Origin of the sequence: Kitasatospora sp. NPDC091207, assembly GCF_044768625.1 — a bacterium.
Lineage (GTDB): Bacteria > Actinomycetota > Actinomycetes > Streptomycetales > Streptomycetaceae > Kitasatospora.
In genome coordinates this window covers 1-57,671 of sequence record NZ_JBIVVS010000032.1, presented here as the reverse complement: position 1 = coordinate 57,671, position 57,671 = coordinate 1, and the positions used below count along the sequence as shown (strand labels likewise).

General features: G+C 74.9%; 42 protein-coding genes and 1 pseudogene (1 of these 43 running past the window's edge). 15 read left to right on the top strand and 28 right to left on the bottom strand.

From position 1 onward, the window contains the following. Positions 1-750 carry the 5' portion of a DUF5937 family protein gene (locus ACIQTO_RS34005; RefSeq protein WP_402396379.1) on the bottom strand. 285 nt of this gene lie to the left of the window's left edge, so the window shows 750 of its 1,035 coding nt (coding positions 1-750); the start codon lies at positions 748-750; its stop codon lies off the left edge, out of view. A gap of 559 nt (positions 751-1,309) precedes the next feature. Here ACIQTO_RS34005 and ACIQTO_RS34000 point away from each other — a divergent pair. Continuing rightward, positions 1,310-2,920 carry an FG-GAP-like repeat-containing protein gene (locus tag ACIQTO_RS34000; RefSeq protein WP_402396376.1) on the top strand — a complete coding sequence of 537 codons (1,611 nt, stop codon included), beginning with the start codon at positions 1,310-1,312 and terminating at the stop codon, positions 2,918-2,920. Positions 2,921-3,083: 163 nt separating this feature from the next. Here ACIQTO_RS34000 and ACIQTO_RS33995 read toward each other — a convergent pair whose 3' ends face one another. After that, positions 3,084-3,665 (bottom strand): MFS transporter, encoded by a 582-nt coding sequence (locus tag ACIQTO_RS33995; protein ID WP_402396373.1) that lies wholly within the window; start codon positions 3,663-3,665, stop codon positions 3,084-3,086. A gap of 15 nt (positions 3,666-3,680) precedes the next feature. Between ACIQTO_RS33995 and ACIQTO_RS33990 the strand changes: the two genes are divergently transcribed. After that, positions 3,681-3,815 carry a hypothetical protein gene (locus ACIQTO_RS33990; protein WP_402396371.1) on the top strand — a complete coding sequence of 45 codons (135 nt, stop codon included), beginning with the start codon at positions 3,681-3,683 and terminating at the stop codon, positions 3,813-3,815. Positions 3,816-3,960: 145 nt separating this feature from the next. On the opposite strand, the gene ACIQTO_RS33985 is transcribed toward ACIQTO_RS33990, so the two are convergent. Both ACIQTO_RS33985 and ACIQTO_RS33980 read right to left on the bottom strand, forming a co-directional pair. Beyond that, the gene (locus ACIQTO_RS33985; protein WP_402396368.1) at positions 3,961-4,593 is read right to left on the bottom strand and encodes an FMN-dependent NADH-azoreductase; all 633 of its coding nucleotides are present in this window, start codon (positions 4,591-4,593) and stop codon (positions 3,961-3,963) included. Positions 4,594-4,911: 318 nt separating this feature from the next. Continuing rightward, a complete protein-coding gene (locus ACIQTO_RS33980) occupies positions 4,912-5,568 on the bottom strand; it encodes a GPP34 family phosphoprotein (RefSeq protein ID WP_402396365.1) in 657 nt (218 codons plus the stop codon). 328 nt (positions 5,569-5,896) lie between these two features. Here ACIQTO_RS33980 and ACIQTO_RS33975 point away from each other — a divergent pair, with 328 nt between their 5' ends. Further along, positions 5,897-6,406 carry a hypothetical protein gene (locus ACIQTO_RS33975; protein WP_402396363.1) on the top strand — a complete coding sequence of 170 codons (510 nt, stop codon included), beginning with the start codon at positions 5,897-5,899 and terminating at the stop codon, positions 6,404-6,406. A 375-nt stretch (positions 6,407-6,781) separates the two neighbouring features. On the opposite strand, the gene ACIQTO_RS33970 is transcribed toward ACIQTO_RS33975, so the two are convergent. The 4 genes from ACIQTO_RS33970 to ACIQTO_RS33955 form a co-directional block, all read right to left on the bottom strand. Further along, positions 6,782-7,822, bottom strand: coding sequence for an NAD(P)-dependent alcohol dehydrogenase (locus ACIQTO_RS33970; protein ID WP_402396361.1), 1,041 nt, complete (start codon positions 7,820-7,822; stop codon positions 6,782-6,784). Positions 7,823-7,929: 107 nt separating this feature from the next. Continuing rightward, on the bottom strand, positions 7,930-8,697 hold the full coding sequence (locus tag ACIQTO_RS33965) for an SDR family NAD(P)-dependent oxidoreductase (protein ID WP_402396358.1): 768 nt from the start codon (positions 8,695-8,697) through the stop codon (positions 7,930-7,932). A 47-nt stretch (positions 8,698-8,744) separates the two neighbouring features. Then, the gene (locus ACIQTO_RS33960; RefSeq protein ID WP_402396355.1) at positions 8,745-9,398 is read right to left on the bottom strand and encodes a TetR family transcriptional regulator; all 654 of its coding nucleotides are present in this window, start codon (positions 9,396-9,398) and stop codon (positions 8,745-8,747) included. Between the two features lie 99 nt (positions 9,399-9,497). Beyond that, positions 9,498-10,799 (bottom strand): DUF3533 domain-containing protein, encoded by a 1,302-nt coding sequence (locus ACIQTO_RS33955; RefSeq protein ID WP_402396352.1) that lies wholly within the window; start codon positions 10,797-10,799, stop codon positions 9,498-9,500. Between the two features lie 334 nt (positions 10,800-11,133). Between ACIQTO_RS33955 and ACIQTO_RS33950 the strand changes: the two genes are divergently transcribed. Next, positions 11,134-12,141: an NADP-dependent oxidoreductase gene (locus ACIQTO_RS33950; protein WP_402396350.1), complete on the top strand. Its 1,008-nt coding sequence runs from the start codon at positions 11,134-11,136 to the stop codon at positions 12,139-12,141. A gap of 70 nt (positions 12,142-12,211) precedes the next feature. Here ACIQTO_RS33950 and ACIQTO_RS33945 read toward each other — a convergent pair whose 3' ends face one another. After that, a complete protein-coding gene (locus ACIQTO_RS33945) occupies positions 12,212-13,681 on the bottom strand; it encodes a glutamate synthase subunit beta (protein ID WP_402396425.1) in 1,470 nt (489 codons plus the stop codon). A gap of 334 nt (positions 13,682-14,015) precedes the next feature. On the opposite strand from ACIQTO_RS33945, the gene ACIQTO_RS33940 reads away from it, so the two are divergent. The 3 genes from ACIQTO_RS33940 (at position 14,016) to ACIQTO_RS33930 (ending at position 30,343) form a co-directional block, all read left to right on the top strand. Beyond that, complete coding sequence (locus ACIQTO_RS33940) at positions 14,016-15,299, top strand: MFS transporter (RefSeq protein ID WP_402396347.1); 1,284 nt, start codon at positions 14,016-14,018, stop codon at positions 15,297-15,299. A gap of 177 nt (positions 15,300-15,476) precedes the next feature. Beyond that, entirely contained in the window at positions 15,477-28,838 is a 13,362-nt protein-coding gene (locus tag ACIQTO_RS33935; RefSeq protein WP_402396345.1) for a MupA/Atu3671 family FMN-dependent luciferase-like monooxygenase, read from the top strand. After that, complete coding sequence (locus tag ACIQTO_RS33930; protein ID WP_402396342.1) at positions 28,835-30,343, top strand: condensation domain-containing protein; 1,509 nt, start codon at positions 28,835-28,837, stop codon at positions 30,341-30,343. The genes ACIQTO_RS33935 and ACIQTO_RS33930 overlap by 4 nt, the downstream gene beginning before the upstream one ends. Before the next feature lie 73 nt (positions 30,344-30,416). Here the strand turns inward: ACIQTO_RS33930 and ACIQTO_RS33925 are convergent, their stop codons facing one another. Both ACIQTO_RS33925 and ACIQTO_RS33920 read right to left on the bottom strand, forming a co-directional pair. Further along, a complete protein-coding gene (locus ACIQTO_RS33925) occupies positions 30,417-31,172 on the bottom strand; it encodes an alpha/beta fold hydrolase (RefSeq protein WP_402396339.1) in 756 nt (251 codons plus the stop codon). Between the two features lie 92 nt (positions 31,173-31,264). After that, positions 31,265-31,564 (bottom strand): YciI family protein, encoded by a 300-nt coding sequence (locus tag ACIQTO_RS33920; protein WP_402396336.1) that lies wholly within the window; start codon positions 31,562-31,564, stop codon positions 31,265-31,267. 156 nt (positions 31,565-31,720) lie between these two features. Between ACIQTO_RS33920 and ACIQTO_RS33915 the strand changes: the two genes are divergently transcribed. Both ACIQTO_RS33915 and ACIQTO_RS33910 read left to right on the top strand, forming a co-directional pair. Continuing rightward, positions 31,721-32,032, top strand: a complete 312-nt coding sequence (locus ACIQTO_RS33915; protein WP_402396333.1) for a cupin domain-containing protein — start codon at positions 31,721-31,723, stop codon at positions 32,030-32,032. A gap of 141 nt (positions 32,033-32,173) precedes the next feature. Beyond that, positions 32,174-33,706, top strand: coding sequence for an FAD-binding protein (locus tag ACIQTO_RS33910; RefSeq protein ID WP_402396331.1), 1,533 nt, complete (start codon positions 32,174-32,176; stop codon positions 33,704-33,706). A gap of 268 nt (positions 33,707-33,974) precedes the next feature. On the opposite strand, the gene ACIQTO_RS33905 is transcribed toward ACIQTO_RS33910, so the two are convergent. After that, the gene (locus ACIQTO_RS33905; RefSeq protein WP_402396328.1) at positions 33,975-34,982 is read right to left on the bottom strand and encodes an AraC family transcriptional regulator; all 1,008 of its coding nucleotides are present in this window, start codon (positions 34,980-34,982) and stop codon (positions 33,975-33,977) included. Between the two features lie 130 nt (positions 34,983-35,112). On the opposite strand from ACIQTO_RS33905, the gene ACIQTO_RS33900 reads away from it, so the two are divergent. Further along, positions 35,113-35,613, top strand: coding sequence for a DUF1772 domain-containing protein (locus tag ACIQTO_RS33900; protein WP_402396325.1), 501 nt, complete (start codon positions 35,113-35,115; stop codon positions 35,611-35,613). 94 nt (positions 35,614-35,707) lie between these two features. On the opposite strand, the gene ACIQTO_RS33895 is transcribed toward ACIQTO_RS33900, so the two are convergent. The 6 genes from ACIQTO_RS33895 to ACIQTO_RS33870 form a co-directional block, all read right to left on the bottom strand. Next, entirely contained in the window at positions 35,708-36,064 is a 357-nt protein-coding gene (locus ACIQTO_RS33895; RefSeq protein WP_402396323.1) for a hypothetical protein, read from the bottom strand. Positions 36,065-36,852: 788 nt separating this feature from the next. Next, positions 36,853-37,464 (bottom strand): DUF1772 domain-containing protein, encoded by a 612-nt coding sequence (locus ACIQTO_RS33890; RefSeq protein WP_402396320.1) that lies wholly within the window; start codon positions 37,462-37,464, stop codon positions 36,853-36,855. An 85-nt stretch (positions 37,465-37,549) separates the two neighbouring features. Beyond that, entirely contained in the window at positions 37,550-38,425 is an 876-nt protein-coding gene (locus tag ACIQTO_RS33885; protein ID WP_402396317.1) for an NmrA family transcriptional regulator, read from the bottom strand. A 237-nt stretch (positions 38,426-38,662) separates the two neighbouring features. After that, entirely contained in the window at positions 38,663-39,190 is a 528-nt protein-coding gene (locus tag ACIQTO_RS33880; RefSeq protein WP_402396315.1) for a type I-E CRISPR-associated protein Cas5/CasD, read from the bottom strand. 276 nt (positions 39,191-39,466) lie between these two features. Continuing rightward, positions 39,467-40,774, bottom strand: coding sequence for a tetratricopeptide repeat protein (locus tag ACIQTO_RS33875; protein WP_402396313.1), 1,308 nt, complete (start codon positions 40,772-40,774; stop codon positions 39,467-39,469). Beyond that, positions 40,771-42,222 (bottom strand): DUF4331 domain-containing protein, encoded by a 1,452-nt coding sequence (locus ACIQTO_RS33870; RefSeq protein WP_402396310.1) that lies wholly within the window; start codon positions 42,220-42,222, stop codon positions 40,771-40,773. Before ACIQTO_RS33870 ends, ACIQTO_RS33875 begins: the two co-directional genes overlap by 4 nt. Before the next feature lie 353 nt (positions 42,223-42,575). On the opposite strand from ACIQTO_RS33870, the gene ACIQTO_RS33865 reads away from it, so the two are divergent. Further along, positions 42,576-43,220 (top strand): hypothetical protein, encoded by a 645-nt coding sequence (locus ACIQTO_RS33865; protein WP_402396307.1) that lies wholly within the window; start codon positions 42,576-42,578, stop codon positions 43,218-43,220. Between the two features lie 308 nt (positions 43,221-43,528). Here the strand turns inward: ACIQTO_RS33865 and ACIQTO_RS33860 are convergent, their stop codons facing one another. Both ACIQTO_RS33860 and ACIQTO_RS33855 read right to left on the bottom strand, forming a co-directional pair. Beyond that, a complete protein-coding gene (locus tag ACIQTO_RS33860) occupies positions 43,529-43,711 on the bottom strand; it encodes a hypothetical protein (protein WP_402396422.1) in 183 nt (60 codons plus the stop codon). A gap of 257 nt (positions 43,712-43,968) precedes the next feature. After that, the gene (locus ACIQTO_RS33855) at positions 43,969-45,552 is read right to left on the bottom strand and encodes an MFS transporter (RefSeq protein ID WP_402396304.1); all 1,584 of its coding nucleotides are present in this window, start codon (positions 45,550-45,552) and stop codon (positions 43,969-43,971) included. A 394-nt stretch (positions 45,553-45,946) separates the two neighbouring features. Here ACIQTO_RS33855 and ACIQTO_RS33850 point away from each other — a divergent pair, with 394 nt between their 5' ends. Continuing rightward, positions 45,947-46,534, top strand: a complete 588-nt coding sequence (locus ACIQTO_RS33850; protein WP_402396302.1) for an AAA family ATPase — start codon at positions 45,947-45,949, stop codon at positions 46,532-46,534. Positions 46,535-46,891: 357 nt separating this feature from the next. Here the strand turns inward: ACIQTO_RS33850 and ACIQTO_RS33845 are convergent, their stop codons facing one another. The 5 genes and pseudogenes from ACIQTO_RS33845 to ACIQTO_RS33825 form a co-directional block, all read right to left on the bottom strand. Continuing rightward, the gene (locus ACIQTO_RS33845; protein WP_402396419.1) at positions 46,892-47,707 is read right to left on the bottom strand and encodes a GNAT family N-acetyltransferase; all 816 of its coding nucleotides are present in this window, start codon (positions 47,705-47,707) and stop codon (positions 46,892-46,894) included. After that, on the bottom strand, positions 47,697-48,572 hold the full coding sequence (locus ACIQTO_RS33840; RefSeq protein ID WP_402396300.1) for a putative protein N(5)-glutamine methyltransferase: 876 nt from the start codon (positions 48,570-48,572) through the stop codon (positions 47,697-47,699). Before ACIQTO_RS33840 ends, ACIQTO_RS33845 begins: the two co-directional genes overlap by 11 nt. Positions 48,573-49,029: 457 nt before the next feature. Then, positions 49,030-49,296: pseudogene (locus tag ACIQTO_RS33835) on the bottom strand (BRCT domain-containing protein); the annotation flags it as partial. A gap of 520 nt (positions 49,297-49,816) precedes the next feature. Then, positions 49,817-50,692 (bottom strand): tetratricopeptide repeat protein, encoded by an 876-nt coding sequence (locus ACIQTO_RS33830; RefSeq protein ID WP_402396297.1) that lies wholly within the window; start codon positions 50,690-50,692, stop codon positions 49,817-49,819. Further along, positions 50,693-51,133 (bottom strand): hypothetical protein, encoded by a 441-nt coding sequence (locus tag ACIQTO_RS33825; RefSeq protein WP_402396294.1) that lies wholly within the window; start codon positions 51,131-51,133, stop codon positions 50,693-50,695. It abuts the gene before it with no gap. A gap of 251 nt (positions 51,134-51,384) precedes the next feature. On the opposite strand from ACIQTO_RS33825, the gene ACIQTO_RS33820 reads away from it, so the two are divergent. Together ACIQTO_RS33820 and ACIQTO_RS33815 are read left to right on the top strand one after the other, a co-directional pair. Continuing rightward, positions 51,385-52,689 (top strand): phytanoyl-CoA dioxygenase family protein, encoded by a 1,305-nt coding sequence (locus ACIQTO_RS33820; protein WP_402396291.1) that lies wholly within the window; start codon positions 51,385-51,387, stop codon positions 52,687-52,689. Positions 52,690-52,731: 42 nt separating this feature from the next. Further along, positions 52,732-53,163: a hypothetical protein gene (locus ACIQTO_RS33815; RefSeq protein WP_402396288.1), complete on the top strand. Its 432-nt coding sequence runs from the start codon at positions 52,732-52,734 to the stop codon at positions 53,161-53,163. A 61-nt stretch (positions 53,164-53,224) separates the two neighbouring features. Here the strand turns inward: ACIQTO_RS33815 and ACIQTO_RS33810 are convergent, their stop codons facing one another. Then, positions 53,225-54,469: an MFS transporter gene (locus ACIQTO_RS33810; protein WP_402396286.1), complete on the bottom strand. Its 1,245-nt coding sequence runs from the start codon at positions 54,467-54,469 to the stop codon at positions 53,225-53,227. Positions 54,470-54,679: 210 nt separating this feature from the next. Between ACIQTO_RS33810 and ACIQTO_RS33805 the strand changes: the two genes are divergently transcribed. Continuing rightward, a complete protein-coding gene (locus tag ACIQTO_RS33805) occupies positions 54,680-55,525 on the top strand; it encodes a hypothetical protein (protein ID WP_402396283.1) in 846 nt (281 codons plus the stop codon). A 180-nt stretch (positions 55,526-55,705) separates the two neighbouring features. On the opposite strand, the gene ACIQTO_RS33800 is transcribed toward ACIQTO_RS33805, so the two are convergent. Continuing rightward, positions 55,706-56,344, bottom strand: coding sequence for a ScbR family autoregulator-binding transcription factor (locus ACIQTO_RS33800; RefSeq protein WP_402396280.1), 639 nt, complete (start codon positions 56,342-56,344; stop codon positions 55,706-55,708). A gap of 481 nt (positions 56,345-56,825) precedes the next feature. Continuing rightward, positions 56,826-57,500, bottom strand: coding sequence for a ScbR family autoregulator-binding transcription factor (locus ACIQTO_RS33795; RefSeq protein ID WP_402396278.1), 675 nt, complete (start codon positions 57,498-57,500; stop codon positions 56,826-56,828). Positions 57,501-57,671 lie beyond the last annotated feature (171 nt).

Genomic DNA, 57,671 nt, shown 5'->3' with positions numbered 1-57,671 from the left:
GGTGGCGCGGGGCTCCCACAGGTTGCCGATCCCCCGTGCCGGGTAGGCGAGCTGGGGCGGATCGGGCGCCACCGAGCGGGTCAGCACCCGCGGCCAGGCGAACGCGGAGGGCACCAGCAGGAGCCCGGAGCCCGTCTGGTCCCGGGTCAGCGCGCAGTGGCGGCAGACCAACCGCAGGGTGCCGTCGTCCCACCGGACGGAGTCGTGCAGTTCGTTGAGGACATGGGCCGAGCCGTGCTCCGCCACCTGGCGGGCCCGGTGGACCAGATCGGCTTCGAGGAGCCGCCGGATCCTGTCCCAGTAGGGCGCCAGGGCCAGCTCCCAGTAGGTCTCGATCTCGGCGACGACCTTCTCCAGCGCCTCCTCGGGAGCCTCGGACAGGACCCGGAACCGGGCGGACGGGCCGTGGTCGCGCTCGGCGGCCAGCATGCCGAGCTCGGTGCGCACGCGTGCGGGCGCGGTCCGCCGGATCGCGTCCAGCTCGGTGGCGAGGGCGGGGAACGAGGTGGCGGGGGTCGGGTTGAGGAAGTCCGCGAGATAGCCGCCGGCGGGCACCAGCTCGGCCAGCCAGCCGCGGTCGAGCCCCGCGTGTGCCAGCCGGGGCCGGACCTGCTCGGCCCAACGGCGGTGCAGTGGCGGCTCCTTCTCCCGTCGCAGCAGCCGGAAGCTGGTGACGACCTCCCACATCGGGGAGACCGCGAAGCGGGTCTGCGCCAGGTCGGCCGTGGAGAAAGTCAGTCCCGACTGCATGCCGTGCCGCCCTTCGGACACCGTTGGATTCGGTCCGAGCCTAAGTCCTGGCGGGACCGCGCCGCCGGTGTGCTCCGCCCGGTCGCCCCCTCGCCGACGGGGAGCCCGACCGGCAAGGACGGCGAGGCCGGGCGGGGGCGGAGGCCGGGCGGGGGCAAAACCGGAAATCCTTCCGTCCCGTCGCGTCCCGGGCCGCGAGGGGCCGGCCGCGCCGCGGCCGCACCCAACCGCACTGCTCCCCAGCGGCCTTGGAGACTCCGGCCGGCTCGGCGGGCCCGCACCGGGCTCGCGCCGCCCCGGCGGGGCCGTGGCGGAAAACGATCCCGTGTGACGCAGGTCACCTTGGGAGCAGTCCGGCTGGCCGGTAGTTTCCGTACCGATCTTCGTTGTTGATTCACATCTGGGGCGGGGCGGATGTGTGTCGGCGTCACTTCCCCTTTCCATCACGTGGGATGGGGCTCTGTGGTGACGCGTCGCGCCGGTTCGACGGTGACGCGGTGATATCCGGAACGTCCCGCGCCGTCCCGACCTTCTGACAGATCGATCCCAAGGACTGGACATGATTCGCAAGGTGCAACGCCCGGGCCGGAAGGCGGGGCTCGTCGCCTCCGCCGTGACCGCGGGTGCGCTGACCGTCGCCTCCGGCGCTCCGGCCGGCGCGGTGGTGGGTGACCCGACGGCCGACGGCGCCTACGGGTTCACCGTCCGCCTGGACATCGGGGCCAATACCCGCGCCTGCACCGGCGCGCTGGTGGACCGGCTGTGGGTGGTCACCGCGGCGAGCTGCTTCTCGGACGACCCCGCGCAGCCCACCGCGCTCGCCGCGGGCGCGCCGAAGTGGACGACCACCGCCACCGTCGGGCGCAGCGACCTGACGACGACGGCGGGCCAGGTCTCGCAGGTCGTCGAGCTGGTGCCCCGCCAGGACCGGGACCTCGTGATGGCGCGGCTGGCCACCCCCGTGTACGGGGTGACGCCGCTCGCCGTGGCGACCACCGCGCCGGTGGCCGCGGAGAGCCTGCGCGTCCCCGGCTTCGGCCGCAGCGCGGACGAGTGGTCGCCGACCAAGCTGCGCTCCGGGCTCTTCACGGTGGACGCCGTGAAGACCACCTCCGTCGCCAGCACGGGCGTAAACGGCGCGGCCGTCTGCAAGGGGGACACCGGCGCTCCCGCCGTGCGGGAGAAGAACGGCAAGGCCGAGCTGGTCGCGGTCAGCAGCCTGTCCTGGCAGGGCGGCTGCTACGGCACGCCGGCCACCGAGACGCGGACCGGCGCCGTCAGCAGCCGCACCGATGACCTCGCGGGCTGGATCCGGCAGCTGTGCGACCGGCGCTCGACGGCCGTGAACGAGGTCGGCAGCGGCCGGCTGCGCTGGGCGGACTTCGACGGCGACGGCCGGCCGGACTACCTGACCGTCGAGGACGACGGCTCGGTGACGGCCTGGCTGAACCGCGGCGGCGACCCGGTCAGCAACACCGGCTGGCAGGGCCTCGGCAAGGTCGCCACCGGCATCACCACCGACCGCAGCCGCGTCCGGTTCGCCGACTTCGACGGCGACGGCAAGGCCGACTACCTGGTGATCAACCCCGACGGCTCGGTGTCGGCGTGGCTGAACCGCGGCGGCGACCCGGCCGGCGGCGCCGGCTGGCAGAGCGTCGGCAAGATCGCCACCGGTGTCACCAACCGCCAGGACCAGGTCCGCTTCGCCGACTTCGACGGCGACGGCCGCAGCGACTACCTCGTCGTCGCCGACGACGGCTCCGTGTCGGTGTGGCTGAACCGCGGCGGCGACCCGGCCGGCGGCGCCGGCTGGCAGGGCCAGGGCAAGATCGCCACCGGCATCACCACCGACCGCAGCCGCGTCCGGTTCGCCGACTTCGACGGCGACGGCAAGGCCGACTACATCCTGTTCGACGCCGACGGCTCGGTCTCGGTCTGGGCCAACCGCGGCGGCGACCCGGCCGGCGGCGCCGGCTGGCAGGGCCTCGGCAAGATCGCCAACGGTATGACCTCCGACCGGGGCAACGTCTTCCTGACCGACTTCGACGCCGACGGCAAGGCCGACTACCTGTGGAACCCGGGTGACGGCAGCACCCAGGCGGCCGCCAACAAGGGCGGGGACGGCCACGGCGGCTGGGCCATGCTCGGCAAGGTCGCCAGCGGCGCCTGAGCGACTCGCACCCGTGGGGCCGGTGACCGGGTGGTCGCCGGCCCCACCTGCTGCCCGGCGCGCGGGGCCGGGGCCGTTGTCGGCGCCTGACTCCCCGCGCCCGGCTCCCCATGCCCGGCTCCCCGCCCTCGGCCGGGGCAGGTCCGGGCGCGTCGGGCGACCGTCAGCGATCGGCGTAGGCGCGGCCAGTGGGGCCGGTGGAACCGCTGAGACCGCTGGGATCCTCGGGCCCGGCGTCCGGGCCCCGGCCCGCCCTCCGGGCCCGCGGCAGGGTCAGGGCGACGAGCAGGCCGAGCAGCATGCCGGCGGCGGTGAGCAGGACGACCAGGAACTCCCCGTCCGCGGTGGCACGGGCGAGGTCCGTGCCGCCCAGGCCCCCGGTACCGGCGTCCGCGATCACCGTGAAGACCGCGAGACCGATCGCGTTGCCCAGATTGAGGGTGGTGGAGGCGGCGCCGTTGGCGACTCCCTGCTCATGGGCCGCGGTGCCGGCGGCCGCCGCGATCCACATCGCCGTCCAGACCACCCCCTGTCCGACGCCGGAGATCACCAGGCCCGGCAGCAGCGCCGGATAGCCGGCCGCCGCGTCGAAGCCGAAGGCCAGCGCCCCCGTGCCGACGGCGCCCGCCACGAACCCGGCGATCAGGGCGGGCCGCAGTCCGGCCCGGGAGGTGAGGCGCTCGCCGCCGTACGGCCCGCCGACGCGGCGGCGTTCACCGGCGCGCTCGCCCGGTTCGCCCGGCACGCCGAGGCGCGCACCGTGGACACCGCGGTGGTGGCCGACCTCCTGGCGGCGGCCGGCCCCGAGCACGCGGACCGCCGTCCGCTCCTGCTGAAGCCGGCGCTGGACGTCCCCGAGCGCGCGGGGCTCACCCGGCCCACGACGCCGGGCTGACCCCGGGCCCCACAGCAGCCGGGGGGCGGCACGCCGACCGACGCGAACGGGGCCGCGCCCGGGAACCACCCGGACGCGGCCCCGAGCCCACCTACGGACTACAGAACTGCGAAACTGCCGACGCTCATCATGGCGTGACGGACCGTCAGACCGCCAGCGTCTTGAGCGTCTCGAACGCCGTGTCGCGGGACTTCTCCGCCAGCGGCTTGAGCGCGGCCATCTGCGGCACGATCGCGGCCAGGGTCAGCTCGGCGTGCACGAAGGTCAGGTCGTCCGCCAGGCCGATCGCGCCCAGGACGGCGCGCAGGTACGGCTCCTGGTAGTCCCAGCCCTCACGCGGGGTGCCGGGCGCGTAGGAGCCGCCCCGCGCGGTGACCACCACGACGGACTTGCCGCTGAGCAGGCCCGGGTCGCCGCCCGGCGCCACCATGTGGGCCGGGGTGACGAGACGGTCCACCCACGCCTTGAGCGTGGACGGGATCGTGTAGTTGTACATCGGGGCACCGATGATCAGCGTGGTCGCCTCGCGCACCTCGGCGGTGACCGCCTCACTGAGCGCCCGCTCCTCCGGGGTCTCGCCGTGCTCGCCGCTCGGGTCGATCAGGGCCTCGCGGACGGCGTGCGTGATGTGCGGGACGGGCTCGGCGCCCAGGTCGCGGTAGACGTAACCGCCCTCGGGGTGGTTCTCACGCCACTGGCTGGCGAAGTAGGCGGACAGCTCACGGGAGACCGAGCCGTCGTGACGAATGCTCGCGTCGATGTGCAGCAGGGAAGACATGTATGCGACCTCGGGTTGTATCAGGGGCGAATCGAGCTTCGCCACCGGCCGGCCGCGTCAGCGGTGTGACGCGGTCGCCGGTGCCGTCGAACCACGGGTGGTCATGGCCACAGCCTCGGCCAGGCCCCCCCGGACGCGTTCCCGCCGCCCGTTCGGCGCCGGTACGCGATGACGACGGTAGACATTGACGCCGACGTCAAAGCAAGCGCACGCGCAACTCCGGCCCACTCGCTGCGTCGACGAACCGGCGCCGCGCCCGGGGGCGGCCACGACGGAGGTCCGGAACCGACCACCGCCGGGTCGTGCCCGCCCGGGCGCTCAGCCGCCGCCCATGCCGCCCTGCGCGGCCACCATCGTCGTACCGAGCCCGCCGACCGCCCGGGCGAGGCCGGGCGCCCGCTCCGCCAGCCGATCGGTGAGGGCCGCGATCCGGTCGGCGCGCTCCCGCCGCTCCTGGCGCGACAGCACCAGCCGCAGCTGCCCGTGCGCGGCCAACGCCCCCAGGACCGCGTCCGGGAACGCCACGTGGTCCACCGGGCCGTCGCCGCGGATCACCTGCGCCACCCGCAGCTGCTGGTCCAGCGCCTCCCGGGGATCGGGCATCAGCACCGGCCGCCGCGGCACCACGGGCCCGTAGGGATCGCGGTCCTGGACCGTCAGCACACCGAGGACCGCCAGCCGCTGCTCGACACCGTCCAGCGTCTCCTCGCGGCCCCGCTTGATCCACGACTTCCAGCCACGCCGCTTCGCGGCCACCTCGGCCAGCAGCGCGTCCAGCACCGGATCCCCGGCCGGACCGGCCGCCGGTGCCACCCGTACCCGGCCCGCGCCGTCCTCGACGAGGTCGCCCCGGTGGGCGAGCTCGGCCAGCGCGGCGGCGCGCAGCAGGAAGCCGGCCCGGGTGCGGTCCTGGAGGGCCTGGGCCCGGGTGTCGAAGGCCAGCAGGTAGGCGGCCAGATGCAGCGGTCGGCTCATACCGCCGACGATACGGCGCACCGCCCCGGCCGCCATCCGCCCGCAGGACGGCATCGGCCCCGCCGGCCTCCCACCTGCGGCGTACCGGGAACGGCTCCGCGCACCACCGGGCGGGGCCGGCGCCGGTCCGGCCCCGCCCGGTCCGGCTCCTCCAGGTCCGGCGGCTCCAAGGTCCGACGGCTCCCGGGTACCGCGCGGCGCCGACCGGCCATCACCCGGGCGGGTGATGCTCGGGACGGCGCGGCGGCGTACGGCGGGTGCGCGGCCGGCGGCGTGCTCGGATGTCCGGGAGCCGGCCCCGGGGAGGGCCGGGCGGGGACGGAGGATGATGCGGCAGCGGCCCACGGGCACCGGAACGCGGCGGCGCCGACGCCTCGGCACGGTGTCCGCCCTGGTCTCGGCGGCGGTCCTGGCGACGGCCTCCGTCGCGCCCGCCGCGCCGCCGGGTGACGCCGGGGCGGGCGCCGCGGACCGGCAGTGGCCGGAGCCCGGGATCGGCGGGGGCCGCCTGCGGACCCTCGCCGGAGTGCTGCGCCAGGACCGGCCCGGGACCGGCTGGTACCTCGTCGGCGGCGCTCACCTGGTCCTCAACCTCCAGGTCTCGTACGCCGATCACGAGCAGATCGTGCTGCGCTTCCCGCCCGCCCGCCGGGTGGTGTCCGTGCTCTGCGGGCCCGACGAGACGTACGCGCCGCTCGGCTACAGCTGCGGCGCCTCCGTCTCGCTGGACCGGGTCACCGTCCGGCTCGGCCGCAACGGCCGGCCCGTCGACCCGACCGCCACCAGCGCCGGCCCGTACGCCAACTTCTGGCTGCTCGGGCTGGTCGAACCCCGCTGACGGTCCGGCGCTCCGGCCCGGCCGGGCGCTGTACGGGGAATCCGGTGCGCCCACCGGCCGGCGGAGCGGGAACGGCGCTCCCGGGGGAACCGTCGGCACCTCCGGCGGAGGATCTCGCCGGCGGGCCGCGGGCGGGCCGGCAGGGAGCCGGAACGGACTCCGGCTCCCCTCGGGAAGGACCCCGCCACGACGGTCAGCACATCGCGTTCGGGGCCGCGGCGGACGGCCGTCCGGGCCTCGATCGGGGGCCGGCCCGCCGGGCACGGTCGCACTGACGGCCACTCCTACCGGGCCCGCCCGCTGACGCCCCGCCCCCGGGCCGCCTCAGGTCCCGGCCGGGCGCCGGAACAGCGGCCCGGGGGGTGAGGCGGTGGCTCAGCCGTTCGGCAGGATCACCGCACGGCCGTTGATCCGGCCGGCGTGCAGCCGCTCGTAGGCGAGCGGGGCCTCGTCGATGCCGTAGGTCTCGACGTGCACCTCCACGGCGCCGGCCCGGGCGAGGTCCAGCACCTCGATCAGCTCGGCGCGGGTGCCCCAGTACGGGGATGCCACCGACACCTCGTACGGGAGGGCGCCGAAGCCGACCGGCAGCGCGCCGCCGCCGAGGCCGACGATCGTCACATCGCCCTCCACCGCGGCCATCGCGCCGGCCGAGGCCACCGTCGGCGGGGCGCCGACGAAGTCCAGCACCACCTGGGCGCCGACGCCGCCGGTGAGGGCGCGGACCGCCGCCGGTGCCGAGGCGTCCGAGCGCACCGTCTCGTGCGCGCCCACGGCGCGGGCCAGCGCCAGCTTCTCCTCGCTCACGTCCAGGGCGACGACCCGGGCCGCCGTCATCGCGCGCAGCAGCTGGATCGCGACATGGCCGAGGCCCCCGGTGCCGATCACCACGGCGGTGCTGCCCGGCACGAGCTTGCCGAGCGAGCGCTTGATCGCGTGATAGGGCGTCAGACCGGCGTCGGTCAGCGGCACGGCCCGCACCGGGTCGAGGCCGCCGAGCGGCACCAGGTGGCGCGGATTGTCGACGATCATGTACTCCGCCATCGCCCCGGGGGCGCCCAGACCCGGCGGGCGGATACCGAGTTCGGCGGCGCGCAGGCAGTAGTTCTCCTTGCCCTCCGCGCACTTGGCGCAGCTGCCGCAGCCCCAGGGGCCGTACACGGCGACCGGATCGCCCTCGGCGAAGCCGGTCACTCCCGCGCCGAGCCCGGCGACGGTGCCGACGCCCTCGTGGCCGAGGGTGAGCGGCAGCGGGAAGGACAACTGCTCGGCGGGCAGGCTCATCACGGCGATGTCCGAGTGGCACACGCCCGCGGCGGTGACCTTCAGCAGGACCTGCCCGGGGCCGGGCTCCGGATCGGGGACGGTCACCACCTCGGGGGCGCCACCGGCCGTGCGGTACTGGACTGCCTTCATCGTCGTCACTCCTTCGCTGCGCGCGTTCGGTCCGCGCGTTCGTGCGTGCGTCCGGTACGCGCCGACCGGACGCCTGGCGGTGTGGCCCCCGGGGTGTCGGTCGCCGGTCAGCGCGCCGCGTAGGCGCCGTCGACCAGGTGGTAGCTGCCGTGGACGAAGGAGGCCCGGTCGGACAGCAGGAAGGCGGTCAGCTCGGCGACCTCGTCGGCGCGGCCGAGCCGCCCGGCCGGGTGCAGCGCGACCAGCGCGTCGCGGGCGGCGGCGTCGGCGTCGCGCAGCAGCGGGGTGTCGATGAAGCCCGGGCCGACGGCGTTGATCCGCACACCCTGCGCGGCGTACTCCAGGGCGGCCGTCTTGGTGAGGCCGACCACGCCGTGCTTGGCGGCGGCGTAGGCCGGCGAGCCGGCGAAGCCGTTGGTGCCGAGGATCGACGCCATGTTGACCACCGCGCCGCCGCCGGCCGCGAGGATGGCCGGGATCTCGTAGCGCAGCGAGTAGAAGACGCCGTCCAGGTTGACGGCCAGCACCCGCCGCCAGTCCTGCGGCTCGTACGCGCCGGTGGGGGCGGCGGCCCCGGCGATACCGGCGTTGTTGACGGCCAGGTGGAGGCCGCCGAGCCCGTCCACGGTGGCCTGGACGGCGGCGCGCACCGACTCCGGGTCGGTGACGTCCACCTCGACGGCCAGCGCGCGGGCTCCGCCGGCCGCCAGCTCGGCGACGGCCTCGCGGGCGCCCGCCAGGTCGAAGTCGGCGACCGCGACCGCCGCGCCACCGGCCGCCAGCCGCCGGGCCACCGCGAGGCCTATGCCGGAGGCGCCGCCGGTGATCAGGGCGGTCCTGCCGGTGAACTCCTGGGTGTAGTCGATGCCGGTCATGGCGGTCGTTCCTCTCGTACCGGTGCGCGCCGGGTGGGCGCGCTCGTTCACACCGTCGCGCCGTCGGGTGGCGGCTCGGCGGTGAGCAGATCGAAGGCCTGCTCCAGCAGTTCGGGCAGGTCGGGGGCCGCGCCGGTCGCGGGGTGCCGGACCCAGGCGCGGGAGGCGGCCTGGAGCGCGGCGACGCCCAGACCGACGGCGACGGCGGGGCGCAGGTCGCGCTCCGCGTCCAGCCCCAGCCGGGCGGCGGCGATCCGGATGGACGCCTCCTCCTCGTCGACGCAGATCCGCCGGTAGGCGGCGGTCAGCGCCGGCTCGGCGGCGATCAGGCCGAACAGCTCCCGTACGCCGGGGCGCCGGTGCCAGGCCGGGTCCAGGTCGTCCCGCAGCCAGACCCGCAGGGCCGCGCGGTACGCGGTCAGCGGGGTCTCGGCGGCGGGGCGGGCGGCGAGGGCCGCGTTGATCCGGCCGAAGTCGGCCCGCAGGCAGTCCAGCACGGCGTCCTCCCGGGAGGGGAAGTACCGGCTGAAGGTGCGCCGGGAGACGTCGGCCAGGTCGGTGACGTCCTCCACGGAGACGGCGGCCAGGCCCCGCTCCAGGACCAGCCGCAGGGCGGCGGCGGCCAGGGACTCCCGGGTGCGGCGCGCCTTGCGCCCGCGGCGCCCCTCGGGGGCCGATCCCGCCGCCTCTTCGATGCTCACGCCGTCCACCGTACACCCGAAAATGTCCCACTGGGACATGAGTCCCGGCGGGACACTCTGTGGGCGGGCCCGCCGGCGCGCGGGCGCCTGCCCACCGGGTCAGCTCACCTCGGGGTGGAACCGGTGCAGGCCCTTGCGGTCGTAGTACGTGGTCATCCCGAAGCCGAAGGCCAGCGCCGCGACCACGCCGATCGCGATCATCACCCAGGCCCGGGTGAGCCCGGCGTCGGCCTGCGCGCCGAAGTAGAGGATCGCCCGCACACCGTCGCTGAGCTGGCGCATCGGCTCGAACACGGCCAGGCCCCGGTAGAAGGTCGGCAGCGCCTGGAGCGGGATGGTCGCCCCGGAGGACGGCAGCGACAGGGCGATGAAGACGAACATGCCGATCAGCTGCCCGATCCCGCCGAACGCGGCGATCAGGGCCTGCGCCCCGAGCCCCACCGCCGCGGTGGCGCAGACCGAGAACACCCAGAGCAGCGGCAGGTGCGAGGCGTCCATCCCGAGCACCACCACCGTCGCCAGCATCACCAGACTGGAGGTCAGCACCGCGAGGGCGACCGACATCACGCAGGTGACGGCCAGCGTCTGGGTACGGGTGATCGGCACCAGCGGGCGCTGGGTCCGCAGCGGCCCCAGCTCGCTGGCCGCGTAGCCGAGCGCCACGTCGACCCCGTTGCTGATCACGTTCGCGCCGAGGAAGCCGGCGAGCACGAGCAGCAGCGTGTAGTAGAACGCCGTCAGACCCAGCCCGCTGTGCGGGCCGATGGGGTGGCCGACCCGGACCTCGACCGTCACCGGGTCGGCCAGCTGGAGCAGCGCCGCGTTGCTCGCGGCACCGCCCGCGGCCGGCGGCCGGGCCTGGGCCTGGGCGACGAGGGAGGTGCCGAGCCGCGCCGAGGCCTGCTGGGCGGCCGCCTGGGCGATCGAGGAGGCCAGCGAGGACGCCAGACTGCCCACCCCGGGGTTGGTCAGCACCGTCATCGTCGGCCGCGGCGGCGTCGGCTGCGCCGGGGTGCCCAGCGCCGCCACGGCGGCGGTGAAGCCCGCCGGGACCTCCAGCGCGCCCGCGAGCTTCCCCGAGCCGAGCTGGTCGTCGGCGGCGGCCTGGTCGAGCAGCCGCCAGGAGATCTGCCCCCGCGGGTCCGGCGCGGCCGCGATGCCGGCCGTGATCTGCGCCCCGAGGTTCTGCGGCACCCCCGCCACGACGGCCCCCTGGTCGGCGTTGACCAGGCCGATCGGCAGCCGGTGCAGGTCGTCCCGCGGGTTGATGATGCCGCCCAGGTAGAGCAGCGACAGCAGGAACGCCACCGTCCCGACGATGACGGTCGGGACCATCCAGACCTTGGGGTTGCGCAGCACCTGCCAGGCCCGCACCCCACCCTCGGGCCGATTCGAAGTCATGGCTCTCCCGTGCGCGTCGTCCGGTCGTCCCGCCCCCGCCAGAAGGTAGCCGCCGCCCTCGCTCCGCCCGGCGCGCCTCGCCCGAACAGCCCGCGGCCCGACCCGGTCGGCAGCGTCCGGCCGGCCCGGGCACGCGGCCCGCGCCCGGGCCGACGCGCCGCGGCACCGGATCGCCGGGATCGGCGGGATCGGCGGGATCGGCGAGGCCGAGGAGAACGCCCGAAGCCCGGCACCCCCTGAGCGGCTGCGCCCCTGGCGTCGTGACTAAGCGCTTGCTTAGACTCTCCTCGTCGCGGGAGGTCAGCCGCACCGCAGTCCAGCCACGGGAGCCGCCATGTTGTCCGCAGAGAACCGTCAGATCCGCCTCGCCCGCCGGCCGGTGGGCGAGCTCGGCCCCGAGGACTGGGAGCACGTCACGGAGCCGGCCGCCGCCCCCGGGGAGGGCCGGTTCGCCGGACGGACCCGCTTCATCTCGCTGGACCCGGCGATGCGCGGCTGGCTCGACGACCGCCCGTCCTACCTGCCGCCGGTCGGGCTCGGCGAGGTGATGCGGGCCGGGTCGATCGTCGAGGTCACCGAGTCCAACCACCCCGGCTTCGCCATCGGCGACCTGGTCGTCGGCATGTTCGGCGTCCAGGAGCACGTGATCTCCGACGGCAAGGGCGCGCTGCGGATCGACCCCGCCACCGCCTCCCCGTCGACCTTCCTCGGCGCGCTCGGCATGTCGGGCATGACGGCCTACTTCGGCCTGCTGGACGTCGGGGCGCTCAAGGAGGGCGAGACGGTGGTGGTCTCCGGCGCCGCGGGCGCGGTGGGCACCATGGTCGGCCAGATCGCCAAGGCGAAGGGGTGCCGGGTCGTCGGCATCGCCGGCGGGGCCGAGAAGTGCGCCCTGCTCACCGGGGAACTCGGCTTCGACGCCGCGATCGACTACCGCGCCGAGAACGTCCGGAAGGCGCTGCGCACCCAACTGCCGGACGGCATCGACGTGTACTTCGACAACGTCGGCGGGGAGATCCTGGACGCCGCCCTGGCCTGCCTGGCGATGCGCGCCCGCGTGGTCGTCTGCGGCGCCATCAGCCAGTACAACGCCACCGCCGTCCAGGGCCCGTCGAACTACCTGTCGCTGCTGGTGCGCCGTGCCCGGATGGAGGGCTTCGTGGTGTTCGACTACGCGCCGCGCTTCGCCGAGGCCGCCCGGGAGATCGGCGGCTGGATCACCGACGGGCGGATCAAGGTGCTGGAGCACGTGGTCCGGGGCACGGTGGACGACTTCCCGCAGACCCTGCAGATGCTCTTCCGGGGCGGAAACACCGGCAAGCTGGTGCTCGAACTCGTCTGACAGCCATCGGAGCATCCGCAGGGGCGGGCCGGCCGCGGCGCCCGGAGCGTGAGCCGGCCGGCCGCGGGGCTCAGACCGTGAGCGGCCCGTCGGACGGCGCGACCGGGGCCGGCAGCTCGGTGCGACCGCGCAGATGGCGGTCGACGGCGGCGGCCACCGCGCGGCCCTCGGCGATCGCCCAGACGATCAGCGACTGGCCGCGCCCGGCATCGCCCGCGACGAACACGCCGTCCGCCCCACCGGCGAAGTCCTCGTCACGGGCGAGGTTGCCGCCCGGTTCGACGGACAGGCCCAGTTGGCCGACCAGCGCGCCGTTCTGGCCGGGGCCGGAGAAGCCCAGGGCCAGCAGGGCCAGGTCGACCGGGAGGGTGCGCTCGGTGCCGGGCCGGGGGCGGCGGTCGCCCCGCCGCGCCTCGGCGAACCGGACGGCCGCCAGCCGTCCGTCCGTGCCCGCCTCGAACCCCACGGTGGTCGCCGCGAACACCCTGGGCTCGGCGGCCGCGCCGCCGGCCTCCTCGTGCGAGGTGGTCTCGCGGTAGACCTTGGGGTGGACGGGCCAGGGCTGGTCGGCCGCGCGGCGCCCGGGTGGCCGGGGGTTGATGTCGAACTGGGTGACGGCCGCCGCCCGTTGGCGCAGGGCGGTCCCCAGGCAGTCGGCGGCGGTGTCACCGCCGCCGACGATCACCACGCGGCAGCCCTCGGCCGACAGCGGCGAGTCCGGGTAGTCGCCCTCGTCGACCCGGTTGGCGAGGGTCAGATAGCTGATGGCCTGGTGCACACCGGACAGCCGGCGGCCGGGCACCGGGAGGTCCCGGCAGCGCGTGGCGCCGACCGCGACCACCAGCGCGTCGCTCCGCTCGCGCAGTTCGTCGGCCGGCAGGTCGCGGCCCACCGCGACCCCGGTGCGGAAGACGGTGCCCTCGGCCCGCATCTGGTCGATCCGCCGGTCCAGCCGGTGCTTCTCCAGCCGGAACGGCGGGATGCCGTACCGCAGCAGCCCGCCGATCCGGTCGGCGCGCTCGTAGACGGTCGTGGTGTGGCCGGCCCGGGTCAGCTGCTGGGCGGCGGCCAGCCCGGCCGGGCCGGAGCCGACGACCGCCACCCGCAGGCCGGTCAGCCGCTCGGGCGGCTGCGGCGCGTCGTAGCCGCTCTCCCAGGCCCGGTCGGCGATCGCCAGCTCGACGTTCTTGATCGTCACGGCCTCGGCGTCGATCGCCAGCACGCAGGCGCTCTCGCACGGGGCGGGGCAGAGCCGGCCGGTGAACTCGGGGAAGTTGTTGGTGGCGAGCAGCCGCGCGGCGGCGGCGCGCCAGTCGTCGCGGGCGACCAGCGTGTTCCAGTCCGGGACGAGGTTGCCCAGCGGGCAGGCGTGGTGGCAGAACGGCAGGCCGCAGTCCATGCAGCGGGCCGCCTGGCCGGCGATGACCGGCAGCAGCGCGCCCTCCCGGTACACCTCGCGGTGGTCCCCCAGCCGCTCCTGCGGGTCCCGCCGCTCGCGGGGGAGCCGGGGCGTGGTGAAGAAGGCCATGCGGTCGGCCAGGGGATCAGCCATCGCGGTCTCCGGCGGAGCGTACCGACGCGGGACGGTGGCGCCGCCGCCCTGCCGCGCCGCGGGCGCGCCGCCGGCCGCGCACCACCGTGTGGCCACCGTACGCCCGCGAACCGTCCGGCGACAGCGGCCCGGTCGCGCCCCGGTGGCCCGATCGGCCTGATCGGCCCGGCTTGGTCGCCGAGGTGGCCGGAAGTGAACGTTCCGGTCCGGCTTGACGGCGTACTGTCGTATGGTCGTAGCGCCGTGGGCGGTCGAACCCTTGATCCCGCCGCCGGCGCCGCCCTAGGATCCACATGAAATGTCACATGGCAATGGAGCCGTCGTGGGGGATCACACCGTTCCGAGCCGGGGTACCGCCACCAGCGCCCTGCCCAGGCCGTTCTACCGGCTCGCCGTCGGGGACGCCGTCTCCAGCTACGGCAGCCAGCTCAACATGGTCGCGCTCAGCCTCTTCGCCTACGAGGCCGCGGGCAACGCCCTCGGTACGGCCGGGTACCTGACGCTGCGTCTGCTCGGCGGCTTCGGCGCCGGCATGCTCGCCGGCCGCGTCGTCACCCGACTCGACCGCCGACTGCTGATGGTCGGCTGCGCGTTCACCCAGGCCACCGGGCTGATGGCGCTCGCGATCGTCCCCGACCACCTGCGGATCCCGGTGCTCTACCCGCTCGCTCTGCTCTTCGGCGCGGCCGGCACGCTGAGCGCCGTCGCGCTGCGCAGCAGCGTGCCCGAGATGGTCGGCCCGGAGCACCGGGCACGCGCCAACGGGGTCCTGGTGACCGGGCGTTCGACCGCGATGGTGCTCGGGTTCGCCTCGGCCGGGGTGCTGGTGGCCTGGGCCGGGTTCCAGGCCGCGCTGCTCACCGACGCGGCCAGTTTCGTCGTGTTCGGCACCGTCGTGCTGCGGCTGCCGCTGCGCACCCGCGCCGAGCGCGACACCGGAGCCGGGCCGGCCGGCGCGGCACCGGGCGGGCGCCTCGCCGGGCTGGTGCTGCTGCGCACCCTGCCGGTGATCGGCGCGATGGTCGCCATCCGGCTGGTCGACGCCTTCGGCTCGGCCGCGCACAACATCGGCCTGCCGGTGTTCGCCACCCGGACCTCGCCCGACAACCCGGCCGCAGTGCTCGGCCTGTTCTGGGCCACCTGGGCGGTCGGCAGCCTGGGCGCCCACCAACTGGTCTCCCGACTGCTGGTCAAACGCGGCCGGGAGCCCGGTGAACGCGCCTTCGCGGTGGGCACCGCGCTGATGTCGGCCTGCTTCATCCTCGCCTTCACCGGGCTGCCGACCCCGCTCTTCCTCGTCGTCGCGCTCGGCGCCGGCCTGGCGGACGGCTTCACCGAGATCTCCTACACCACCCGGATCCAGTCCGTCGACGACGACCGGCGCGGTCAGGCGTTCGGCCTGGTGGCCAGCGCGGAGAGCCTCGGCATGGGCGTCGGCATGCTGCTCAGCGCCGGGCTGATGGAGCGGTTCAGCCCGCTCACGGTGGTCGGGTTCTCGCACGCCGTGCCGATCGTGCTGGCCGCCGGATTCCTGCTGACGGTGGGGATCGGCGCCCGCCGGCGGCGGCGCGGGCCGGCCACCCTGCCGGTAGCCGCCGACAGCTGACCGGCGTCGGCCCCGGCGCCCCGGGCTCCCCCCGCACCGGCTGCCCCGTACCGTCCGCGTCCCGCCCGCCGGGGCCCGGACCGGCCGCGGCACCCCCGCCCGGCCCCGCCCTGCCCCGCCCTGCCCCGCCCGCTGTACCTCGTTCCCGCCCGCAGAGCCCAGGAAGGTACGCCCGCTATGAGCGTCAACGGCCCCGCCCGCCCCCGACTCGACGTGGTGGAGGGCCGGTTACTGCGGCACGCCGGCCTGGCCGACTGCGCCCTCGTCCCCGGCGGCGCTCCGGGCGGTGCCGAACTGATCGCCTACCTGGTGCCCGCCGACGACCGGGGCGCGGCCGGGCTGCGCCGCTGGGCCGCCGCACAGCTGCTCATCGACGCCCCCGACGCCGAGATCCGCCTGGTGGACGGCATCCCGCGGACCGCCGACGGGGCCCCGGACGCCGCCGCCCTGGCCGCCGCCCGCGATCCGCGTGAGCACCCCCGGCCCACCCGGCAGCACCTCAGCGAACTCTCCGACCGGTGGCGCCCGTTCGCCGCCGAGGCAGCGACCGGGCCGGAGCCCGCGGCGGAGCCGGCACCCGCCACCGGCGCACCGGCCGTCGCCGTCGGACCTCCCGCGGTGACGCTGCCCGACGGCCCCGCCGACCTGCCCGACGCCCTGCTGCGCGCCGCCCGACTCCACCCCGGGCGCGGGCTGCACCTGGTGCGCGCCGACGGCCGCACCACCACCCTGCACTACCCCGAGCTGCTGGACCGGGCCCTGCGCGTCCTCGCCACCCTGACCGCGGCGGGCCTGCGCCCGGGCGATCGCGCGATCCTCCAAGTCCCCGACCTGGAGCACTACTTCCCCGCCCTCTGGGCCTGCCTGCTGGGCGGCGTGCTGCCCGTCACGGTGGCCCGCCCGCCGGGCTACGACCGGCCGAACCCGGTGCTGGAGAAGCTGGTCAACGCCTGGGAGACGCTGGAGCACCCGCCCGTCCTGGCCGCCGGCGACGCCGTGGCCGGGCTCGCCGGCATCGCCGCCGTCCACCCGCGGGCGGCCGGGCTGCGGGTGGTCCCGGTCGACCGCTCCGCCACCCAGCCGCCCGCCGCACCGCACGGCGCGAGCGGGGACGTCGCGTTCCTGCAGCTGTCCTCCGGCTCGACCGGACGCTCCAAGGCGATCCAGGTCAGCCACCGGGGCGTCCTGGAGTACGTGGCGGGCGCCTGCGAGCAGGGCTTCGCACCCGGCGACCCGACCGTCAACTGGCTGCCGCTCGACCATGTCGCGGGGCTGCTGATGTTCCACCTGCGGGACGTCGTGGCGGCCTGCGACCAGACCCACATCCCCACCGAACTCGTGCTCGCCGACCCGCTGTTGTGGCTGGACACGCTGGAGCGGCGGCGCGCCGCGCACTCCTGGTCGCCCAACTTCGGCTACCGCCTGGTCGCCGAGGCGCTGCGGGCCGCCCCCGAGCGGCGCTGGGACCTCTCGGCCGTCAAGTCCCTGATCAACGCGGGCGAGCAGTGCACCGAGGGCGTCGCCGACGAGTTCCTGGCCCGGCTGGCCCCCTCCGGGCTGCGGCCCGAACACCTGCTGCTCGGCTGGGGCATGGCCGAGACCTGCACCATCATCGCCTACAAGCGCTACGGCGAGGCCGGCGCCGTCCAGGTCCTGGCCACCGACTCGCTCACCGCTGGCCTGCGGCCGCTGCCCGAGGGCTCGGCCGAGCCCGCCACCCGTTTCCTCTCGATGGGCCGCCCGGCCGCCGGTGCGCGGCTGCGGGTCGCCGACGACCGGGGCGCCGTGCTGCCCGAGCTGCGGATCGGGCGCCTCCAGGTCTCCTCCGGCCGGGTCACCCCCGGCTACCTCAACAACCCGCGGGCGGACCGCGAATCCGCCACCGCCGACGGCTGGTTCGACACCGGGGACCTCGCCTATCTGCGCGACGGGGAGGTGATCCTCACCGGCCGGCGCAAGGAGATCATCATCATCAACGGCGTCCACCACTTCTGCCACGACCTGGAGGACGTGGTCTCCGCCGTCGACGGGGTGCGGTCCGGACACGTCGCCGCCTGCGGTGTGCCCGACGAGCGCAGCGGCAGCGAGCAGCTGGCCGTCTTCTTCGTGCCCGCCCCCGGGGCCGGCGAGCCGCACCGGACGGCCGGCGCCGCACGGGCCGCGTTGGCCGAGCGGTTCGGGCTCTCGGCCGCGCTGGTGCTCCCGGTCCCGGCCGCCGACTTCCCCCGCACCACGAGTGGCAAGATCCAACGCACCGCCATCCGGGCCCGGTTGCTCGACGGGGGCCTCGACGCGGCGCTCACCCGGCTGGACCTCGCCGAGGGCAATGCCCGTACCCTGCCGGACGTCGTGCGCCGCCCGGCCTGGGAGCCCAGGCCGGTGCCGGCCACCCCCGCCCCGGCGCCGCGGGAGACCGTCCTGCTGCTCGGTCCGGTCGGGCCCGGCACCCTGTCGGACGCGCTCGCCGCCCTGCTGCCGGACGCCGTCCAGGCCCGGCAGGCGGACTCCTACGCCCGGCTCGGCGACGGCTACGCGCTCGACCAGCGGCGCGCCGAGAGCTGGCCGCGGCTGCTGGACGACCTGGCGGCGGCCGGCCGCCGGCCGCGGCGGGTGCTGCACCTGTGGGCGCAGGACGCCGAGCCGGACGAGGTGCTGTGCGGCCCGGCCCTGCTCGGCCTGGTCCGCGCCCTCGCCGACCGGTACGGCGACGGGCCGGCCGGCCGGGCGCCCGACGACGCCGGGGCGGGCGGCGAAGCCGGCGGCGTCGAACTGACCACCGTGAGCACCGGCCTGCACGCGCTCGCCGACGGTGAGGTGCCGCGCCCGGTCGCCGCGCTGACCGCCGCCCTGACCGCCGGGGTCCGGGCCGAGCGGCTGCTCGCCGGGGCCCGCCACCTCGACCTGCCCGCCGGGCCGCCGGACCCGCGGGCCGTGCTGGCCTTCCTCGCCGACCCGCGGCGCGAACCCGAGGCCGCCTGGCGCGACGGGCGGGCGTACCTGCCCCGGCTCGGCCCGCTCACCCCGCCGGACCACGCCGCGCCCTCACCCCTGCCCGGGGCCGGGCCCGCACCCGCCTGCACGCTGCTCTCCCCCGGGGCCCGCTGGCTGGTGACCGGCGGCCTGGGCGGCCTCGCCGGCGAGCTGCTCCCGGAGCTGCTCCGCCGGCACGCCCCGCACCTGCTGCTCGTCGGGCGCACCGACCCGTACGCGGACGGTCCGGCGGCGGCCGCCCGGCGCGCCGCCCTGGAGCGGCTGGCACGGGCCGGCGGCCGGGTCGACCACCGGGTCGCGGACGTGACCGACCGCCGGGCCCTCGCGGCCGCCGTCGCCGAGGCCGAACAGGGCTGGGGCGCGCCGCTGGAGGGCGTCCTGCACCTGGCCGGCGACTACCGGATCGGCCTGCTGGAGGAGCTCGGCCCCGAGCGGTGGCAGGACGCCGTCCGGGCCAAGACCGAGGGCACCGACGCGCTGGCCGAGCTGGTGGCGGCCCGCCCCGGCGCCCAGTTCGTCGGCTACTCCTCGATGATCGGCTTCCAGGAAGTGGTCGGCTCGGCCGGGTACGCGGCCGCCAACCGCTACCTGGAGGCGGCGGTCGAGCGGCTGCGCCGCGAGCACCGGGTGCCCGCCTGGACGGTCTCCTGGGGCCTGTGGCGCGGCATCGGGATGAACCGGGAGACGGCCCACGACGAGGCCGCCGCCGAGCGCGGCATCGCCGTGTTCGACGCCGCGCAGGGCCGGCGGCTGGCCACCGCGCTGCTGGCGGCCCCGCCCGGTCACTACTACGCCGGACCCGACGTCACCCGGCCCGCCGCCCGGCGCCGGCTGCTGGCGGGCGAGCCGCGGCTGGTCGTCGAGGCGGACGGGCCGCCCGCCGCCGAACCCGCCCGCCGGCCGGTCGCGGCGGCGCCCGCGCCGACCGAGCTGCGCCGCGCCGTGCTGGAAACCTTCGAGGCCGTCCTCGGCGAGTCGGTCGACCCCGGCCGGGCCTTCCACGAACTCGGCCTCGGGTCAGTGCAGTTGATGCGGGTCCAGGCCGCGCTGGCGGCCGGTCCCGCGCCGGGCCTCGACCCGACCGCGCTGTTCCGCCACCCCACCGTGGACGCCCTCGCGGCCCACCTGGCCGGCGGTCCGGAGGAGGCCCGCCGGGCCGCGCCCGACGCGACGCAACCGGTACCCGCCGACCGACGGGTGGCGGTGATCGGCCTGGCGCTGCGCCTGCCCGGCGCGGACACCCCCGAGCAGTACTGGCGCAACATCGTGGACGGTGTGGTCAGCACCACCCGGTACACCCCCGAGCAGCTCGCCGCCGCCGGCATCCGCGCCGAGGAGTACACCCACCCGGACTTCGTCCCGGTCACCGCGCCGATCTCCGACATCGGGCACTTCGACGCCGAGGCCTTCGGGATCAGCGCCGCCGAGGCCGCCCTGACCGACCCCCAGCAGCGGTTGCTGCTGGAGACCTGCGCCCGGGCCCTGGACGACGGCGGCTACGGCGACACCGCGCCCGACACCCGGATCGGGGTCTTCGCCGGCACCGGGATGACGCTGTACTCGCTGCGCACCTACCTCCAGCACGCCGTCGGCACGACCGCCGACCCGGCGCGACCGGTCGAGGCGCTGCAGGTCGCCATCGGCAACCAGGCCGACTTCGCCGCCACCCGGGTCGCCTACCGGCTCGGCCTCACCGGCCCGGCCGTCGGCGTGCAGACCGCCTGCTCCACCTCGCTGGTCGCCGTGCACCTGGCCGTCCAGTCGCTGCTCACCGGTGACAGCGACCTCGCCCTCGCGGGCGCCGCCGCCCTGCACATCCCGCAGGCCGCCGGCTACCGCTACCAGGAGGGCTCGATCCTGGCGCCGGACGGCGTCTGCCGGGCCTTCGACGAGCGGGCCGGCGGCACGGTCGGCGGCAACGGCGTCGCCGCCGTCCTGCTCAAGCGGCTGGACCGGGCGCTGGCCGACGGCGACACGGTGCACGCCGTCATCCTCGGCTCCGCCGTCAACAACGACGGCGCGGGCAAGGTCGGCTACACCGCGCCCGGCGCGGACGGCCAGGCCGCCGTGGTCGGCCGGGCGCTGGACGTGGCGGGCGTGCCCGCCGACAGCATCGGCTACATCGAGGCCCACGGCACCGGCACCCCGCTCGGCGACCCGATCGAGGTCCAGGCCCTCACCCGGGCCTTCCGGGCCCGCACCGAGGCGGTGGGCTTCTGCGCCCTCGGCTCGGTCAAGCCGAACATCGGCCACCTGGACACCTGCGCCGGGATGGCGGGCCTGATCAAGGCCGTCCTCGCCCTGCGCCACCGGGCGATCCCGCCGCTGACCCACCTGACCCGGCCCAACCCGGCCCTCGGCCTGGCCGGCAGCCCCTTCGTGCTCCCCACCGAGGCCGCGGACTGGCCCGCCGGGGACGCCCCGCGCCGGGCGGGGGTCAGCGCGCTCGGCGTCGGCGGCACCAACGCGCACCTCGTCCTGGAGGAGGCACCGGCCGGCACGGCGGTCGGCGAACCGGCCGGCGCCCGCGCCGACGGGCCTCCGGTCGCCCTGCTGCCGCTGTCCGCCCGCAGCCCGCAGGCCCTGACCGAGCTCGCCGCCACCGTGCTCGACCGGCTCCGCGGCGAACACCCGCCGCGCCCGGCCGACCTGCTGCTCACCCTCGGCGCGGGCCGCCGCCCGCTGCGCCACCGGCTCACCGCCACCGGCGCCGGGCCGGCCGAACTCGCCGAGGCGCTCGCCTCGTTCGTCGGCGGGCGGGCCTCCGGCCCGGCGCACTCGGCCCGGGACGCCGGGCGCGCCGCACCGGCGCCCGTCCTGCTGTACACCGGGCAGGGCGCGCAGTACCGGGGCATGGCCGCCGGGCTGTACCAGGCGTACCCGGTGTTCCGGGAGGTGCTGGACACCTGCGACCGGCTGCACCGCGAGGCCTGGGGCGAGGCGCTGCTGCCCCTGCTGCTGGAGCCGGCCGCCGACGGCGAGGAGCCGGTGTGGAGCACCGAGGCCGCCCAGCCGGCGCTGTTCGCGGTGCAGGCCGCGTACACCGCGCTCTGGGAGGAGTTCGGGCTGCGGCCCGCGGCGGTCGCGGGACACAGCGCGGGCGAGTACGCGGCGGCGTACGCGGCCGGGGCGTTCTCGCTGGCCGACGGGCTCTTCCTGGCGGGGGTGCGCGGCCGGCTGATGCACCGCTCGACCGAGCCGGGGGCGATGACGGTGGCCACCGCGTCCGCCGAACGGCTGGGCGCGCTCGCCGGGTGGCTGCCCGGGGTGGACCTGGCCGTGGTGAACGGCGCCGGGCAGTGCGTGCTGGCCGGGCGGCCCGGGGACGTGGCCGCGGCGGAGGCGGTGCTCGCCCTGGAGGGGGTGGCGACCGAGCGGTTGGCCGCCGACCGGGCCTTCCACTCCCGGCTGATGGACCCGGTGCTGGCGGCCTTCCGGGGCCGGCTGGCACAGATCGACCTCCGACCGCTGCGGGTGCCGCTGGTGAGCAACCTCGACGGCGTCCTGCTGGCGCCCGGCACGGTGCCCGACCCCGGGCACTTCGTCCGCCAGACCCGGGAGACCGCGCGCTTCGACCGGGTGCTCGCGACGCTGGACGGGCTCGGCCACGGACTGTTCCTGGAGGTCGGCCCGCACCACACGCTGAGCGGGCTGGGCCGGCGCGAGCTCGCCGGGTCGGTGTTCGTGCCGAGCGGGCGGCGCGGGCGCGCGCCGGAGCGCCAACTGCTCACGGCGCTCGGCACACTGTGGACGCACGGGGTACCGGTGGACTGGGCGGCGGCCACGGCGGCCCGGCACTGGCCGGACGGGCCCGCGCGCCGCGTACCGCTGCCGGGCCGGCCGTTCCAGCGCAGTTACCACTGGGTCACGTCACCCGGAGCCGAGGACGGGCCGGTCCCGTCGCCCGAACCGCCCTCCGCACCCCTGCACATGCCCGAACCGCCGTCCGCGCCGGCGCCATTGACCGACAACGGGCCCGCGGCGCTGCCCGTGGCCGGAGCCCGTCCGGGCCCCGGCACCCTGCCCACGACCGACCGCACCGTTCTGGAGGAGCCCGTCATGACCGACACCCCCGCACCGGACCCGGTGGAGGAGGCGGCCGGCCTGATCCTGAGCCGGGTGGTGGCGCAGACCGCGCGTCAGCTCGGCGTCGCCGAGGAGGCGGTGGGCGCCGAGGACCCGTTCTTCGACCTCGGGGCCGACTCGCTGTCCATGATCAACATGATTCGGGACTTGGAGCGGGCCTTCGGGGTGCGGGTGCCGATGCGTGAACTGTTCGAGGACGCGGACACCCCGGCGCGGCTCGCCGGGCTGATCGCGGGGCGGATGAGCGCCGAGGCGCTGGCGGGACTGGTACCCGCGCCGGAGCCGGCCCCTCCCGCGGTTCCGGTCGCGGTCCCGCTTCCGGTGGCTCCGGCCGCACCCGCGCCGGTCGCGGTGCCCGCGCCGGTCGCCGTCACCCCGGCGGTCGTGAACGCCGTCCCGGCCACCGCCGCCGTCCCGGCCGCCGTCGCCCCGGTCGCGGTGCCGCCACCCGCCGCCGTGCCGCCCGTTGCCCCGGCGATGCCCGTCGCCACCGCGGCGCCCGCCGGAGCCGGCGCGGTGATCGAACGCCAGCTCGCCCTGATGGGCCAGTTCTCCCAGCTCATGACCGACCAGCTCGGCCTGCTCGCCGGCGCGCCCGCCACACCCGCGCTCCCGGCCGGGCCGACGCCGCCGGACCTCGCGATCGCGCCGGCCCTCCCCACCACGGCCGTGCCGGCACAGCCCACCGCCCCGGAGCCCGCTCCCGTCCGGCCCAGCGCAGCCGGGGCCGCCACCGCCGCACCGCGGGTGCACGGCCCGCGCGTCACGGTGGCCCGCGACTCCGGGATGGCCGGCGGCGGCCTGAACGGTGAACAGCGCCGTCACCTGGACGAGTTGGTCGAGCGGTTCACCGCCCGCACCGCCGCCTCCAAGGCGCTCACCCAGCGCCACCGCCGGGTGCTCGCCGACAGCCGGGCGGTGGTCGGCTTCCGTTCGGCCACCAAGGAGATGCTCTACCCGCTCGCGGCCCGCCGGGCACAGGGCTCCCGCCTGGAGGACATCGACGGCAACTCCTACGTCGACATCACGATGGGTTTCGGGGTGCTGCTCTTCGGCCACGAGCCTGCCTTCGTCCAGGAGGCCGTCCGCGAGCACCTGGCCGGCGGCCTGCGGCTGGGCCCGCGCGGCGAGGAGACCGGTGAGGCCGCCGAGCTGCTGGCCGAGCTGACCGGCACCGAGCGCGTCGCGTTCGCCAACTCCGGGACGGAGGCCAACGCCGGGGCGATCCGGCTGGCCCGCGCGTACACCGGGCGGGACAAGATCGTGATGTTCGAAGGCTCGTACCACGGGCACTTCGACCACACGCTCGGCCGCCCGGTGGGCCACGGGGCCGAGCGCGATACGGTGCCCGTGTCGATCGGCATCCCCGGCAGCGCGGTCGCCGATCTGATCGTCCTGCCCTACGGGGACCCGGACAGCCTGCGGGTCATCGACGACCTCGGCGACCGGATCGCCGCCGTGCTCGTCGAACCGGTGCAGAGCCGCCACCCCTCCCGGCAGCCGGCCGAGTTCGTGCGCGGGCTGCGCGAACTGACCGCGCGCCGCGGCATCGTCCTGATCTTCGACGAGATGCTCACCGGCTTCCGCCCGCACCTGCGCGGCGCCCGCGGCTTCTGGGGTGTGGAGCCCGACCTGTCGACGTACGGCAAGGTGCTCGGCGGCGGCTACCCGATCGGCGCCATCGCGGGGCGCGCCGCCGTGATGGACGGCATCGACGGCGGCTTCTGGCAGTACGGCGACGCCAGTTACCCGCCGAACGACACCACCTTCTTCGGCGGCACCTACATCCAGCACCCGCTCTCGATGGCCGCCTGCCGCGCCGTGCTGCGGCACTTCAAGGAGCAGGGGCCGGGCTTGCAGGAGCGGCTGAACGCCCGGACCGGAGAACTGGCCGCCGGCCTCAACGGCTTCTTCGAAGAGGAGGAGTTCCCGCTCCGGCTGGCGCACTTCGGCTCGCTGTTCCGCTTCGAGCCGCGCGCCGACATGGAGCTGCTCTTCCACCACCTGCTGGTCAAGGGGGTCTACGTCTGGGAGTGGCGCAACTTCTTCCTCTCCACCGCGCACAGCGACGGCGACCTGGAGTTCGTGGCCGACGCCGTCCGCACGTCCCTGCGGGACATGCGGCGCGGCGGGTTCTTCCCCGCCACCCGCGCGGTCGCCGTCCCGGCCGTGCCCGAGCCGCGCCGTGAACTACCGCCGCAGGCCGGCCCGGTGTCCGCGCCGATCGCCACCGCGCGGCCGGAGCCCGAGCCCGCGCCGCCCGCGCCCGCCGGTGATCCGGACCGCGCGGTCGACTTCAGCCTGTACTTCTTCGGCGACTACCCGCTCGACACCCGGCCCGAGGACCGCTACCGGATCGTCCTGGAGAGCGCCCGGTTCGCCGACCGCAACGGCTTCCACGCCGTCTGGCTGCCGGAGCGGCACTTCCACTCGTTCGGCGGCATCTTCCCCAACCCCTCGGTGCTGGCCGCCGCCCTGGCCCGGGAGACCGAGCGCGTCCGGCTGAACGCGGGCTGCGCCGTCCTGCCGCTGCACCACCCGGTCCGGGTGGCCGAGGAGTGGTCGGTGGTCGACAACCTGTCCGGCGGGCGGGTGGGCCTCGGCTGCGCCAGCGGCTGGCACCCCAACGACTTCCTCTTCTTCCCCGACCGCTACGGCACCCACAAGCAGCTGATGCACCAGCAGGTCGACACGATCCGGGCGCTGTGGCGCGGCGAGCCCTACCGGGGCCGCGGCGGCAACGGCGAGGAGATCGAGGTGCACCTGCACCCCCGGCCGCTCCAGGAGCTGCCGCCGATGTACACGGCGATCGTCGGCAACCCGGACAGCTTCCGCGAGGCCGCCCGCCACGACCTCGGTGTGATCACCAACCTGATGACCCAGAGCGTCGAGGAGCTGGCCGCCAACGTCGCCCTCTACCGGCGCACCCGGGCCGAGCACGGCCTCGACCCCGAGGCCGGCCGGGTCGTGGTGCTGGTGCACACCTACCTCGGCGCCGACCTCGCCACCGCCCGCGAGCAGGCCTTCCGCCCGTTCTGCGGCTACCTGCGCTCCTCGCTCTCCCTCTTCGGGCAGGTCGCCAACAGCCTCGGCCTCACGCTGGACTACGAGAACACCCCGGAGGAGGACCTGGACTTCGTCCTGGAGCGCGCCTACGAGCGGTACTGCGCCTCGCGCGCGCTGATCGGCACCCCCGAGAGCGTGCGGGGCGTCCTGGCGTCGCTGCGCGCCGCGGGCGCCGACGAGATCGCCGCCTTCGTCGACTTCGGCCTCTCCCCCGATCTGGTCGCCGGCGGCCTGCCGCACCTGGACGAGCTGCGCCGCACCGCCCAGCGGCCGCGCGAACGGCGCGCGCCGCTGTCGTACGCCCAGCAGCGGATGTGGTTCCTGCACCGGATGCTGCCCGACAGCTCCCGCTACAACGAGGTCAAGGCCATCGCCCTGGACGGGCCGCTCGACCACCGCGCGCTGACCGGCGCCCTGCACGCCCTCGCCGAACGGCACCCGGCGCTGCGCACCGTCTTCCGCGAGCAGGACGGCGAGCCGTACCAGCTGGTGCTGCCGGCCGCCGGCACGCCGCTGGTGGTCGAGGACGTCCCGGCCGGCCGGGACGGCGGGGAGGCCCTGCGCGCGCTGGTCGCCGAGGAGGGGGCCCACCGCTTCGACCTGGCCGCCGGCCCGCTGCTGCGCACCCGACTGCTGCGCCTGGGCGAGGAGCGGCACGTGCTCGTCCTCGCCATGCACCACATCGTCATCGACACCCTCTCCGCCGTGGTGATCACCCGCGAGCTGGGCGAGCTCTACCGGGCCGCGCAGGCCGGCCGCCGGCCCGAGCTGCCGCAACTGCCGACCAGCTACGCCGAGTTCGCAGCCCGGGAGCGGGCACTGGTCGCCGAGGGCGCGCACACCGAGAGCCTGGCGCACTGGCGTACCGTCCTCGGCGGCGAGCTGCCCGTCCTGGCGCTGCCCACCGACCGGCCGCGCCCGGCCCTGCCGGACGGCCGGGGCCGGGCCTTCGTCCGCCTGCTGGACGGTGAACTCTCCGGCCGGGTACGGGAGCTGGCCCGCTCACGGCGCTCCACCCTGTTCATGGTGCTGCTCAGCGCCTTCGCCGGTGTCCTGCACCGCTTCAGCGGCCAGGACGAGATCGTGCTCGGCACGCCCGTCGCCAACCGCGACGAGGGCACCGAGGACCTGGTCGGGTTCTTCGTCAACACCCTCGCCCTGCGCCTCGACCTCTCCGGGGAGCCGGACTTCGAGCGGCTGCTCGCCCGCGTCCGGGCCACCGCGCTGGACGCCTACGAGCACCAGCGGCTCCCGTTCGAGGTGCTGGTCCAGGAGTTGAACCCGCCGCGCGACACCAGCCGCAACCCGCTCTTCCAGGTGATGGTGGAGTTCGAGAACCACGCGCTGTTCGAACTCGACCTGCCGGGCATCGACGCCCGCCCGCTGGACGACGTCGTCGACAAGGCCGGCTTCGACCTCACCCTCTTCCTCACCAACCTGCCCGAGGGCATCCGCTGCCATGTCGAGTACGCCACCGCGCTGTTCGACCGGGAGACCGTCGAGCGCCTGCTGACCGCCTTCGAGCAGCTGCTCGCCGCCGCCGTCACCGACCCCGCCCGGCCGGTGGCCGAGCTGCTGCCCGCCGGCCGCGAGACGGCCACCCCCGCGCTGCCCGGCACCCCGCCGCTGCGCGAACGGCTGGCCCGCACCGCGGCCGAGCACCCGGACCGCACCGCCGTCCTCACCCCCGACGGGACCGAGGTCAGCTACCGCGAACTGGGCGACCGGGCCGAGCGGGTGGCGGCGCTGCTGGCCGCCGCCGGGGTCACCGCCGGCACCCCCGTCGCCACCCTGCTGCCCCGCTCCACCGACCAGGTGGCCGCGCTGCTCGCCGTGGTGCGCCTCGGCGCGGTCCACGTACCGATCGACCCGGTGCACGGCGCCGAGCGCTGCCGACTGATCGCCACCGACAGCGGCGCCCCGCTGCTGCTCACCCGCACCGGCACCGACCGCCTCGGCATCACCCTGCCCGCCGTCCTGACCGACGACGACAGCCCGGTGCCGCCCGCGCCCGCCGCCGTCGACCCCGACCCCGAGTCGCCCGCCTACTGCCTCTACACCTCCGGCACCACCGGCCGGCCCAAGGGCGTGGTGATGCCCTACCGCGGCCTGCGGTCACTGGTCGACTGGAACACCGACCAGCACGGCCCGCTGCGCACCCTGCAGTACGCCTCCTGCGGGTTCGACGTCTCCGTCCAGGAGGTCCTCACCGCCCTCGCCGGCGGCGGCACGCTCGTCCTCGTCGACGAGGAGACCCGCTACGACGCCCGGGCCCTGGCCGAGCACCTGCGGCGCACCCGCACCGAACGCATCCACCTCCCGCACACCACGCTGACCGGCCTGCTCGGCGCGCTGGCCGAGGCCCCGGTGCCCGACCTGCGCGAGATCGTCTCCGGCGGTGAGCAGCTGCTGCTCACCCCGGCGCTGCGCGCCTTCCTGCGGGACAACCCGCGGTGCCGGCTCTTCAACCACTACGGGCCCACCGAGACCCATGCGATGACCAGCGTCGAGCTGTCCGCCGACGGCCCCGACCACGCCCCGATCGGCCGCCCGGTCCCCGGCAGCCGCGTCCAGTTGCTCGACCCGCACGGACGCCCGGTGCCGGACGGCGCGGCCGGCGAGATCCACATCCTCGGCGACTCGGTCGGCCTCGGCTACCTGAACCGCCCGGAGGAGACCGCCGCCGCCTTCGTCCCCACCCCGGGGGGCCTGCGCTACCGCACCGGCGACCTGGGCCGGCTGCGGCCGGACGGCACGCTGGACTTCCTCGGCCGGATCGACGAGCAGGTGAAGATCCGCGGCTACCGGATCGAGCCCGGTGAGGTGGAGAACGTGCTGCGCACCGTCCCCGGGGTCCGGGAGGCCGCCGTCGCCGCGCAGCACGGCCCGCAGGGCACCGCGCTCGCCGCGTACGTCGTGCTGGACCCGGACGCGGGCGCCACCCCGGACGGTGTCCCCGGCGGCGCCGCCGACGCCCGGCTCGCCCAGGTGCGCGACGCGCTCGCCGACCGGCTGCCCGAGCACATGGTGCCCCGGCTCTGGGCCCGGGTGACGCACGTGCCGCTGACCCGCAACGGCAAGCTGGACCGGGCCGCGCTGCCCCCGGCCGGGCCGCTCGGGGCCGTCACCGAGACCGCCCCCGCCAGCGCGCTGGAGCAACTCCTCCAACAGCTGTGGGCGAAGGAGCTCGGCGTCCCCGCGCCGGGCGTGGAGACCTCCTTCTTCGATCTGGGCGGGCACTCACTGGCCGCCACCCGGCTGCTCAACCTGGTCCGTGAGGAGGCCGGCCTGGAGATCGGCATCCTCGACTTCTTCCGCCGCCCCACCATCCGCGGCATGGCCGACCGCGCCCGCGCCGCCGAGCCGGCCGAGACCTTCGAGCGGGGGACGCTGTGACCGGCCTGCCCGACGCGACCGCCGTGCCCGCCGTGCCCGAGGTGACCGCCGTGCCCGAGGTGACCGAGGACTGGAAGCACCTCGTCCGACTGCTGGACGAACGGGAGATCGTCCTCTCCACCGCGGGCGACCGACTGGAGTACCTCGCTCCCCCCGGGGCGATGGACGGCCGGCTGGTCGCCCTGGTCAAGGGCGAGCGGGAGCGGCTGCTCACCGTCCTGACCGGCGGCGGCGCCGCCGAGGCCGCCGCGCCGGCCGGCATCGCCCAGGCCCGGATGCACCGCGGCCACGGCCGGGCCGCCGACCCCAGCCTGTGGAACATCACCCAGCGGATCACCCTGCGCGGCCCGCTCGACCCCGCCCGCCTGCAACGGGCCCTCACCGCCCTGACGGCCCGCCACCCCAGCCTGCGCACCCGCTACACGCCCACCGACCTCGGGCTGCTCCAACAGGTCCTGCCCGGCCCCGACGCGCTGCCGCTGCCGGTCACCGCGGTGGGCGACGACGGGGAGGCCGTGGCCGCCGCCACCCGCGCGGAGACCGCCACGCCGTTCGACCTCGGCGCGCCGCCCCTGCTGCGGGCCCGGCTGCTGCGCCTCGGCCCGGACCACCACGTCCTCCTGCTGACGATCCATCACATCGCCTTGGACGGCTGGTCGCTGGCCACCCTGCTGGCGGACTTCGGCGCCCTGTACGGGGACCACCGGGCCCCACTGCCCGAACCGGGATCGATGATCGAACACGCCTGCTGGGAACGGACGGTGGTGACCCGCGAGGCGGTCCGCCGGGCCACCGCCCGCTACGCCGAGCGCCTCGCCGGGCTGCCCCTCACGGTGCCGCTGCCCACCGACCGCCCCCGACCGGAACGGCGCTCCGGGCACGGCGGCATCCTGCGCTTCGCGCTGACCCCCGGGGAGACCGCGGCGCTGAACCGGTGCGCGGCCGGCCGCTCGACCACTCCGGCGGCCGTGGTGCTGGCCGCCCTCGGCGCCCTGCTGGGCGAACTCACCGGTGCCGAGGAGACCTTGGTGATGCTCTCGACCGCCAACCGGCGGCGCCGGGAGCACGAGCGGCTGGTCGGGCTGCTGACCACCAACCTGCCGGTCCGGCTGCCCAGCCGCGCGCCGGGCGGTTTCACCGCGCTGATCGACCGGGCGGGCGAGGCACTGGCCACCACGCTCGACCAGGCCGACGTCCCGTTCGGCCTGGTCACGGAGGACCTGCGGGCGCTGGGGCTGGCCCTTCCGCCGTCCTTCCCGCAGGTACTGCTGGCCGTGCAGACCACTCCGGCACCGGTCCTGGAACTGACCGGACTGGACGTTCTCGTCGAGGACATCCCGGGCAGCGGCGCCCGGTCGGACCTGTTGCTGATGTTCACCCCCGAGGGGGGCGGTCTGGCGGGCCTGGCCGAGTACGACGCCGACCTCTTCGACGAGGCCACCGTACGGGGCTGGCTGGACCGCCTGGTGCGGCTGCTGGCCGAGCGGCTGCCACCGCCGGCCTGACACCCGGTGAGGTCCGGCTCCACGCCGGAGCCGGACCTCACCGGGCGCACGTCAGGCGCACGTCAGGCGCACGTCAGGCGCGCAGGAACGCCTCCAGCGCCGTCGCCAGCGCCACCGGGACTTCGTGCATCGGATAGTGCCCCGAGTTGGCCAGGACCTCCAGCTCCGCGTTCGGGTAGTGGACCAGCCAGGTGCCGCGCATCAGCTCGGCGGACAGCGCGGGGTCGTGCTCACCGACGAAGACCTTGACCGGGAGCGTGCTGCCGGCGACCTTGGCCGCGAAGTCCTGGGTGGTCCAGTCGTCGAGATAGCCGGCGAAGGCCTCCGGGCGGGAGCCGGCCACCGAGCGGGCGGTCATCGCGTCCAGCCACCGGGCACCGGCACGGTGCCCGGTCACCAGATCGAGGATGGCCCGGCGGTTGGCGGGGTGCGACGCCGCCCCGTGGAACAGGTCGTAGGCGTCGCCCTCCAGCGGGTAGCGGCCGGCGGGCACCGGCGTCACCCCCACCAGCTTGCGCACCCGGCCCGGCGCCTCGGCCAGGACGCGCTGCGCGGCCTTGCCGCCCATCGAGTGCCCGACCACCGAGAACGACCCCCAGCCCAGCCGGTCCACCAGGGCGAGCGCGTCGGAGGCGATCTCGGCCAGGGTGAACTCACCCGCCACGTCGCGCCGTTCGCCGTAGCCCCGGTAGTCCACGAAGGCGTAGCCGAAGGCGTCCGGATCCAGGTGGTCGAGGAACGGGCCCCAGCTCGCGGCGGTGTCGAACCAGTCGTGCAGGACGAGCACCTTGTGCTCGCCGGTGCCGATGGTGCGGTGACTGATCGTCATGACTGGCTCCCGTCGCGTGGTCTGCCGGTCTCCTCCCCCGGCCCGTCGGGCGCCAATCCCGCCGGTCGGCCGACCCCCGCCACCCGGACCGGTCAGGCCGGCAGCTGCTGGCGGTAGGCGTCCAGGGCCGGCGCGGTGGTGGTCGCCAGGAACTCCGTGACGGTGTACTCGACCAGCCCCGCCCGGCTGAACGGGTCGGTCCGGGCGATCTCCTCGACGGCCGCCCGGTCCTCGCCCACGGCGATGATCACGCCGCCGTCGCGCGGCACCTTGCGGCCCGAGGCGAGGAAGGTCCCGGCGTCGTAGTGCTGCCGCAGCCACTCCACGTGCTGCGGGAGCACGGCGTCGATGCGGTCCAGGGGCGCGGTGTAGGTCAACTCGAGAACGAACATGGGCCCAGGCTAGCGCCCGCTCCCGAGCGGCCGTCAGCCGCCCGGGCGGGCCGGAGATTTTGCCGAACGGTCGACCAACGGACCCCGCCGCCCCGATAGCGTGCGGACATCCCAGTGACCACGGGCGCGGGCCGACCGCGCCGGAAGAGGTGTGCCATGAACCGGATCGACGTCCCCGCGACCGCCGCCCTGCTGCCGCGGGCCTGGAGCTCACGCGTCCTGGGCCGGGTGGGCACGGCCGCCGTCAAGGTGCTGCGGATGGACGGGCTGCCGCTCCCGGAGGAGCGGCACGAGCACGCGGAGGCACTGCTCGTCCTGGACGGGCGGCTGGACCTGCGGGTCGCGGGCGCCACCGTCCCGCTCGGCCCCGGCGAGCTGTACGTGGTGGCGGCCGGTGTCCCGCACGCCGTGGCGGCGGGCAGCCGGGGCACCCTGGTGATCGTGGAGGTGGACGAGGCCGCCGGCTGACGCGCCCCGGCCCGCCGGACCGCCGGACCGGGTGGCCGGGACACCCCGGGGCCGTCGCCGCCGGGTGGAGGGGGATTGCGTGTGTACGTGCCGACTGCGATACAACACTGCTCATATGACGATTGATCGGAGATATCTGTAATGAGCAAGTCAGCTCTGCCCCGCCGCGGTCTGCTCGTCGGCACGGCGGCCACGGTCATCGGCTGGAACACCGCCGGACGCACCTGGGCCGTCAGCACCGGCCAGGACGTCACCACCGGCCAGGACGCGCCCGGCACCGCGGCCGCCGTCACGCAGGACGCGGTGGCCGCACTGCCCCGGCTGGACGGCAGCCTGGTCACCGACCCCACCGCGCTCACCCGCTTCGCCGGTGACTTCGGGCACCTGGTGACCGCCGCGCCCCGGGCCGTGCTGCGGCCGGGATCGGTGCGCGACATCGCCGCGGTCGTCGGCTTCGCCCGCCGCCACCGGATCCCCGTCGCCATGAACGGCCAGAGCGGCGGCGGCGAGACGGCGGAGCTGGAGTCGCACTCCAACTACGGGCAGGCCGCCGCACCCGGCGGCATCGCCATCGACGCCCGCGGCCTGAACCGCGTCCTCGCCGTCACCCCCGGCCGGGCCGTCGTCGAGGCCGGTGTCACCTGGGCGCAGCTGACCGACGCCGCGCTCGCCCGGGGCTGGATGCCGCCGTGCCTGACGGACTACCTGCACCTGTCCGTCGGCGGCACGCTGAGCGTGGGCGGGATCGGCTCGGGTGTGCAGCGCCACGGGCTGCAGGCCGACACCGTCGAGTCGGTCGACGTGGTCACCGGCACCGGTCAGCTGCTCACAGCCTCCGCCACCACCAACCGGCAGCTGTTCGAGGCCGCCCTGGCCGGCGGCGGCCAGGCCGGCATCATCGTCCGCGCCACCCTGCGGCTCGTCCCGGCCCGCGAGCGCGCCCTGGTGTTCACCCTGTTCTACGACGACCTCGCCGCCTACCTGGGCGACCAGGAGCGGATCATGGCCGAGCGCCGCTTCGACCTCCAGGCCGGCGAGGTGGTGCGCGACGCCGAGGGCACCGCGTGGCGGTACAAGATCGAGGCCGTCGCCCACTACGACGGCGACACGCCTCCGGACCGGGGCGCCCTGCTGCGCGGGCTGCGCTGCGTCCCCGGCGAGACCACCGTCACCGACCAGGGCGCCCGCGACTACGCCTTCCGCGTCGACGGCTTCGCCGCCTACCTCAAGGCCACCGGTCTCTGGTCCCAGCCGAAGCCCTGGCTCAGCCTGTTCCTGCCCGCGTCCACCGCGCGGACCTTCGTCCGCGAGGCCACCGCTCTGCTCACCCCGGCGGACCTCGGCGCCGGGATCCTGCTGCTCTACCCCTACACCACCGCCACCCTGACCCGGCCGCTGGCCGTGATGCCGGACGAGCCGGTCGGCTGGCACTTCGACCTCCTGTCCTTCCCCGCCCCGGGCGCGGACACCGCCGCGATGCTCCGCCGCAACCGTCATCTCTACGAGCGCGCCGTCGCCCTCGGCGGCAAGCGCTACCTGATCGGCGCGATCCCCGGGATGACGCCCACGGACTGGCGCCGCCACTACGGCGCCCACTGGGCCGCCGCGACCGCGGCGAAGCACCGGTACGACCCGGCCGGCATCCTCACCCCCGGCCAGGGCATCCACGCCTGACCGACCGGTCGCCCCGCCCCGCCCACCGCCGGGGACGGGGCGGGTGCGGGGCGGGGGCAGGTGCGGGGCCTACGCTCGTCAGCCAGACCGGCCTCGCCCCGGCCGCCAATGTCTGCGACACCAACTACACGATGGTCGCCAAGCTGCCGAAGGACCTCCCGGGCCGCGTCCGCGCCTACGACGGCCTGCACGACCGGCTGCGCGCGACGGCCGCGGCGTATCTGCGCCACCGGTGAGCCCGGCGGACCTCCGCCCGGGGCCCGGCCGGTCAGCCGGACAGCACCACCGTGGTCGCGGTGGTGGCCGGCGGGGCGGGCGGCGCGGCGCCGGCCAGCCGCCGGTGCTCCTGCGGGGTGAGCCCGCGGACCCGCTTGAAGGCGGTACTGAGGGCGAAGGCGTTGCCGTAGCCGACCCGGCGGGCCACCGAGGCGACGGTGTGCTCGGGATCCCGGAACAGGTCGGCGGCCAACGCCAGCCGCCAGGTGGTGAGGTAGGCCATCGGCGGCTCGCCGACCAGGTCGGTGAAGCGGCGGGCCAGGCCCGCGCGGGAGACGCCGACCTCGGCGGCCAGCGCGGCCACCGTCCAGGCGCGGGCCGGGTCGTCGTGCAACAGGCGCAGCGCCGGGCCGACCACCCGGTCGTGCTGGGCCCGGTACCAGGCGGGGGCGCTGCTGTCCGGGGCCGCCAGCCAGCTCCGCAGCACCCCGACGACCAACAGGTCCAACAGGCGGTCCAGCACCAGCTCCTGACCGGGCTCGTCGCGGGACATCTCGGCGGCCAGCAGCCGGACCAGGGTGTCCTCGGTGGCGACGGCACCCTGCCCGGCGGGCCGGACCAGCAGGGCGGGCAGATGCGCCAACAGCCGCCGGCCGATCTCGTGTTCGGCCTGGTAGGTGCCCGACAGCAGCACGGCGGAGTTCTCGTCGCCGGACCGGACCTCGCCCCAGGTGCGGAGCCCGAGGGACATCGAGGCGGCGACGTCGACGCCGTCGCGCGAGCAGGCCTGGCCCGGGCCGATCACCACCTGGACCGGGGTGCCGGGGGCGTCGGACACCGTGTACGGCTCCGGGCCGCGCAGGACGGCGACATCGCCGGGGCTCAGCCGGACCGGCCTGCCGCCGTCGGGCAGGATCCAGGCGTCGCCCCGGATCGGGGTGACCACCGCCAGCGGAGCACCGTCCTCGATCCGCAGCGACCACGGCGGGCTGAGGATCGAGCGCAGCAGGAACGCCCCGCGCGCCTTCGGCCCGTCCAGCAGCCCCGTGAGAGTGTCCATGGGGCAAGAGTAGACGCGTGGACATGGATTGACACCGCGTCATTTGAGAGAGTCGTGAGCAGGCGAGGCCAGACCCGCCGGCGGCCGGCCGGCGCGGCAACGCCGTTGGACGGAAAGAGGGATGAGCCCGATGGAACTGGCACGCGTGACCGCGCTCGTGGCCGCCACGATCACCACCGGACTGAGCGCGGGCCTGTTCTACGCCTACGCCTGCTCGGTGATGCCCGGGCTGCGCGGGACGGAGGACCGGACGTTCATCGAGGTGATGCAGCGCATCAATGTGGCCATTCTCAACGGCTGGTTCCTGCTCGGCTTCGTCGGGGCCCTGCTCTGCACGGCGGTGGCGGTGGCCCTGCACCTGCCGTCGGACGGCCACCAGGTCCTGCCGACCGCGGCCGCGGCGCTGGTCTGCTACACGGCGGCGCTGGTGGTGACCCGGAAGATCAACATTCCGCTGAACGACGCCCTGGCCGCCGCCGGGGAGCCCGGACGGGTCCCGGATCCGGTAGCGGTGCGCGGGCGGTTCGAGGCCCGCTGGGTCCGCTGGAACGTCGCGCGGGCCCTGCTCTGCACGGCGGCGCTCGGCTGCCTCTGCTGGGCGCTGGTGCTGCACGGCAACGCGACCGGCTGAGCCGGGGAGCCGCGGCGCGCGGCGGCGCCCGGGCCCCCGTGCCCTCCTTCTCCTCCTTCTCCTTCTCCTTCTCCTTCTCCGCCCCCGACCGCGTTCAGCGCGCGGCCGGGGGCGTCGGCGGCTTGTTGCGCAGCGGAGCGATCTCGCGGTCCAGCGTGGCGACATCCAGCGCGATGCGCCGGGCGATGTCACGCGGGCCGGCCTCGGCGGGCAGCCGGCGGCTCCAGGAGCGGGCCCGGGCCGGCCCGTCGTGCGCCATGTGGAAGTTCAGCCGCAGTCCGCCGCCCAGATCGACCAGGTTGATCAGGAAATGGGTGTCGGACAGATCGATGGTGACATCGTTGCCGATGCACGAACAGCCGACGAGATCGCCGATCTCCTCCTCCGCAAGGTACTTGGCGAGCTGAATGGCCTTCCCCTCGACACGGAACGGTCGCAGTACGGGACTCACGGTGGCTGTCGCCTCTTCCCCGGTGCTCGCTGAACGCCTGCCGTTTCCGACATGATTCTAGAACCGCCGGTTGTGGCCAAGTCACCGGCATCACACCGGACTTGGCCGACAGCACGAGGGGCGCAGAGGGCGCACGCCGAGCGGGGCCGCCCCCAAGGGCCGGCCCCGCTCGGTCACTCCCCCGGGTGCCGGGTCAGCTGTCCCGCCCTCGGCGCACCGCGCAGCGGAGCAGGACGCCGGGCGCCGTGAGGACGCCCGCACCACCGAGCAGCGGGCAGGTCGGCAGGTCGGACCCGGTGTCGGGCAGCGGCGGCCACGGACCACGTGTGGGGATGGGCCTTGGAACGGGCTTCGGGCTCGGGCTCGGCCCGCCGGGATCGACGGCGGTGCAGCACGTGGGGTCGATGGAGTCGGGCGGGCCGTTGCGGTCGGGGGCCACCACCGCGTTCAGGGCTTCCCGTGCGGGCCGCCCCGGCGGACGGTGACCGAGTGGCCGACGCTCGCGCTGCGGCCGACGGCCAGGTCCCCCGTCCAGTGGAGGACGGGGGACCTGGCAGGAGGTGGCACCGGTGCCGACCACGGCGTCGCTGTTGTGGTCGGGGCTGCCGGCACCCCGGTCAGGCCGTCGCTGGGCGAGGCGCCCGGGCAGGCCATCACCCCGTCCTTGGTGACGGTGACCTGTGGTGGACGGCCGTCCCGGCGACGGCGAGGTGGCGTCGGCCTTCTCCTCGACGGTCAGGTGCCGGCGCCGGCGGAGTGGCTGACGCAGCGCGGGTCACCCTGGTGCGTCAGGGCTTCCGGAATCCGGCGGCACCCGTCAGCGGGGTGGCCCGGCCGTGCAGGAGCAGGGCGCGGACCAGCGCGGCCAGACCCGCCGTACAGAGCAGGGTACGCACCACGTTGCCGGCCACCCACGTGCTCTCGAACGCGGCGCGTACCGCGGCGAAGTCCTGGATCCCCGAGGGGTCTCCGGCCCGCGCGAGCTCGCTGTTGAGTGGGAGGTTGACGGTCGCGGTGACGATCAGCGCGCCAAGGTAGAGCACCGTCGCGGCGGCGGCCCGGAGCGCGACGGCGCGTCGTCCGGCCCGGTACTGGAGGAAGGCCGCGAGGCCGGTCGCCACGAGCGCGCCGACGAAGACGAGGCCGAAGACGCCGTTCTCGATCGCCTTGTTGATGTGCTGCATCGCGGTGACATAGGTGCGGTCGTCGCTGGCGGCCAGGCCCGGCATGACGGACACGTCGAAGGCGAAGAAGAGCCCGGCCATCAGACCCGTGGCCACGGTGCCGACGGCCAGCACCGGACCGGCGGCACGGCTCCCACCCACGGCGGGCGGGGCGGGGACGGCAACGGGCACGGCAGCGGGCGCGGCCGAAGCGAGGGTGGTCGGGTCGTGGCGCATCGGGACTCCTTCGGTGGGGCGGGGCGGGGCGGACGTGGTGCTGGTGCGAGGGCGTGCTCCGGGCGCCCGGCGGGCCCGGACCGGGTCAGACCTTCCAGACGCCCGAGGCCGCCGCTTCACGGGCGTACTCCGTGAAGTCCCTCGGCGCGCGGCCCAGCGCCCGCCGGACCCCGTCCGCCGGACGGGCGTTGCGGCCGTCGAGAATCATGGTGAACAGGTCCGCGAAGTCGCCCGGCAGGCCCGCCGCGGCCAGCACCGCGCGGTACTCCTCGACGGTGACCGCGGTGAAGCGGATCTCGCGCCCGCTCGCCGTGGACAACTCCGCCGCGACGTCGGCGAAGGAGAGCAGCCGAGGCCCCGTCAACTCGTAGACCTCCCCGTGGTGACCGTCCTCGGTCAGCGCTGCCACCGCGACGTCCGCGATGTCGTCCGCGTGGACGAACGGTTCGACGGCGTCCCCGGTGGGCAGCGTCAGCTCCCCGGCCAGCACCGGGTCGAGGAAGAATCCCTCGTCGAAGTTCTGGGCGAACCAGGCGCACCGCACGACGGTCCACTCCGCGCCCGCCGCCGCCACCACCCGCTCGGCCTCCTGGGCGGCTTCCTCGCCCCGGCCGGAGAGCAGCACCAGCCGCTCCACCCCGGCCTCGGCCGCCAGCCGGGCGAAGGCGCCGACCGTCTCGACCGCGCCCGGGAAGGCGAGGTCCGGGTAGTAGGAGAGGTAGGCCGCCGTGACCTCCTCCAGCGCGGGCTCCCAGGTGGACCGCTCGTGCCAGTCGAACGGGACCGGGGCGTCGCGCGAGCCGATCCGCACTGCCCGCCCGCGGGCGGTCAGGCGCTCGGCCACCCGCCGGCCGGTCTTGCCCGTCCCCCCGGTCACCAGGACGAGCGAGCCGGCCCCGGCGGGGGTCCGGGGCTTCGGGGCCTGCTGGGTGGTTCCGGTGTCCTGCGCGTCATCCGTCATGGCACCCAGTCAAGTCCGCCCCGCCCCGGGGAGCCATCGTCGTCGAGCTCAGCTCCATGTCCGAGCGTCCAACCCGGCTCCGACGCGCGGAACGGCTCGGGGGTCGGCACGGCCGGCTCCACCGGACACCGGTGACCGCACTGCGCCTGGACACACCGGCCGCCCCGGACGGCGAGCCGCCCGGCGCCCGTCCACTGTCCGCTACGGCTTCTGCGCCTGCCTGTGGGTCCGTGACGGTCAGGGTGCCGCGGATCTCGGCCCGGCTGATGAGCAGGCCGCGGTGGGGGCCTTGGCTGGAGACCTTCGGCAGGATGCGGAGGGCCGGCCGTTCCATGTCCGAGTCGACGCCGAGCCGGACCACGCCGTCCGGGGCCACCGCAGGTTCGCCGGCCGGCTGGAGGCGGCGGGCGAACCTGCGCTGCCGGTGGACGGGGCCGCTCGCGAGGAATCTCTCGGGCTGGTCGCGGACCGGCCCGACGCCCGGCAGCGGGTGCGGGCTCTCGATCCAGGCCCACCGGGTCCGGCCGGCGGCGGCTCGTCGTCAGCCGACGGGAGCAACGCCCGGGTCTCGAAGACCTCCGACAGGGTGCCCGGGGCGATGCCGACGAAGAGGTCGCCCGAGGGCGGGCACGATTTGCGGCCCAGCCGGAGCAGGCGCTTCGGGTGCTCCAGTGCGCGGGCGATCCGTTCGAGGAGGGCACGGTCGGAGTGCTGGAGGCCGACCAGGAAGGCCGCGTCGGACAGGTACCAGCGTTCGGTGATCATGGCGTGGCGGCTCACCTCACCTGCGACCAACCGGGGTTCTCGTCCACGGGGCTCACGAGAGCACTCACCCAGGCTCCATGTGAGATCCACGAACGACTGCTGCCCCCAAGGCAGTTGCGCACCAACCCCCGCGTCAAACGCAAGATGTCCAACGGGGCACTCAAACGCACCGAGCACCTCGGCCCACCCCGACCCGATGCCCCCCTGTCTCCCTGGTCGGACCAACCAAAACCGGCCCGACCAGGCGAAATACCACCCAAATCACCGGTATTGACTCTAGTGGCGTGGAGCCGCTCCAGTGCGGCTGGCCCCCAGCAGTTCCTGTGCGTGCGTGGCATACCGGGGCGAGAAGTACGGGTTGCGACTCAGCGCCTCGTTGAGCAGCTTGGCCGCGCCGGGCAGTCCGAGGGCGTGCTCGATCACGCCGCGGCGGTATGCGCCGAGCGCCCCGGCACCGCCCGGCGTGGCCGCGAACCGGGCATGCGGCAGCGCCTCCTGATCTCGCCCCGCACGGTGCAGGGCCCAGGCCAGCTCCTCCGCGACCAGCGGGCTCTGCCGCCGCTGCCACTCCTCGGTCAGCAGCCGGACCGCCTCGGCCGGATCGCCGTGGTCGGCCAGGTAGCGGGCCAGCTGGAGGTCGAGCGGCCCGGTCGCGAGCCGGACTTCGGCGCCCAGCGTGGCCAACTGGGCTGCGGCCTCGCCCTGGTGGCCCATGGCGAGCAGCAACTCGGCGTATTCCAGCAGGAACTGCGGTTGCGGCATCCGGGCCACCAGGTCCGCGTACCGGCCCAGCGCCTCGTCGGTCCGGCCGAGCGCGGCGGCGGATCGGGCCAGACCGAAGGCAGCGAAGTGGTCGTCGGGCTGCGCCGCGAGCGCCTGCCGGTAGTACTGCTCGGCCGGCTCCGGCCGGCCCTGCTCCCAGTTCAGATCGCCCAGCCGGTGTGCGCTGAAGGCCCGTTCGCCCGGAGTGACCGCCAGCTCAAGGGCCCGCTCCAGCGCGAGCACCGCCTCCGCCGTCCGTCCGTGCGTCTCCAGGTCGTACGAGGCCCGGGTGTACGCGGCCGTGGTGGGAGCGAGGTCAAGCAGGCGTTGGGTGGCCGCGGTGGCGGCGGGCAGGTGGCCGAGCTGGAGCTCGGCGTCGGCCAGTACCGCGTATCCGGCGGCGCGGTCGGGGGCCATCGCGGTCGCCCGCTGCCCGAACCCCCGTGCGGTGTCGAACTCGTGACGGGCGTTGGCGAGCATGCCGGAGCCGACCAGGGCCTCGTGGTTGCGCTCGGGGCGCAGGACGAGGGAACGGGCCAGCGCCCGGCCGGCCTCGTCCAGCAGCCCGCCGTCCAGAGAGGACCTGGCCCGGTCCACTGCGGCGATGCCCAGCTCTGCCCAGGCGGTGGCGTCCGCCGGCCGCTGCCCGGCAACCTGCCGGGCAGCGGCGAGCCGGTCGGCCGACGGGGGCGGGAGCGGCACCGGGACGCCGCCCGGGCGCCCGGCCGGACCGCTCGACCCGACGGCCAGCAGTCCGGCCGCGCAGGCCAGCACCAGCAGTCCGCCACCGATCGCTCCCGCCGGCCCCTGATGACGGATCACGGGCCCGCGTGCGGCAGGTTGACGTACGGGAAGGTGTCGGAGGCCGGCTTGGGCTGCCAGTCGAAGGAGGGCGGCGGCAGCAGGTGCGCCGCCGAGCGCTCGGAGGGCTCGCCCTCCAGCATCCGCAGCAGCGGCACGTCGATCTCGTCGTTCAGCCGCCGCCCGTTGGGGTAGCCCTGGAGGTCCCGCTCCAGCACGCCGTACGGATGGGGGGCGGGGCTCACCGGGGTGGTGAGGTTGAGCCGCAGTTGGTCGGCCCAGCGCAGGGCGGCCGGGTCGGCGTCCGCGTTCATCGCCTGGGTGTTCAGGTCGATGCCGAAGCGCGATCCGTTGTCCTTGCCGAAGCCGCTGAGGAACAGCGCCCGGACGTCGGTGCGCGGTCCGGCCGGGGCGGCGAACCCCTGGGCCGCCTCGATCCGGCGCGGCGGTGCGGGGTCGAGTGCGGCGGCCAGGAACTCCTCGTCCTGCGCGTCGAGGTCGGCCGGGCGGGCGTTGAACCGGTCCTCCGGCCCGCCCGGCTGGGAGAGCCCGGCGAAGGTGCCCCAGAGCGCGAACACGATGTGCGGGCTGCCCAGCCGGGCGACCTGCCGGAAGCTCGCTGCCTGGGTCCGAAGGTCCCTGGCGAGGTCGGCGCCCTCACGGGAGACGGTGGCCCAGACGCCGACCACCGGATTGCGCTCCGGGTCGCCGTTCAGGGCGAGTTCGCGCTTGGGGAGTTGGAGCACCAGGGCGCTGACGTTGAGCGCCGAGAGCGGTCCGGCGGCGGGCAGCGCGCCGGGCACCGGGCCGACGGTGCCGGCCGTGAAGAGGCCGAACACCCGGCTGTCGGCGACGAACGGCTCGGCGATCTGGCCAGCCAGGGTCCGGCCGCCGCCTGGCAGGGTGCGGGTGGCCTCGCTGCGCAGCGCCGCGTAGTCGGGCATCAGGGCCAGGCCGGTGTGGGTGGGCGCGGCGGTGCCGTCGGAGATCAGCGTCTCGGTCCGGCCGTTCCTGATCCGCTCCAGGGTGTAGCGCTGCTTGAACAGCAGCGCGCTGTCCTGGAGCGAGCGCACGGGGCCGACCGCGATCGGGCCGGCGCCGAACAGCCGCCGGTCCTCGTTCCGGAAGGTCCACCGGTAGGTGGTGTCCGGCCGTCCGGTGCCCTGGCCGTCGACGTGCAGCTCGTACCTGGCCCGGGTGGCGAAGGGGTAGTTCAGCGGCCCGGAGCCCGGGAGCTGGCCGGGCTGGACATCGACCACGAGGGTCACCCGGTCGTGGTCGTCCGGGCTGGTGAAGGCGTACACATCAGTGAGGTTCGCCTGCCCGTCGGCCAGCACGGCGGGCGAGTCGAAGTGACCACCGGCCTGACTGCGGCCGAGCAGCGGGCCACCCAGCGAGGCGGCAGCCAGGATGGTGACGGTGCTGCCGAGAAACACTCGGCGGCTCGGGCGGTGGGCACCGGCGGACATCGCGGCTCCAGGGATCGCGGGGTGACCTGCCCAAGTGCCCTCGAAAGAAAAGACGTTGGACAGCGAAAGGTGGCCCGTTGCGCGGACGGCCAGGGCAACCCTAGGCCCGAGTGGATCTTCTCGTGCCCGACATCCGCCGACTTCCCCGGGTGAGTCGTGCAGTTCCCCCATCCGGCCCAACTTCTGCTGGGGGGCAGTGTCTTCGGGTGTGATGCGTGCACGGATCGCCGTTTCCGGCCGCTAATCTTCGAGCACATCCACTGATCAGCGCCGACCGGTTCCCTGACGCGGCCCGCTCGGCCTCTCCTCCGGCATTCTCTGCCTCCCGCCCCGCCCCTCCTTGGAGTACCACCGTGCGTATCCTCCGCAAGCTCGCCATCGCCGCCACCACCCTCGCGCTGGCCACGCCGATCGCCCTCGCTCCGGCCGCTCAGGCCGCCGCGCCGACCTTCCGAGCGGCGCAGCGGGATCCCGGGCTCTACATCTCGCCCTGGGGCAGCGCCAGCGTCCGGGTCAGTGAGACCACCAAGTCATGGCTGGATGCCAACGGCATCAAGCTGGGCGCGATCGAACCGTTCACCCTGGACGCGGACGGCTACGGATTCGACATGCCGATCGGCTCGGCCGCCGGTGACCACCTGGACGACAAGGGCCGGATCTACTACCCGGGCGGCATCACGCTCACCCAGAACAGCAGCAGCACCTTCGTCGAGCTGCAGGCCACCTGGATCCGGGTGATGCCCCAGCCCGGCTACTCGGCTGGGGTCAAGACGAACACCCAGGAGGTCAGCAAGGAAACGCTGATCGCCTACACCACCCCGGCCGAGGTACTCGCCAACGGCCGGCCCACCTTCACCGGTTTCACCCTGGACAGGGTGCCGTTCCATGTCACAGAGGACGCCGCCGCGCTGACCGAGAAGTTCTTCGGCAAGGCTCTCAAGGCCGACTCGATGTTCGGCACCCTCACGCCCCGCTTCGATTACGTGCCCACCAAGTAGTAGTGCTTTGTGAGGTGGTGTGCGGGGTCTGGTCAGGAGTGGTCTTCGGCGGTTCGCTGCCGGTACCACATCGGATGAACTGGGTTCTTTAGGTGAGTAGTTGGAGGCGTCGCGGCGGAGGTCATCGCCCTGCCGCGACGCTCCGACCAGCGGGACAGAAGTGGTGGTGGAACCCGGTCACCCACGAGATCCGGAACGTCCCCTCCGGCAAGTGCCTCGGCCTCTGCCCAAGGCCACCAACGGCAGCCGGCTCATCCAGTGGTTCTGCCGTCGGCCGGCTCCACTCTGCGAGATGCCCGGGTGCGCCGTCAGGTGTGCTGTGCGAGGAAGGCGGCGAGTTCCTTGCCGTAGGCGTCGGGATCGGCGTTCCAGGCGCCGGTGTGGCTCGCTCCTTCGACGGTGACGAGGGTGACCTTGTCGGGCCGGTCGCGGGCGAACTCGGCGCTGGTGGCATACGGCACGACGGTGTCGCCGGTGCCGTGGAAGAGCAGGACGGGCTGTTCGGGGCCGCCGGTGCGCCACCCGCACCGCCGCCGCCCACCGGCTCCGCCGCGCCGGCGCCCAGCTGGCCGTCGGGCGCTGAGTTCGGCCCGGTCACCGGCCCACGAAGAATGCCGCGCGGTGGTCTGTCAGTACGTCAGACCGAACAGAGCCACGAGGCGTGTGGGGGCGAACCGGAAGGCACCCGCGACGCGGCCTGCTTCGACGCGTCGGCCGATGGCGAGCCGCCTGCCCCGCCGCCGGTCCGCTACCGCTTCTCCATCTGCTCCTCCCCCGCCACCGAGGGCTCCCGGTGCCCCGCCCGCTGTCGCCACACCAGTGGCAGGGCCAGCGCCGCCACCACCGCGAGCAGGCCGGCCAGGCCGATCGCGCGGCCGGTGCCGACCGCCTGAACCTCGCGGAAGGCCGCGTTGATCGCGTCCGCCGTCGATTGGTCGACCGAGGAGAGGATCTGGTCGGCGAGCTTGGAGTCCGTGACCGCGTTGCCCAGTTGCTGGGCGTCGGCCTCCGACAGTCCGGCCGCCTTCGCCCGGCTGATCGCCTGGTTGGTCTCCACGGCCTGCTGGACCGCCACCGTCACGGCGACCCCGAAGGCGCCGCCCAGCATGCTGGTGACCTTGAACATCCCGGAGGCGGTCCCGGCCAGTTCCTCCGGCGGGCCGGCCACCGCGGTGTCGGACAGCGGGACGGACATCAGCCCGAGGCCGGCGCCGAGCACCAGCAGCCCGGTGGCCAGGATCGCGTAGTGGTAGGTGTCGCCGATCACGGCGGCCACCAGGGTGCCGATGCCCAGCAGGAACAGCCCGACGGCCACCGGGAGCCGCGCTCCGCGCCGGGCCGCCACCCGCCCGCCGAACGGGTTGAACAGCAGGATCGTCACCGTGGAGGGCAGCAACAGCAGCCCGGCCGCGACCGGGCCGTAGCCGCGCACCTCCTGGAGGTAGAGCGTGAGCAGGAAGCTCACGCCGGCGAAGACGATGTTCATGACGGAGTTCGCGGCGAGCGCGCCGTCGAACGGTCGCGAGGCGAACAGCCGCAGGTCGAGCAGCGGATCCGCGACCCGCCGCTCCACCAGCACGAACAGCACCGCCAGGACGACGGACCCGACCAGCAGACCGATGATCACCGGATCGGTGAAGCCGTCCTCCTGACCGGCCGTGCAGCCGTAGAGCAGACAGAACGCGGCGGCGGCGCTGATGACCAGGCCGGTCAGGTCGATGTGCCGGGTGGCGTTCGGGTCGGTGGACTCCACGGCCGACCGGCGCACCAGCCACCAGGCGACCACGGCCAGCGGGGCGTTGATCCAGAACGTCGACCGCCAGCCGGCCAGGCCCGTCAGTACCCCGCCGACGGCCGGTCCGGCGGCCTGACCGACCCAGGCCACCGCCATCCAGGCCCCGAACGCACGCGGCTGCTCCGCAGGCGGGAACATCGGCGGGATCAGTGCCAGGGTGGCGGGCAGGATCAGTGCCGCGCCGACGCCCATCGCGGCCCGCCCGGCGATCATCCCGGTCACCCCCGGCGTGAACGCCGTCAGCAGGGAGGTCACGCCCAGGAGCACCAGGCCGAGCTCCAGCATCCGCTTGCGCCCGAACACGTCGCCCAGCTTCCCGGCCGCGAGCACCAGGGCACCGGTGGAGAGGCTGAAGGCGTTGTTGGCCCACTGCAGGGCGGGCAGCGAGACCGACAGTTCGTCCGAGATCGTCGGAACCGCGACCCCGAAGTCCGCGAAGGACAACCAGACCATGCCGGCCGCGACACACATCCCGGTCATCGCGGTCCACCGCCGCGGGGAGTACCCCCCGTCCGGCGCCCCGGACGTTCCGGTCATGGTCCGCTCCCTCCTGCGCCCGGCCCCGTGCCGAACGGACCTGCCCACTATCCGGGCCCACCCGACACCGCTCCCGCCGCCACACGCCGCGCATCACCCGAACGGCCCTGCGAACCGGGGGCGGCGAGCCAGGCCGGGCAAGGCTCAGGACCTGTGGATCGGCTCCGGGAGGACACCCGGAGGGGGGTACCTTTCCCGAATGATCCTTCGATGGTCACCGCGTAGGCCCGCTGATGGTCACCGAGTAGGCCCGCGCCGCGGGCCGGGAAGGTACGCCCGTGCTCGGCGTAGTCACCGACGACGGCTCCACCCGGCCCGGCCCCCTGATCGACGAGATCGTCCGCAGGGGTGCCCGGTTCGAGAACGGCGTCCTGGCCGAGCGGGAGGCGGCGGCATGACGCGACGCCCGACACTGGTCGTCGTCAGTGGGCCGCCCGGGGCGGGCAAGACGACGCTGGCGCACGCTCTGGCCGCCGCGCTCGGCTGGCCGGCGGTCTGCCGTGACGAGATCAAGGAGCGGATGGCCACCGCCGGGGCCGATCCCACCGATCATCACCTGGACCTGAAGACGCTGGAGGTGTTCTTCCGTACCATCGGTGAGTTCCTGACATCGGGAACGAGCCTGGTGGCAGAGGCGGCCTTCCAGGACCGCCTCTGGCGACCGGGCCTGACACCGCTCGCGCACCTGGCCGACATCCGCGTCGTGCGCTGCGTCGTCGACCCCGGACTCGCCCGCGCGCGGATCATCCGCCGAGCCGCCGAAGTGCCCTCGCGCGCCGTTCACGCGGACGCCGATCTCCTGCACCGCATCGCCGAGGGGAACCAGCCGATCGAGTCGTGGGTTCCGATCGCGCTCGACGTCCCCTGCCTGGTCGTGGACACCACACAGGGCTGGAAACCGCCCCTGGTCCGGATCATCGAATTCGCCACGCACGCCGCCCGGTCGGCCACTGACGACCGGTCCACGATCCACGGGTCTTGACGATGGCTCCCTCCGGACCGGCACCGAGTCCTGCCGCCTCCCGCACACCCGGGTCCGTCCTCCCCGCACCGAAGCGACGCCCCGGCGCTGTTGGGTGAGCCCGGCAGCGAGCTTTCGCCGCCAGGCATGCTGCGGCCTGCCGTGGAGGGAAGTCGGGACCAACGGCAGCACCCGCGCGAGGCGGATCCTTCCCGCTCGCCTCCCGGCCACCGGTCGTCGCGCGAAGTGCTCGCCTTCACCTCTCGTTCCCGGGTCACCGCGGAAGGCGCGGCTGCCGGTTCCCGTGCGGTGGCTGCCGCCGCGTCCTGCCGGAGCGGCGTGTCTCCGCCCGGCCGGCAGCTCGTGCCACGAGCGGGGTCACGAGGCCGTCCGGGACCCTCGCTCGTACTGGTACGGGGTCATGGTGGTCAGGACGGCGAAGCCCAGCCGTTCCAGGATCGGGCGGCTCTGGTCGGAGGCGTCGACCCGGAGGTACTCGTAGCCGAGTTCGGCGGCGATCCGGGCCCGGTGGGCGACCAGTGCCCGGTAGACACCGCGGCCGCGCCAGGCGGCCAGCGTTCCGCCGCCCCAGAGTCCCGCGAAGCCCGTGCCGGGGTACAGCTCCAGCCGTGCCGCGCTCACCGGGATCTCCCGGCCCTCGTGGTGGGCGACGGCGAGGTGGACCCGGAGGGTCTCCGGGCTCTCGGCGAGCTGGGCCAGAACGCGTCGGCCCAGCCGGGTGCCGTCGGTGCCGAAGGCCTCGTCGTGGACGGCGACGACCTGGGCGACACCGGCCTCGTCGGTGACCTCGCGCAGCTCGATCCCGGCCGGCTCCCCCGTGCCGGCCATCCGGCGGGTGAGGTCGGCGATGTCGGCGACCATCAGGGTCTCCGGCTCTTCCGGGGTGAAGCCGGCGGCGGTCAGGCGGTCGGCGAGGTCGGCCGGGCGGTCGTGGCCGTACAGGGTCCACTCGAAGTCCTGGCCGAGGCCGGCGTAGTGGCGGACCTGCTCGGCGATCGCCTCGTCGGCACCGGCGGCGTCGAGGTCCGACCAGAGGATGCCGTTCCACACGCTGTCGGGGCCGCTCTGGCGCACCACGGCCGAGGTGTGCTCGACGCGGGCGGCAGGGGTCCCGGGCGCGGCGCCGCGGCGCATCCGGGAATCCAGCAGGGCCAGCAACTTCTCATGATCCACATTCATGCGGGTACTCCACCATCCCGGGGGCGGCGAGGCAATCGGAATTCCGCGGAGCCGGCCGGGGTGCCTGAGGACGAGTCTCAGGCACCCCGGCCGACCAGGGCCGGCGCGGTCGCGTCGCCGTCACCGCGGTCGCGTCGCGGTCGGGGCAGGAGGAGACGGCGCCGGTCAGCCCGGCCGCGCCGACGACGGCGAGGGCCTCGGGCACCTGGCGTTCACTGGTCTCGAAGAACAACGCCCCGCCCGGGGCCAGCCACCGGGGCGCCTCCTCGGCCACCCGGCGCAGCACGTCCAGCCCGTCGGCGCCGCCGTCCAGAGCCGGGCGCGCCTCGTGTATCCGGGCTTCGGCGGGCAGCAGCGCGATGTCGGCGGTCGGTACGTAGGGCACGTTCGCCAGCAGGACGTCGACCCGGCCGCGCAGTGCGGCGGGCAGCGGCTGGAACAGGTCGCCCTCGAACACCTGGCCCTCCACCGCGGCCAGGTTGCGGCGGGCGCACCGGACGGCGGCCGGGTCGATGTCCGCCGCGTACACCTCGACCGGGTGGCCCGCCCCCGCCGCGAGGGCGGCGGCCAGGGCGCCGCTGCCGCAGCAGAGGTCGACCACCACGGCGTGTGCGGGCGTCCGCCCGAGCGCCGTCTCGACCAGGAACTCACTGCGGCGCCGGGGCACGAAGACCCCCGCGTCCACGGAGATCCGCAGACCCCCGAACTCCGCCCGGCCGACCACGTGCTCCAGCGGGTGGCCCTGCGCACGGGAGCGCACCATCTCCGCGAGTTCGGCGGGAGTGGCGGCGGCGTCGAGCAGGATGCGCGCCTCGTCCTCGGCGAACACACAACCGGCCGCCCGGAGGCGGGAGGTCACCGAGGAACGCAACAGCGCTGAAGAGACAACAGACAAGAGAACCCCATCAAGAAAGCAGGCGAAAGATCGATCCGCCAGGGCTCCCCGAGAGGGACCGTCGCCGTACCGGCAGAGCGCCGCTACGCGCTCGGCGCCACGCCTTCACAGCCGTTCCCGGGGAGCACCCGCTCCGTCGTACCGGTAATGGGTCTCACCTCCCGAGGTTTGTGGTCCTATTCGGCGCCGCCACCCTACCGCACGCTCCGAGCACGGAGGGCACCGGCGGCGGGCCTGCTCCCGGCCTGATGTCCAGGTGCGACGACCACCTCCGGCCGGCCCGGCGAACCGCCGTTCGACTCCGTGCTCCGCGCCATCGACGCCGTGCTCCTCGACATCGGCGGCGTGCCGCGCTCCTTCGGGCCGCCGGCCCGAGCCGGCGGTGACTCCCGACCGGCCGCCCCCTCCGCGTGACCGCTGCTCAACCGAGGTGGTCGGCGACCAGGGCGGCGAACTCCCCCGGGGTGAGGATCCGGATCCCCAGCTCCTCGGCCTTGGCCCGCTTGGAGCCGGCCTTCTCCCCGGCGACCAGCAGGGTGGTCCGCTTGGAGACGGAGGAGGAGGCCTTGCCGCCCGCCCGCTCGATCAACTCGTTCACCGCGTTGCGGGAGAGCTCGGCCAGCGGCCCGGTCATCGCTCCGGTGACGACGACGCTCTCACCGGCCAGCGGGCCGCCCGCCGCACTGCCCGCCGCCTGCGGCTCCGCACCGTCGGCGGCCCCGGCGGGCGCGGCGGGCGCGGTCGGCACGGTGACGGCGGTGCCGCCGAAGCGTCCGACGACATCCCCCTCGACGGAAGGCGGCGGGACGTTGTCCACCAGGATGACTTGGGCGCCGGCTCCGGGGCCGCCGAGCCAGAGGCTCAAGTGACGGTAGATCCTTCGGACGATCGCCTCCCCAACAAATCCGTCGTCGTCGCCGTGCTCTGCCGTCCCCGAGTCGATCTGAGTCTCTGGGGCGAGATTCTTCTGTGGGCTGTCTACCATCAGAAACCCGGAGTGACGTCGACCTTCCTCGTAGGCCAACTCAAAGATGTCCAGCTCCCAGGCAAGGGAGATCAAAGTCGTTGCGCCCGAAGAGCCAACGTGGTCATAACGAATACCGCGGACATGCGGCAGAAGATTCTTGCCGATGTAAGCGTCTGAAAGCTTCAGGTACCCAAAGCTTGAGTCGCGGCCCCCGGCAGTACTTCCCGTGCGGATTTGGCGGTCAAGCTCCCAGGGGCTCCTCGATGGCGGCAGCCCGATCATCGAGCTCTTCGACGCCTGGGACGTCGCGGAGCTTGTAGAGGCGGGCCCGCATGTCGTGGACGGCGTCCTGGACCTTGACTGAGCGGATGCCGTCCGCGCAGTCGAGGAAGTCGTTCCAGGACGTGAGAGCGCCGTCAACGTCGTCCTGGCGGAGGCGTACGGTGCCGAGGTCGGCGAGGACGATCGCGCGGGTGCGGCGGCGGTCGAGGCCGTGGATGTCGAGAGCGTGGTGCAGGTGGTCCTGGGCACTTGTGTAGTCGCCAAGCTGGGCGAGGATCATGCCGGCTTCGTGCGCCCACCGGCCGATGCTGTAGTGCGAGGCCCACGATTCACCCGGGGCGCCGGTTGCCCGTTCGATGGCGGTCTGGGAGGCGGCAAGCGAGCCGGTGGCGGTGCGGCGGTCGCCGTCGAGGGCAGCGGCGTTCGCCAGGGTGGCCTGGTAGTAGGCGACCGCCCGGGGGTCGTCGATGCCCTTGGCCTGGTCGACGCACTGTTCGGATATCCGGACCGCTGTGGGCCGGAAGCCGAGGTCGATCGCCTGCACCGCGAGGCCCCGCAGCGCGGTCGCGGCGAGTTCCGGGTCTCCTGCCTCGCTGGCCAGGCGGAAGGAGTGCGCGTAGTACTGCTGGGCGGCGTCCTGGTTGCCCTCGTCCTGGGCCATCCACCCGGCCAGGTGGACGAGTTGCGCGGTGGCGGCGAACAGCTCACGGCCGACCGCCTCGGTCCAGGTGCCGTCCAGCCAGAGGGCGACGTCTTCGTGGAGGTAGCGGACCGCGAGGTGGCGCGCGTGTCCGCCGCCCAGCTCGGACGCGGCGTCGCCGAGCGACTTGGACATCTACCGGATCGCGGCGACCTCGCCCCGCCCGACGTTGACCTTGCCGCCGGACCTGACCCGCACCCGACGCAGGACGGCGTCAGGGTCGGGCAGACCCAGGGCCGCGAGCGCGTACGCGCTGGAGGCGGCGACGAAACCCCGGCGATCCACCACGTCCCTCCGGCTCAACTCGATGACGGAATCCACGGTATCGCCAGATGGGCGCTCCGCCTGCCCAGTTGGCTGCCCGTCACCCACTTCCGCCAGATCGAGGCCCAGGACGTCGATGAGGTAGGGCATCCAGTACTTCGGGATGCGCCCGCCGCGCTCCCAACGGGAGACCTGGTCGCGTCCGGGCCCGGTACCGCCCTTGCCTTCGGCTTGGCCCAGTTCCCGGCCGAGCCGGGGTTGTGACCAGCCCTTTCTGCTGCGCGTGGTCCTGATCAGGTCTGCGACCGTCACGGCTTCCCCTGGCACGGCGCCCCCTCGGCCACCCGGCGGTCTGCAACTGGCCGACACCGGCCCACAACTGGCCGACATCTGGCCTACACCCTGGCACCTTCTTCGTCACCGTGCACGACTGTTGACTGAGAGTCAGTCGCCGGAGTCGAGAACAGGATCCGGCACCAGGCGGCTGACCAGGCCGAACACACCCACCCCCCGGGGTGTCCCGGATTCGGACGCGACGCCTCCCAGCCGACCGCGCTTGCGCGATGGCCGGTGCCGCCCCGAGCAACGCCGAAGGGTTCCTCACCGTGGCCGTGCACACCGCAGCGTTCATCTTCACCCGAGATCCCGTCTCCGTTCCCCGCGCCCGCCGCAGAGTCCGCACCCGGGTCGTCAGCTGGGGCATCCGGCTCGACCAGGACTCCCAACTCGCCCTCGACACGATCACCGCCGAGCTGGTGACCAACGCCGTCCGCCACTCCCAGCACCCGCTGCTGACCGTCGGCCTCTACGCCGACCCGGCCCGGGGGCGGGCCTTGGTGGAGGTCTACGACGGCTCTTCCACCATGCCCCGAGCCCGCACCGCCGCCCCCGACGAGGAGGCCGGCCGGGGAATGCTGCTGATCGGGAAGCCGGCGACCAGCCACGGCGCCGAGTGGACTGCGCGGGGCAAGCGGGTCTGGGCCGAGCTGGCCATCCCCACCCAATCCGTGACCCGGCGCCAGATCCTCTCCACATCCCGCCGTGCGGTGCGGGCCGCTCTTCGCGCCCTCCCGCGTCCCGGCAAGCCCCCGGATACCCGTGTGTGCACCCGGGAGTTCTTGGCCTCGCACCACCGCCTAGGCCGACCACCATCCCGCCCGAAGGGAGATGCTCCGATGACCAGCGTGACCACTACCGACGGCGTCCTCGGCCACCGCGGCCTCAAGACCGGCGTGACGTGGTCCACCCCCGGTGCCGCCCACGCCCGCGCCGCACAGATCACCGCCGCCCACCGCGCCCGCCGTGAGGAGATCACCCGCAACCCCCACCTGGATGAGGAGTGGGCACGGGCAGCGGTGCGGGCCCCGACGCTGCTGGCCGCCGTCCAAGCCCTCATCGGCCCCGACGTCGCGGTGCAGAACACCTTCCTGGTCGTGAAGTGGCCCCACCGCACCTTCGAGATCCCCTGGCACCAGGACGGCATCGACGCCCGCGTCGAACTCGACCCCGACCGCGCGGTCTCCGCCTGGCTCGCCGTCAGCGACGCCACCGTGGACAACGGCTGCCTGCACGCCGTCCCCGGCTCCCAGCGCTTCGGCTACCTGCCGTACTCCTCCGAAGCCGAGGCCGGCGCGGAGCGCGGCCGGGCTGACGAGGCCACCGGCTTCACCGCCGACACCACCACCGCCCTGCCACTGCCCGCCGGATCCGCCCTGCTGATGGACAGCCGACTGCTGCACCGTTCCGGCACGAACACCACCTGCGGCGCCCGCGTCGGCCTGAACATCCGCTACGTCGCCCCCGGCGCCATTCGCCGCCGCGACCCCCAGAGCCCCAGCCCGGCCCCGGTCTCCGGGACCGGCTGGTAGCACCACCCAAGGAAACCCAGCCCCATCGAGAGGAGCACAACGGTGAGCATCCTCGAAGACCTCGGCACCAGCAACAAGCTGGTGACCCGGGTGCGCGTCCTGGTCGGGGAGGACGCCGACGCGGCCCGCCGCGCCGACAAGACCCCCATCGCCAAGTCCGACTGCACCTACTACTGCCCCGACGCGGCCACCGCCGAGCGGTGCATCCAGTCCCTGCGCGAGTCCGACGAGCGCCTGCGCAACCGCCCCGAGGAGCTGATGCTCTGGGACTGGCAGTGCACCTACTGGGAGGCCGAGCCCGGCAACCCGAACGGCGGCGGCACCGTCCTGCTCGGCGTCGCCTGGTACGACCGGGCGTTCTTCGACGACCGGCGCGACGCCTGGTTCGGCGCCATGCACCAGCGGATCTACGAGGACCTCGGGATCCCGCTGGAGGACATCACCGTCACCCACTGGCAGCTGATCACCAGCTGACCTGAGCACCACCAGCACACCGGCCGGGCCCCGTGCCGCGGGGCCCGGCCCGCTGCCGGGGTCAGTCCCGGGCCGCCAGCTCGGACACCTGCTCGGCCACCGGCAGCGGCCTGCGGGTGCGCGACCACCCCAGCACCAGCACGGCGCCCGCACTGGCCAACGCCGCGACCGCCAGGCCAGCGCCCAGGAACCCGACCCTCGGATCGGTGGCCGCCAGCGCCGGAACGAACAGCATCGAGACCGTCCCGCAGGTGCGGATGACGGCCAGGTCCACCGTCAACAGCCGCCTACGAGCGGCCGGAGGGAACAGCGCGAAGTGCGTGGACAGCGCGATCTGCAGGAACGGCGACACCGCGCCGGACACCACCGACAGCACCAGCAGCACCGCCAGCGACTCCGCCAGTCCGGTGGCCGCCAGCACCAGCCCGGACACCGCCCACGCCCCGCAGTAGAGCGCTGGCAGCGGACCGGGCAGGCGGACGTTCCCTGCCACCAGGTTGCCCGTCAGCGCTCCCACGCCGGTACCGGCCAGCACCGCCGCGTAGGCGGCGGCCCCGGCGTCCAGGCGGGCGGTCAGCAGGGCGGGCATCGCCAGAGCCACCGCCCCGGCGAAGATCCCCAGCCCGTGGACGGCCAGCACCAGAGCGGTGTCCGGGTGGGTCCGCACCAGCGACCAGGCGCTCGGCCGCACCCCCGCCGCGCTCGCCCCGGGCGCCACCTGGGCAGGCACCGGCCGACGGAGCCGGCCCAGCACCACCAGGGCGAGCGCCGACACGGCGAACGTCGCCGCGTCCGTCCAGAACAGCCCGGCCAGCGGCATCACCGCCAGCAGCAGCCCGGCGGCCCCGGGACCGGCGACGCGGGCGATCCGGCCAGTCAGGTCCATCAGGCCGCTGACCGCCTGGACCTCCTCCCGCTCGACCAGGTCCGGCACCATCGCGCCGAGGTTCGGGTCGAACAGAGCCCCGCCGACCCCCAGCAGGGCGGCCGAGGCGACCAGCCCCACCGTGTCGAACTGCGACCACGCCCACGGCAGCCCCGCCACCAAGACCAGCCGCGCCGCGTCCACGGCGGCCAGCGCCCGCAGGGACGCGAACCGGTCCATGCCCCGGCGCCCGACGGTGCCGAGCACGATGTACGGCACGGACTCCGCGACGGCCACGAGGCCCATCGCGCCGGCGCCCGCGTGCTCCCACGCCATCCACATCACGGCCATCGCGTACAGGCGGTCACCGAACACCGACGCTGTCTGTGCTCCCCACAGCAGGAGCACCGGCCCGCGCCGCAGCAACCGCACGTATCGCATGATCCAACTCCGCCCGGAAGCACGAAGTCCCGGCAGGCAGATGCCACCGGGAACTCCCCACACCCTAGGGCAACTTGAAGATCGCCCGACGCAGGCGCCCCGAGCGCGGCATCCCGCCGCCAGGCACCGCACCCCTCACTCGCGCCCGGCGCCGAACTCCGGCAGGCTGGGCACCGGCCCCCAGGACCGGGCCCTCCCGGAAGGACTTCCGTGCACCCCCTGATCACCGAGCTCGGCCTGGACGGCGACCCGAAGTTGCTCCACGAGCGACGCGGCACGACCTTCTTCAAGGTCGGCGACACCGCCCTGAAGATCACCGACGGCCTGATGGCCGGCCGCGAGGGCGAAGTCCTGGCCGCCCTCGGCGCCGCCCACTACCGGGCCCACGGCCAGCACGCAGGCGGCTCCTGGCTCGCCATGCGCTGGATCGACGGCACCAGCCTCTGGGGCGCGCTGGAACCCGCCCACCGCGGCGGCGACACCCCCGCCGGGCACCGGGCGATCCTCACGGCCGCCGCCAAGGCAGCCGAAGCACTCGCCGAGCTGCACGCCGCCGGCTGGATCCACGGCGACCTCCAGCCCGACCACCTCGTCTTCGAGGACCAGACCGTACGAATCATCGACCTGGCTTGTGCCCAAGGGCCCGTGTCGGTGCCGTTCTACGTCCATCGCGGTGGCCTGGCTCACACCACCGCCCCCGAGACCGCCGCCCTGATCCTCGACACGACCGACCACATCACCACCACACCCGAGGCCGACGTGTGGTCGCTGGCCGCCTCGCTGTTCTGGTCCTGGACCCGCACGCCGCCCACTGACTACCGCGACCCGCAGGGCCGCCGGCCCGAACTGCTGGCCGACACCGCCGCCGGCCGGCAGCACGAACTCGCCACCGTCCGGCCCTGGCCGTTCCCAGCCTTCGAAGACGCACTGTCGGCAGGGCTCGCGACTGGGCCAGTGCGCCGGCCCTCCGCCGGAGCCCTGGCCCAGTTGCTCCGCACCGCGCTCACCGGCCCAGCCCAGACCAGCGCCATGCCCGGCGGCTCCGGCGAGCACTGACCCTGCCTTGCGTTGATCGGCGCGGGCCGACGGGCGGGACCGCTTCGGCTCCGGGCACTGACATCCGGCCGGTGGGCGCGAGGCCCCGGGCCCGGCGGACGCCGGGGCCGGCCGGACCACTCAGGGGTCCTCCGGGCCCGCACCGAGATCCGCCGGGCCCGAGATCCGCCGGACCGGCGGTCAGCCGGCCGGTGGCGCCACCGTGCGATAGGAGCCGACCGCTTCCGAGGGCACCAGACAGGGCAGCAGCCAGTCCCAGAACGACTGCAGGCGGTCGGCCAGCTCCTTCCGGTCGCGCGCGGCGCCGCCCAGCACCTCCAGCCCGCAGGCTGCGGCGATCAGCAGGGACTCCGGCCCCACCCCGCCCGAGCGGTCGCGCAGCTCGCCCGCCCGGCGGGCGCCGGCCAGCAGCTCCCGGACGGCGCCCGCCCAGACCCCTTGGAAGCCCCGGACCCCGGCGACCGGCCCGTCCCCGCCCTGCCAGGCCCCTTCCTCCCGGCCCAGCCGGAACGCCGCCCGGACCACCGGGTCCGACTCCAGCACCGCCACCAGCCAGTAGCCCGCGTCGATCAGTGCCTGCACCGACGAGGATTCCGCCCGCAGCGCGCAGCAGGCGGTCCGCAGCACCCCCTCGGCGTGCTCGACCACCGCCCGCGCCAGCTCCTCCTTCGAGCTGAAGTGGAAGTACAGCGCGCCCTTCGTCACCCCCGCCGCCGCGGCGATGTCCGCGAGCGTCGCGCCCGCGTAGCCGGATCGGTCGAACAGTTCCGCTCCCGCCGCGACCAGACGCCCGCGCGTCCGCTCCGATCTCTCCTGCACCAACCGGCCCTCCACTCCTCACGCCCGCACCTCGCCAGGACCGGCACGGCGGCCCGTGCCGTTCGTCACCCGCTCCGCCGGAGCCACCCCGGTCCGCGCCGGGCCGCCGCCGACCCGTCGGTGGAACACCCGTCCCCCGAGGATCCGCAGTCGGCACCCACCGATCGGTCGAACTCCCGCGCGTCGACGATGCCGTGACTGATGGTCACCAGGTAACCCCTGCGGTGATCTGCCGACGCATCCTTGGCACATTGGTTTGCGGGGACGGCCGGTCCGGCGGGCGGGCAGGCCTGCGCACGCCGCCTCGGCGCCGTGCGGCGCGCATCGTCCGGATGACCCGCCCGCGCCGGAGCCGCCCGGCTTCGTGGGAAACGGGACGAGCGGTTTGTCGGTTCATAAACCGGACGAGCTGTTCGGTTTATGACTGCCGCTTTCGATCCGGCGACACCCGGGCCGGAAGGCCTGCGGTCGGGGCGGGATGTCAGCGGACGGGGGACCCGGCCGGCGTGTGCTCGCCGTCGGCCCGGCCGGCGGCGGCGCGGGCCGCGGCCACCTCGGCGACCACCCGCGCGCCACGGTCGGCGTCCATCTCCAAGGAGGCCAGCACGCCCGGCACCGCCACGCTCGGGAGAACGTGCTGGAAGAGGCCCGCGATCCGCCGTTCCAGGTCCGCACGACCGGAGAGCTTCTGCGACTGGATCTGCACTCCCGCCCAGGCCGCCGTCACCAGCCAGGCCGTATCGGCCGGCACCACATGGGGCAGCAGTTCGCCGCGCTGCCCCGCCGCCGTCAGCAGCGCCTCGAACCTGGCGACCCACCCGGGGACGGCGCCCCCGCCCGGATCCCCGATGCCGTCCTGGCCCAACGACAGCCGGGCGCCCGCGCTCAGCAGCGTGTCACGCGGCATCAGATGCGCCACCACCATGCCGGTGTCGACGAACTCCTGCAGCCTGCAAGCCCGTTCCGGCACGGAATCCGGCGCGAACTGTTCCTCCACCACCCCCTGTGCGAGGTCCCGCTTGGACGCGAAGTGGAAGTAGACCGCCCCGCGGGTGACGCCGGCCCGGGCCACCACCTCGCCGATCGTCGCCGCCTCGTACCCGCATTCGTCGAACACCGATGCCGCCGCCTCCAGAATCAGCCGGCGCGTCCGCACCGCCCGCTCCTGCCGCACCACACGACCACCCCGCCCACCGCACCGATCGAACAAAACCAGACAGCCCGTATCTTAACTTTTCGTTTAACCTCGCACGTCACCCGACCTGCTGATCTGCGGTTCTTCCCGGGACGGCGGAGGCGGCCGTTCTCCACGCTTCGAGATGTCGAG

Excerpts from the sequence above, each read along its gene's own strand:
- ACIQTO_RS33970 (WP_402396361.1), bottom strand. The coding sequence starts at position 7,822 with ATGAAGGCAGTCCAGTACCGCACGGCCGGTGGCGCCCCCGAGGTGGTG.
- ACIQTO_RS33850 (WP_402396302.1), top strand. The coding sequence starts at position 45,947 with ATGACGCGACGCCCGACACTGGTCGTCGTCAGTGGGCCGCCCGGGGCG.
- ACIQTO_RS33905 (WP_402396328.1), bottom strand. The coding sequence starts at position 34,982 with ATGGACACTCTCACGGGGCTGCTGGACGGGCCGAAGGCGCGCGGGGCG.
- ACIQTO_RS33935 (WP_402396345.1), top strand. The coding sequence starts at position 15,477 with ATGAGCGTCAACGGCCCCGCCCGCCCCCGACTCGACGTGGTGGAGGGC.
- ACIQTO_RS33925 (WP_402396339.1), bottom strand. The coding sequence starts at position 31,172 with ATGACGATCAGTCACCGCACCATCGGCACCGGCGAGCACAAGGTGCTC.
- ACIQTO_RS33980 (WP_402396365.1), bottom strand. The coding sequence starts at position 5,568 with ATGAGCCGACCGCTGCATCTGGCCGCCTACCTGCTGGCCTTCGACACC.
- ACIQTO_RS33920 (WP_402396336.1), bottom strand. The coding sequence starts at position 31,564 with ATGTTCGTTCTCGAGTTGACCTACACCGCGCCCCTGGACCGCATCGAC.
- ACIQTO_RS33955 (WP_402396352.1), bottom strand. The coding sequence starts at position 10,799 with ATGACTTCGAATCGGCCCGAGGGTGGGGTGCGGGCCTGGCAGGTGCTG.
- ACIQTO_RS33900 (WP_402396325.1), top strand. The coding sequence starts at position 35,113 with ATGGAACTGGCACGCGTGACCGCGCTCGTGGCCGCCACGATCACCACC.
- ACIQTO_RS33885 (WP_402396317.1), bottom strand. The coding sequence starts at position 38,425 with ATGACGGATGACGCGCAGGACACCGGAACCACCCAGCAGGCCCCGAAG.
- ACIQTO_RS33880 (WP_402396315.1), bottom strand. The coding sequence starts at position 39,190 with ATGATCACCGAACGCTGGTACCTGTCCGACGCGGCCTTCCTGGTCGGC.
- ACIQTO_RS33855 (WP_402396304.1), bottom strand. The coding sequence starts at position 45,552 with ATGACCGGAACGTCCGGGGCGCCGGACGGGGGGTACTCCCCGCGGCGG.
- ACIQTO_RS33830 (WP_402396297.1), bottom strand. The coding sequence starts at position 50,692 with ATGTCCAAGTCGCTCGGCGACGCCGCGTCCGAGCTGGGCGGCGGACAC.
- ACIQTO_RS33950 (WP_402396350.1), top strand. The coding sequence starts at position 11,134 with ATGTTGTCCGCAGAGAACCGTCAGATCCGCCTCGCCCGCCGGCCGGTG.
- ACIQTO_RS34000 (WP_402396376.1), top strand. The coding sequence starts at position 1,310 with ATGATTCGCAAGGTGCAACGCCCGGGCCGGAAGGCGGGGCTCGTCGCC.
- ACIQTO_RS33985 (WP_402396368.1), bottom strand. The coding sequence starts at position 4,593 with ATGTCTTCCCTGCTGCACATCGACGCGAGCATTCGTCACGACGGCTCG.
- ACIQTO_RS33810 (WP_402396286.1), bottom strand. The coding sequence starts at position 54,469 with ATGCGATACGTGCGGTTGCTGCGGCGCGGGCCGGTGCTCCTGCTGTGG.
- ACIQTO_RS33870 (WP_402396310.1), bottom strand. The coding sequence starts at position 42,222 with ATGTCCGCCGGTGCCCACCGCCCGAGCCGCCGAGTGTTTCTCGGCAGC.
- ACIQTO_RS33965 (WP_402396358.1), bottom strand. The coding sequence starts at position 8,697 with ATGACCGGCATCGACTACACCCAGGAGTTCACCGGCAGGACCGCCCTG.
- ACIQTO_RS33915 (WP_402396333.1), top strand. The coding sequence starts at position 31,721 with ATGAACCGGATCGACGTCCCCGCGACCGCCGCCCTGCTGCCGCGGGCC.
- ACIQTO_RS33820 (WP_402396291.1), top strand. The coding sequence starts at position 51,385 with ATGGCCGGTGCCGCCCCGAGCAACGCCGAAGGGTTCCTCACCGTGGCC.
- ACIQTO_RS33975 (WP_402396363.1), top strand. The coding sequence starts at position 5,897 with ATGCGGCAGCGGCCCACGGGCACCGGAACGCGGCGGCGCCGACGCCTC.
- ACIQTO_RS33910 (WP_402396331.1), top strand. The coding sequence starts at position 32,174 with ATGAGCAAGTCAGCTCTGCCCCGCCGCGGTCTGCTCGTCGGCACGGCG.
- ACIQTO_RS33890 (WP_402396320.1), bottom strand. The coding sequence starts at position 37,464 with ATGCGCCACGACCCGACCACCCTCGCTTCGGCCGCGCCCGCTGCCGTG.